The 53,069-nt window shown below is 68.5% G+C and carries 59 protein-coding genes (2 of these 59 only partly in view); 25 read left to right on the plus strand and 34 right to left on the minus strand.

Annotation, left to right across the window (positions count from 1 at the left end; all coding sequences use genetic code 11):
• Positions 1–3,536, plus strand: partial view of a discoidin domain-containing protein gene (locus tag ABZX12_RS26610; RefSeq protein WP_355697373.1) — the 3' portion only. The gene continues 307 nt to the left of window position 1, outside the view; 3,536 of the gene's 3,843 nt are visible here — the last part of the coding sequence; the start codon falls outside the window, past its left edge; it ends in the stop codon at positions 3,534–3,536.
• A 36-nt stretch (positions 3,537–3,572) separates the two neighbouring features.
• Here ABZX12_RS26610 and ABZX12_RS26615 read toward each other — a convergent pair whose 3' ends face one another.
• Both ABZX12_RS26615 and ABZX12_RS26620 read right to left on the minus strand, forming a co-directional pair.
• Positions 3,573–4,349, minus strand: a complete 777-nt coding sequence (locus ABZX12_RS26615) for an FCD domain-containing protein (RefSeq protein WP_355697851.1) — start codon at positions 4,347–4,349, stop codon at positions 3,573–3,575.
• A gap of 39 nt (positions 4,350–4,388) precedes the next feature.
• Positions 4,389–4,844 carry a helix-turn-helix domain-containing protein gene (locus ABZX12_RS26620; RefSeq protein ID WP_355697375.1) on the minus strand — a complete coding sequence of 152 codons (456 nt, stop codon included), beginning with the start codon at positions 4,842–4,844 and terminating at the stop codon, positions 4,389–4,391.
• Between the two features lie 112 nt (positions 4,845–4,956).
• Between ABZX12_RS26620 and ABZX12_RS26625 the strand changes: the two genes are divergently transcribed.
• From ABZX12_RS26625 to ABZX12_RS26640, 4 genes are read left to right on the plus strand one after another with little or no spacing between them, the layout of a single operon-like run.
• Positions 4,957–5,868: a nitrilase family protein gene (locus tag ABZX12_RS26625; protein ID WP_355697377.1), complete on the plus strand. Its 912-nt coding sequence runs from the start codon at positions 4,957–4,959 to the stop codon at positions 5,866–5,868.
• 4 nt (positions 5,869–5,872) lie between these two features.
• Positions 5,873–7,042 (plus strand): hypothetical protein, encoded by a 1,170-nt coding sequence (locus ABZX12_RS26630; RefSeq protein ID WP_355697379.1) that lies wholly within the window; start codon positions 5,873–5,875, stop codon positions 7,040–7,042.
• Positions 7,039–8,328: an amidase gene (locus ABZX12_RS26635; protein ID WP_355697381.1), complete on the plus strand. Its 1,290-nt coding sequence runs from the start codon at positions 7,039–7,041 to the stop codon at positions 8,326–8,328. The genes ABZX12_RS26630 and ABZX12_RS26635 overlap by 4 nt, the downstream gene beginning before the upstream one ends.
• 11 nt (positions 8,329–8,339) lie before the next feature.
• On the plus strand, positions 8,340–8,744 hold the full coding sequence (locus ABZX12_RS26640) for a hypothetical protein (RefSeq protein ID WP_355697383.1): 405 nt from the start codon (positions 8,340–8,342) through the stop codon (positions 8,742–8,744).
• 3 nt (positions 8,745–8,747) lie between these two features.
• Here ABZX12_RS26640 and ABZX12_RS26645 read toward each other — a convergent pair whose 3' ends face one another.
• The 4 genes from ABZX12_RS26645 to ABZX12_RS26660 all read right to left on the minus strand — a co-directional run bounded on the left by ABZX12_RS26645 (position 8,748) and on the right by ABZX12_RS26660 (position 11,817).
• Positions 8,748–8,951 (minus strand): hypothetical protein, encoded by a 204-nt coding sequence (locus ABZX12_RS26645; RefSeq protein WP_355697384.1) that lies wholly within the window; start codon positions 8,949–8,951, stop codon positions 8,748–8,750.
• Between the two features lie 145 nt (positions 8,952–9,096).
• A complete protein-coding gene (locus tag ABZX12_RS26650) occupies positions 9,097–9,792 on the minus strand; it encodes a hypothetical protein (RefSeq protein WP_355697386.1) in 696 nt (231 codons plus the stop codon).
• A 31-nt stretch (positions 9,793–9,823) separates the two neighbouring features.
• Entirely contained in the window at positions 9,824–10,693 is an 870-nt protein-coding gene (locus tag ABZX12_RS26655; RefSeq protein WP_355697388.1) for a polysaccharide deacetylase, read from the minus strand.
• On the minus strand, positions 10,690–11,817 hold the full coding sequence (locus tag ABZX12_RS26660; RefSeq protein ID WP_355697390.1) for an NADH:flavin oxidoreductase: 1,128 nt from the start codon (positions 11,815–11,817) through the stop codon (positions 10,690–10,692). The genes ABZX12_RS26655 and ABZX12_RS26660 overlap by 4 nt, the downstream gene beginning before the upstream one ends.
• A gap of 118 nt (positions 11,818–11,935) precedes the next feature.
• Here ABZX12_RS26660 and ABZX12_RS26665 point away from each other — a divergent pair, with 118 nt between their 5' ends.
• Complete coding sequence (locus tag ABZX12_RS26665; protein ID WP_355697392.1) at positions 11,936–12,616, plus strand: urea carboxylase-associated family protein; 681 nt, start codon at positions 11,936–11,938, stop codon at positions 12,614–12,616.
• Here the strand turns inward: ABZX12_RS26665 and ABZX12_RS26670 are convergent.
• Positions 12,613–14,175, minus strand: coding sequence for a helix-turn-helix domain-containing protein (locus tag ABZX12_RS26670; RefSeq protein WP_355697394.1), 1,563 nt, complete (start codon positions 14,173–14,175; stop codon positions 12,613–12,615). The genes ABZX12_RS26665 and ABZX12_RS26670 overlap by 4 nt on opposite strands.
• A 109-nt stretch (positions 14,176–14,284) precedes the next feature.
• Here ABZX12_RS26670 and ABZX12_RS26675 point away from each other — a divergent pair, with 109 nt between their 5' ends.
• Complete coding sequence (locus ABZX12_RS26675; protein WP_355697395.1) at positions 14,285–14,479, plus strand: hypothetical protein; 195 nt, start codon at positions 14,285–14,287, stop codon at positions 14,477–14,479.
• On the opposite strand, the gene ABZX12_RS26680 is transcribed toward ABZX12_RS26675, so the two are convergent.
• The gene (locus ABZX12_RS26680) at positions 14,469–14,852 is read right to left on the minus strand and encodes a DoxX family protein (protein WP_355697397.1); all 384 of its coding nucleotides are present in this window, start codon (positions 14,850–14,852) and stop codon (positions 14,469–14,471) included. The two genes, ABZX12_RS26675 and ABZX12_RS26680, sit on opposite strands and share 11 nt — an antisense overlap.
• A gap of 224 nt (positions 14,853–15,076) precedes the next feature.
• Positions 15,077–17,215 carry an MMPL family transporter gene (locus ABZX12_RS26685; protein WP_355697399.1) on the minus strand — a complete coding sequence of 713 codons (2,139 nt, stop codon included), beginning with the start codon at positions 17,213–17,215 and terminating at the stop codon, positions 15,077–15,079.
• 266 nt (positions 17,216–17,481) lie between these two features.
• Between ABZX12_RS26685 and ABZX12_RS26690 the strand changes: the two genes are divergently transcribed.
• The gene (locus ABZX12_RS26690; protein ID WP_355697401.1) at positions 17,482–18,708 is read left to right on the plus strand and encodes a sensor histidine kinase; all 1,227 of its coding nucleotides are present in this window, start codon (positions 17,482–17,484) and stop codon (positions 18,706–18,708) included.
• Complete coding sequence (locus ABZX12_RS26695; protein WP_355697403.1) at positions 18,705–19,385, plus strand: response regulator transcription factor; 681 nt, start codon at positions 18,705–18,707, stop codon at positions 19,383–19,385. Before ABZX12_RS26690 ends, ABZX12_RS26695 begins: the two co-directional genes overlap by 4 nt.
• Here the strand turns inward: ABZX12_RS26695 and ABZX12_RS26700 are convergent.
• The 5 genes from ABZX12_RS26700 to ABZX12_RS26720 all read right to left on the minus strand — a co-directional run bounded on the left by ABZX12_RS26700 (position 19,382) and on the right by ABZX12_RS26720 (position 24,035).
• Complete coding sequence (locus ABZX12_RS26700; RefSeq protein WP_355697405.1) at positions 19,382–20,152, minus strand: isoprenylcysteine carboxylmethyltransferase family protein; 771 nt, start codon at positions 20,150–20,152, stop codon at positions 19,382–19,384. The genes ABZX12_RS26695 and ABZX12_RS26700 overlap by 4 nt on opposite strands.
• A gap of 49 nt (positions 20,153–20,201) precedes the next feature.
• Positions 20,202–21,242 (minus strand): alpha/beta fold hydrolase, encoded by a 1,041-nt coding sequence (locus tag ABZX12_RS26705; RefSeq protein WP_355697407.1) that lies wholly within the window; start codon positions 21,240–21,242, stop codon positions 20,202–20,204.
• Positions 21,243–21,266: 24 nt separating this feature from the next.
• Positions 21,267–22,589, minus strand: coding sequence for an ABC transporter permease (locus tag ABZX12_RS26710; protein WP_355697409.1), 1,323 nt, complete (start codon positions 22,587–22,589; stop codon positions 21,267–21,269).
• Positions 22,586–23,470: an ATP-binding cassette domain-containing protein gene (locus ABZX12_RS26715; RefSeq protein WP_355697411.1), complete on the minus strand. Its 885-nt coding sequence runs from the start codon at positions 23,468–23,470 to the stop codon at positions 22,586–22,588. The genes ABZX12_RS26710 and ABZX12_RS26715 overlap by 4 nt, the downstream gene beginning before the upstream one ends.
• 124 nt (positions 23,471–23,594) lie before the next feature.
• Positions 23,595–24,035 carry an SRPBCC family protein gene (locus tag ABZX12_RS26720; protein ID WP_355697413.1) on the minus strand — a complete coding sequence of 147 codons (441 nt, stop codon included), beginning with the start codon at positions 24,033–24,035 and terminating at the stop codon, positions 23,595–23,597.
• A 207-nt stretch (positions 24,036–24,242) separates the two neighbouring features.
• Here ABZX12_RS26720 and ABZX12_RS26725 point away from each other — a divergent pair, with 207 nt between their 5' ends.
• Positions 24,243–24,584, plus strand: a complete 342-nt coding sequence (locus tag ABZX12_RS26725; RefSeq protein ID WP_355697414.1) for a nuclear transport factor 2 family protein — start codon at positions 24,243–24,245, stop codon at positions 24,582–24,584.
• 12 nt (positions 24,585–24,596) lie between these two features.
• Here the strand turns inward: ABZX12_RS26725 and ABZX12_RS26730 are convergent, their stop codons facing one another.
• The 6 genes from ABZX12_RS26730 to ABZX12_RS26755 all read right to left on the minus strand — a co-directional run bounded on the left by ABZX12_RS26730 (position 24,597) and on the right by ABZX12_RS26755 (position 30,645).
• A complete protein-coding gene (locus ABZX12_RS26730; protein ID WP_355697416.1) occupies positions 24,597–24,830 on the minus strand; it encodes a lipoyl domain-containing protein in 234 nt (77 codons plus the stop codon).
• Positions 24,827–25,873 carry an alpha-ketoacid dehydrogenase subunit beta gene (locus tag ABZX12_RS26735; protein WP_355697418.1) on the minus strand — a complete coding sequence of 349 codons (1,047 nt, stop codon included), beginning with the start codon at positions 25,871–25,873 and terminating at the stop codon, positions 24,827–24,829. Before ABZX12_RS26735 ends, ABZX12_RS26730 begins: the two co-directional genes overlap by 4 nt.
• Positions 25,874–25,882: 9 nt before the next feature.
• The gene (locus ABZX12_RS26740) at positions 25,883–26,839 is read right to left on the minus strand and encodes a thiamine pyrophosphate-dependent dehydrogenase E1 component subunit alpha (RefSeq protein WP_355697420.1); all 957 of its coding nucleotides are present in this window, start codon (positions 26,837–26,839) and stop codon (positions 25,883–25,885) included.
• A gap of 253 nt (positions 26,840–27,092) precedes the next feature.
• A complete protein-coding gene (locus tag ABZX12_RS26745) occupies positions 27,093–27,917 on the minus strand; it encodes a hypothetical protein (RefSeq protein ID WP_355697422.1) in 825 nt (274 codons plus the stop codon).
• A 28-nt stretch (positions 27,918–27,945) separates the two neighbouring features.
• Positions 27,946–29,325 (minus strand): glutamate decarboxylase, encoded by a 1,380-nt coding sequence (locus ABZX12_RS26750; RefSeq protein ID WP_355697424.1) that lies wholly within the window; start codon positions 29,323–29,325, stop codon positions 27,946–27,948.
• Between the two features lie 231 nt (positions 29,326–29,556).
• On the minus strand, positions 29,557–30,645 hold the full coding sequence (locus ABZX12_RS26755; protein ID WP_355697426.1) for a hypothetical protein: 1,089 nt from the start codon (positions 30,643–30,645) through the stop codon (positions 29,557–29,559).
• Positions 30,646–30,845: 200 nt separating this feature from the next.
• Between ABZX12_RS26755 and ABZX12_RS26760 the strand changes: the two genes are divergently transcribed.
• On the plus strand, positions 30,846–31,511 hold the full coding sequence (locus tag ABZX12_RS26760; RefSeq protein ID WP_355697428.1) for a fasciclin domain-containing protein: 666 nt from the start codon (positions 30,846–30,848) through the stop codon (positions 31,509–31,511).
• A 143-nt stretch (positions 31,512–31,654) separates the two neighbouring features.
• A complete protein-coding gene (locus tag ABZX12_RS26765) occupies positions 31,655–32,473 on the plus strand; it encodes a serine hydrolase (RefSeq protein WP_355697429.1) in 819 nt (272 codons plus the stop codon).
• A gap of 29 nt (positions 32,474–32,502) precedes the next feature.
• Here ABZX12_RS26765 and ABZX12_RS26770 read toward each other — a convergent pair whose 3' ends face one another.
• From ABZX12_RS26770 to ABZX12_RS26780, 3 genes are all read right to left on the minus strand, one after another.
• On the minus strand, positions 32,503–32,967 hold the full coding sequence (locus tag ABZX12_RS26770) for a helix-turn-helix domain-containing protein (protein ID WP_355697431.1): 465 nt from the start codon (positions 32,965–32,967) through the stop codon (positions 32,503–32,505).
• Positions 32,964–34,190 (minus strand): MFS transporter, encoded by a 1,227-nt coding sequence (locus ABZX12_RS26775; RefSeq protein WP_355697433.1) that lies wholly within the window; start codon positions 34,188–34,190, stop codon positions 32,964–32,966. Before ABZX12_RS26775 ends, ABZX12_RS26770 begins: the two co-directional genes overlap by 4 nt.
• Before the next feature lie 202 nt (positions 34,191–34,392).
• The gene (locus tag ABZX12_RS26780; protein ID WP_355697435.1) at positions 34,393–35,001 is read right to left on the minus strand and encodes an NAD(P)H-dependent oxidoreductase; all 609 of its coding nucleotides are present in this window, start codon (positions 34,999–35,001) and stop codon (positions 34,393–34,395) included.
• 168 nt (positions 35,002–35,169) lie between these two features.
• Between ABZX12_RS26780 and ABZX12_RS26785 the strand changes: the two genes are divergently transcribed.
• Positions 35,170–36,048, plus strand: a complete 879-nt coding sequence (locus ABZX12_RS26785; RefSeq protein ID WP_355697437.1) for an SDR family oxidoreductase — start codon at positions 35,170–35,172, stop codon at positions 36,046–36,048.
• Positions 36,049–36,137: 89 nt separating this feature from the next.
• On the opposite strand, the gene ABZX12_RS26790 is transcribed toward ABZX12_RS26785, so the two are convergent.
• The 3 genes from ABZX12_RS26790 to ABZX12_RS26800 all read right to left on the minus strand — a co-directional run bounded on the left by ABZX12_RS26790 (position 36,138) and on the right by ABZX12_RS26800 (position 38,711).
• On the minus strand, positions 36,138–36,347 hold the full coding sequence (locus ABZX12_RS26790) for a hypothetical protein (RefSeq protein WP_355697439.1): 210 nt from the start codon (positions 36,345–36,347) through the stop codon (positions 36,138–36,140).
• Positions 36,348–36,419: 72 nt separating this feature from the next.
• The gene (locus ABZX12_RS26795; protein ID WP_355697441.1) at positions 36,420–37,343 is read right to left on the minus strand and encodes a hypothetical protein; all 924 of its coding nucleotides are present in this window, start codon (positions 37,341–37,343) and stop codon (positions 36,420–36,422) included.
• 264 nt (positions 37,344–37,607) lie between these two features.
• The gene (locus tag ABZX12_RS26800) at positions 37,608–38,711 is read right to left on the minus strand and encodes a LuxR C-terminal-related transcriptional regulator (protein ID WP_355697443.1); all 1,104 of its coding nucleotides are present in this window, start codon (positions 38,709–38,711) and stop codon (positions 37,608–37,610) included.
• Between the two features lie 253 nt (positions 38,712–38,964).
• On the opposite strand from ABZX12_RS26800, the gene ABZX12_RS26805 reads away from it, so the two are divergent.
• The 4 genes from ABZX12_RS26805 to ABZX12_RS26820 all read left to right on the plus strand — a co-directional run bounded on the left by ABZX12_RS26805 (position 38,965) and on the right by ABZX12_RS26820 (position 41,904).
• Complete coding sequence (locus tag ABZX12_RS26805; RefSeq protein ID WP_355697445.1) at positions 38,965–39,519, plus strand: dihydrofolate reductase family protein; 555 nt, start codon at positions 38,965–38,967, stop codon at positions 39,517–39,519.
• A 148-nt stretch (positions 39,520–39,667) separates the two neighbouring features.
• Positions 39,668–40,378: a hypothetical protein gene (locus tag ABZX12_RS26810; protein ID WP_355697447.1), complete on the plus strand. Its 711-nt coding sequence runs from the start codon at positions 39,668–39,670 to the stop codon at positions 40,376–40,378.
• A gap of 92 nt (positions 40,379–40,470) precedes the next feature.
• Positions 40,471–41,040 carry a hemerythrin domain-containing protein gene (locus tag ABZX12_RS26815; RefSeq protein WP_355697449.1) on the plus strand — a complete coding sequence of 190 codons (570 nt, stop codon included), beginning with the start codon at positions 40,471–40,473 and terminating at the stop codon, positions 41,038–41,040.
• 180 nt (positions 41,041–41,220) lie between these two features.
• Positions 41,221–41,904: a GAF and ANTAR domain-containing protein gene (locus ABZX12_RS26820; protein WP_355697451.1), complete on the plus strand. Its 684-nt coding sequence runs from the start codon at positions 41,221–41,223 to the stop codon at positions 41,902–41,904.
• 32 nt (positions 41,905–41,936) lie between these two features.
• Here the strand turns inward: ABZX12_RS26820 and ABZX12_RS26825 are convergent, their stop codons facing one another.
• Entirely contained in the window at positions 41,937–43,394 is a 1,458-nt protein-coding gene (locus ABZX12_RS26825) for an aminotransferase class I/II-fold pyridoxal phosphate-dependent enzyme (RefSeq protein WP_355697452.1), read from the minus strand.
• A gap of 323 nt (positions 43,395–43,717) precedes the next feature.
• Between ABZX12_RS26825 and ABZX12_RS26830 the strand changes: the two genes are divergently transcribed.
• The gene (locus ABZX12_RS26830) at positions 43,718–43,966 is read left to right on the plus strand and encodes a hypothetical protein (protein WP_355697454.1); all 249 of its coding nucleotides are present in this window, start codon (positions 43,718–43,720) and stop codon (positions 43,964–43,966) included.
• A gap of 141 nt (positions 43,967–44,107) precedes the next feature.
• Here ABZX12_RS26830 and ABZX12_RS26835 read toward each other — a convergent pair whose 3' ends face one another.
• The 5 genes from ABZX12_RS26835 to ABZX12_RS26855 form a co-directional block, all read right to left on the minus strand.
• Positions 44,108–44,560 (minus strand): SRPBCC family protein, encoded by a 453-nt coding sequence (locus ABZX12_RS26835; protein ID WP_355697455.1) that lies wholly within the window; start codon positions 44,558–44,560, stop codon positions 44,108–44,110.
• A 39-nt stretch (positions 44,561–44,599) separates the two neighbouring features.
• Positions 44,600–44,785, minus strand: a complete 186-nt coding sequence (locus tag ABZX12_RS26840; RefSeq protein ID WP_355697457.1) for a DUF3140 domain-containing protein — start codon at positions 44,783–44,785, stop codon at positions 44,600–44,602.
• On the minus strand, positions 44,782–45,003 hold the full coding sequence (locus ABZX12_RS26845) for a DUF2945 domain-containing protein (RefSeq protein WP_355697459.1): 222 nt from the start codon (positions 45,001–45,003) through the stop codon (positions 44,782–44,784). The genes ABZX12_RS26840 and ABZX12_RS26845 overlap by 4 nt, the downstream gene beginning before the upstream one ends.
• Positions 45,003–45,509 carry a pyridoxamine 5'-phosphate oxidase family protein gene (locus ABZX12_RS26850; protein WP_355697461.1) on the minus strand — a complete coding sequence of 169 codons (507 nt, stop codon included), beginning with the start codon at positions 45,507–45,509 and terminating at the stop codon, positions 45,003–45,005. The genes ABZX12_RS26845 and ABZX12_RS26850 overlap by 1 nt, the downstream gene beginning before the upstream one ends.
• A 464-nt stretch (positions 45,510–45,973) precedes the next feature.
• A complete protein-coding gene (locus ABZX12_RS26855) occupies positions 45,974–46,819 on the minus strand; it encodes an SDR family NAD(P)-dependent oxidoreductase (RefSeq protein ID WP_355697463.1) in 846 nt (281 codons plus the stop codon).
• Positions 46,820–47,119: 300 nt separating this feature from the next.
• On the opposite strand from ABZX12_RS26855, the gene ABZX12_RS26860 reads away from it, so the two are divergent.
• From ABZX12_RS26860 to ABZX12_RS26875, 4 genes are all read left to right on the plus strand, one after another.
• Entirely contained in the window at positions 47,120–47,677 is a 558-nt protein-coding gene (locus tag ABZX12_RS26860) for a hemerythrin domain-containing protein (RefSeq protein ID WP_355697465.1), read from the plus strand.
• A 48-nt stretch (positions 47,678–47,725) separates the two neighbouring features.
• The gene (locus tag ABZX12_RS26865; RefSeq protein WP_355697466.1) at positions 47,726–48,103 is read left to right on the plus strand and encodes a VOC family protein; all 378 of its coding nucleotides are present in this window, start codon (positions 47,726–47,728) and stop codon (positions 48,101–48,103) included.
• A gap of 67 nt (positions 48,104–48,170) precedes the next feature.
• Positions 48,171–49,670 (plus strand): FAD-dependent oxidoreductase, encoded by a 1,500-nt coding sequence (locus ABZX12_RS26870; RefSeq protein WP_355697468.1) that lies wholly within the window; start codon positions 48,171–48,173, stop codon positions 49,668–49,670.
• A 13-nt stretch (positions 49,671–49,683) separates the two neighbouring features.
• Complete coding sequence (locus tag ABZX12_RS26875; RefSeq protein ID WP_355697469.1) at positions 49,684–50,763, plus strand: glutamate-cysteine ligase family protein; 1,080 nt, start codon at positions 49,684–49,686, stop codon at positions 50,761–50,763.
• A 12-nt stretch (positions 50,764–50,775) separates the two neighbouring features.
• Here ABZX12_RS26875 and ABZX12_RS26880 read toward each other — a convergent pair whose 3' ends face one another.
• Positions 50,776–50,973, minus strand: coding sequence for a CDGSH iron-sulfur domain-containing protein (locus tag ABZX12_RS26880; RefSeq protein WP_355697471.1), 198 nt, complete (start codon positions 50,971–50,973; stop codon positions 50,776–50,778).
• A 63-nt stretch (positions 50,974–51,036) separates the two neighbouring features.
• On the opposite strand from ABZX12_RS26880, the gene ABZX12_RS26885 reads away from it, so the two are divergent.
• Entirely contained in the window at positions 51,037–52,020 is a 984-nt protein-coding gene (locus tag ABZX12_RS26885; RefSeq protein WP_355697473.1) for an iron-containing redox enzyme family protein, read from the plus strand.
• 80 nt (positions 52,021–52,100) lie between these two features.
• Complete coding sequence (locus ABZX12_RS26890; protein ID WP_355697475.1) at positions 52,101–52,517, plus strand: CBS domain-containing protein; 417 nt, start codon at positions 52,101–52,103, stop codon at positions 52,515–52,517.
• 47 nt (positions 52,518–52,564) lie between these two features.
• On the opposite strand, the gene ABZX12_RS26895 is transcribed toward ABZX12_RS26890, so the two are convergent.
• Positions 52,565–52,888, minus strand: coding sequence for a DUF2231 domain-containing protein (locus ABZX12_RS26895; RefSeq protein ID WP_355697476.1), 324 nt, complete (start codon positions 52,886–52,888; stop codon positions 52,565–52,567).
• Positions 52,889–52,913: 25 nt separating this feature from the next.
• On the opposite strand from ABZX12_RS26895, the gene ABZX12_RS26900 reads away from it, so the two are divergent.
• A protein-coding gene (locus ABZX12_RS26900) for a hypothetical protein (RefSeq protein WP_355697478.1) crosses the window boundary here: on the plus strand, positions 52,914–53,069 show its start. 264 nt of this gene lie beyond the right edge of the window; 156 of the gene's 420 nt are visible here — the first part of the coding sequence; it begins with the start codon at positions 52,914–52,916; its stop codon lies off the right edge, out of view.

Here is a 53,069-nt window from a genome sequence, read left to right on the forward strand (position 1 = left end):
AGAACGACTCGAGCCCCTGGGTGCAGTTCGCCTGGAGCAACCCGGTCTCCCTCAACGAGGTCCGGATCGCCCAGTGGGGCGACGGCCGGCACGTGAACAACTGGTACCACCTCACCTTCACCCTCGCGGACGGCAGCTCCGTCGCGTCGGGCCAGGTGAACAGCACCTCCTCCAGCGCGGCCTCGCCGACGGTGTACTCCGCGGATCCCGGACTCACGACCGTGGTCGGGATGAAGATCGAGATCGACAAGGGGCGCACGCCGTACCCGTCGATCACCGGGATCTCCGAGGTCGAGGTCTACAACCGGCCGATGCCCGTCGACGGGAAGACCCCGATCTCGCCGAAGCTGGGCGAGACCTTCGGCGCCGGGGGTGAGCACCACGAGTGGGAGTATTTCGACGACCGGCTCTACAACCGCAACTACGACGACTACCAGGACCTGTACGGGTACTACACCGTCAAGAAGGGCGTCGACACGCGGAACAAGTACGTCTACGCGAGCAGCTACGTCTACAGCCCGGAGGCCAAGGACGCGTACTTCGACGTCGGCGCCAGCGGCTCGTACCGGATCTACGTGAACGACCGCTGCATGACGCCGCCGAGCACGCCCGTCGAGGTACAGAAGGACTTGACGAAGCAGGCGGTGCACCTGCAGCAGGGCTGGAACAAGCTGATGATCCAGATCAAGCACACGTACACCGAGGACGTGAACGCGAACGGCGTGCCGATCGCGAAGGACCAGAACGTCGCCTACCTCGGGTTCTACGGGAGGGTCGCCGACCAGAACGGCAACCCGGTCGGCGGACTGACGAGCTCGGTGGCCGGGCCGGCGTCCTCACTGCAGATCGTCTCGGGCGGTCTGTCGACCGACGACGCGGTCAAGGTGCCGTTCCCGCGCAACACCATGCCGACCGGGTACCGGGAATGGCCGTACGTGTGGAACAAGTCAACGTCGACCGCGAACCACGGGGTCGCGGCTTCGGCGTTCCAGTTCATGGCCGGCGGCGGCTCGCCGGGCTACACCTGGAAGGTCGTCGACGGCCGGCTGCCGGACGGACTGGAGCTCAACCCCGACGGCACGATCGCGGACGGCCTCGTCAACGGGAAGCCGGATCTCAACAGCACCAAGGGCATCATCAGCGGTGCCGCCGCGACCGGTGACTACAACTTCACCGTACAGGTCACCGACAGCGCCGGAAGCAGCGCGACGAAGACCTTCACGACGACGGTGAAGGAGCGGCCGAACAAGTGGTTCGAGCAGGGCCGGGTCAGTGCCCTGACCCACGCGACACCGACGTACAACTACTTCGTCGACCCGAACTACTCGGTTGATCTCTGGGCCGCGCGAGCCAAGCGCGAAGGGCACTCACTGGTCTCCGTCGAGGCCCTGCAGCAGAACTACTTCTGGCCGTCGAAGTTCGCCGACCCGAAGCACAGCAGGCAGCTCTACCTGCCGAAGGACAACAACGGCCAGGTGGTCGACGGCCTGAAGCAGTACGCGCAGGCCGTGAAGCGCTACGGGATGAAGTTCGGGCTGTACTACGCCACCGAGGGCGGCGGGCTGCAGCACTACTCCACCGACGTGTTCGTGCAGAACGTCGAGGACCTGATCGGCCGCTACGACCCGGCGTACCTGTACTTCGACGGTCCGCAGGCGATGCCGAACGCGAACTACGACGTGATGTACAGCGCCGTCCGCGACCACAGCAACGACATCGTCATCGACTCGAACGCGTGGGGTCAGGAGTACGGCGACCCGGACCTGCGCACCGGCGAGGCATCCGGCATCTATTCCAACGCGTCCGCGAACCACCTGGTCAAACGGACGCCGATGGAACCGTGGAAGATGATCCGCACCAAGAACCAGGTGTCGCCGTACTACGGCCAGCGCGACGACTTCCGGCAGGTCACCAAAGAGATGATCATGAACGCCGGCCGCGGTTACGTCGACAACAACGACCAGTCCGTGATCGACAGCCGGGGGCCGAACTGGGACTCCCCCACCGCGATCGCCACCAGATACCCGAAGGGCGTGCAGGAGTTCATCGACGTCCGGGAGAACCTGACCGACTGGTTCGCACCCGCCGGCCTTCCCGAGCGGCACGAGGCGACCACCGCTACGACGCCGTACTACCTGGCCGGCTATGGCTACGAGGACGACGGTCGCGGCAACTACGAGAAGTTCGCCTTCCCGAACAGCACGTCCGGGCCGCAGTGGGGTTACGCCACCGCGCGCGACAACAACATCTACCTGCACGTCGTCAAGGGACCGGACGGCAAGAAGGGCTTCGACGCGATCCCCGGCCGGACGCTCACCATCAGCCCGGTCAAGGATCAGGTGACCTCGGTGACCTGGCTGAACCGGAACCTCCCGGTGACCTCGTTCAGCCAGACCGGCGACAGCCTGACCATCGACCTAGGTAATGTCGAGGAGGACCCGATCGACTCGATCGTCAAGGTCGTCACCGACAACCCGGCGCGGACGTACAAGCTCACGAACGTCGTCGCCACCGGGGAACAACTGTCACCACGGGTCCTGCGGATCCGGCCCGAGGGTTACATGACGTACCCGGCGCTGAAGGCCGGCCTCTCCGCGGTCCACTACACGAGCGCGGATCCCGCTGTCGCGAAGGTCGTGCCCTCCGGCGTCGTGACCGGCGTCTCGAACGGCACGACGACGATCACCGTCACCGCCACTCACGAAGGCGTCACCAGGTCGGACACCTTGAACGTGTCGGTCAAGGACGGCGTCGTCTGGGTCGGCGAGGAGATGATCGGCGCGTCCCTCCTGGTCGGCGGCAAGGAGACGTACGGCGAGTTCGGCCTGAACGACGGGCTCTCGTACCAGCTCGAAGGCCGCTCCGCCAAGGGCGGCGCGATCGGGCTCGACGCCGCCCAGGTCACCTGGCACGGCGGGATCGTGGACCTGGCCGGCGGCGACAAGTTCACGCCGGTCGCGATCACGGAGGGCGGCTTCACCTTCGGGAACAACAAGATCGTCACCCCGCAGGTCGACCGCCTGACCAGAGGAGTCGTCTGGGCGGACGTCACCGTGAACGGCAGGACCGTGACGAGCAACAGGGTCTTCCTCGACCTGCAGCCCTATCGCAACCTCGCTGCTTCCGCGGAGGTCACCGCCGACAACGACCAGGAGGCGACAGCGAGTTTGATCGACGGAAAGACCGTCGACGCCACGCATTTCGACAGCGCGAAGTGGTCTGTCGCGGCCGGTACGCCGACGTGGCTCCAGTTCAAGCTGCCCGCGAAGGCCGAGCTGTCCAATCTCCAGCTGACCTTCAACACGCTCGATCAGCGGTACCTGAACACTCCCAAGACGATCACCATTCAGACCAGCGCCGACGGAGCGAACTGGACCGATGTCAGCACGATCAACGGACCGACGGGCAAGGCCTACTTCGGCTCCTACAACCAGTACCCGCTGAACACACAGGCGCAGTACGTCAGGTTGGCCTTCGACGGCGGAGCGAACGGGTCCGCGATCGACCTGCTCGAGGTCGCGGTCAACGGTAACTAGCTCAACAGCAGTGGACGAGCATCGCCTGACAGCCGGTCAGGCGGTGCCGTCCGCCGGGAACACCCGGCTGTGGATCTCCTGTTTGAACTGCTCGAGCGTCGTGTCGATGTGCTCGATCATCAAGGTCACCGCCTGCTGCTCGTCGCCCGCTCCGATGGCCGCCGCGATCGCCGCGTGCTGCTCCGCCGCCACCACGGTCGAGCCACCCGCGACACCAGCCAGGCCGATCACACTGACCTGCCGCTGCAGCCGCTGCACCGAGTCGACGCTCGCCGACAAGAACATGTTGGACGACGCATCGCCGATCGCGCCGTGGAACTTCTCGTCCGCCCGGTTGAACGCCTCGAGATCCCCCTCCGCGGCAGCATCCACGGTGAGCTGAGCCGCCTCGCGCAACGCCTTGACCTGAGCCGGCGTGGCCCGCTGCGCGGCGAGCTCGGTCGTCTTGGTCTCCACGAACCGGCGGAACTCGAAGATCTCCTCGACCTGACCGAGATCCGTCGGCAGGAAATGCACCAGCGACTCCCGCCACAGCGCGGCTTCCGGCTCCGCGACGTAGATCCCGCGGCCCATCTGCACCGAGATCCGGCCGAGCGCGGAGAGAATCTTGACCGCCTCCCGGACGATGGTCCGGGACATCCCCACCGCCTCCGCGAGATCCTTCTCGGTCGGCAGCCGATCACCGGGCTCCAGGCGAGCCTTGACGATGTACTCCAGGATCCGCTCCGCCGCGATCTCGTACCCAGGACGGTATCCGCCGTCCGCAGCCCCCTGCTGCTCCGCAGACGGCAACCGCTCGGACCGGCCCGGCATCACGTCCCCAATCTCCCACTGGCACACCGGATCCCAAGACTACTGCTCGTCCGAGACCTTGCGGACGAAGGCGTCGGTGGAGTCGAGGACTCGGCCGGTTTCGTCGGTGACGCTCAGTTTGCGGATCGGCTTCCTGGTCTTGGTGTCGAGGAGGACCGAGTGGGGTTCGGCGGGTTCGAAGAGGTGGTCCTCGCCCCATTGCCGCAGGCTGACCATGATGACGAAGAGGTCCCGGCCCTTCTGCGTCAGGGCGTACTCGTGGTAGGCGGTGCCGTCGGCGGCCGGGAGGACTTCGAGGATGCCGTGCGCGACGAGTTCACGAAGCCGCGACGACAGGATGTTCTTGGCGAGTCCGAGGTTGCGCTGGAACTCGCCGAAGCGGCTGATGCCGTCGAAGGCGTCGCGGACGATGAGCAGGGACCAGCGATCGCCGATCACGTCGACCGCCCGCGCGACCGGGCACTCAGCTCCCTCATGCCTCACACGCTGCGGCATCCATTGTCCTTCCACTGAACCCTGAGCAAGTGGTTGCAAGTATAAACCAGATCCCCTACGCTCCAGATCTGGTTTCAAGGTGAAACCAGATTGCGAGCAAGGAGGCCCTGCCATGACGACACAGGCGCAGCACGAGGCGGATCCGAGGGTGAGCCCGGTGCGGGTCGCGGTCGTGCAGTTCGAGCCGCGCGTCGGCGTCGAGAACCTGAAGGCCAACGCGCTGGCGGTGGAGGAGCGACTGACGGCGGCCGCCGACGCGGACGCCGGCCTGATCGTGCTGCCCGAGCTCGCGACCACCGGCTACGTCTTCGAGTCCCGGGAGGAGGCCTATGCGCACGCAGAGTCGGTTCCCGACGGGCCGACCGTGGAGTCGTTCGCGCGGATCGCGGCCGCCCGGAACGTGTACATCGTCGGCTGCGTGGTCGAGCAGGTCGGCGCGAAGCTCTTCGACACCGCCGTGCTGGTCGGCCCGGACGGCTACATCGGCCGCTACCGCAAGACGCATCTGTGGAACACCGAGAAGCTGTGGTTCACCCCGGGCGACGAGGGATTCGCGGTGTTCGACACGAAGATCGGCCGGATCGGCCTGCTGGTGTGCTGGGACATCTGGTTCCCGGAGACGGCGCGGATCGTGGCCCAGATGGGCGCCGACATCATCTGTGTCCCGACCGGCTGGGTGTGGACGCCGCCGCCGCTGTACGACGCGAGCGGGGTCTGCATGGCGGCGTACCTGACGATCACCGCGGCCCACGCCAACAACGTCTTCATCGCCACCGCCGACCGGATCGGCCAGGAGCGCGGCGCGGGGTTCATGGGCAACTCGTTGATCGCCGGCACGAACGGCTGGCCGATCGACCGGATCGCCGGCCCGGACGAGGACACGATCATCTACGCCGACGTCGACCTGACAGCCGCCCGGACGGCACCGATCTGGAACCAGCTCAACGATCTGCATCGGGATCGTCGCACCGACCTGTACGACCAGATGCTCGGCTACAGCGACCGCGCCCCGCTGCCGAGGTGACCCCGTGACAACAGTCCGCAGTACGACGGGCCTCACGGGCTCGCGCCGGACGGCTGTCCGGGCCGCAGCCGCCTGCGTCGCGCTCCTGGCGCTCGCCGGCTGGACATTCGCGCTGCTCCTCCACGACACACCTCCGTGGAACGGCGACTACAGCCAACCCAGCAGGTTGGCGTCCTGGTTGATGGGGTCGATCAGCGAACCCCAGTACTACGCCGTCGCCCCCGCCGGTGCACTGCTGCTGATCGGTGGCCTGGTTGGCCACGTCGCGCACCGGATGTCGTGGCGGTGGCAGGGCTTCGTCCAGGCATGCGGCTCCGGTCTGTGGCCGTGGGCCGCCGGGAGCGCACTGCTCAGCCTGGTGCTCGGCAACGTCATCTGGGGATGGACCCTTGCCTCCGGAGGCTGGCAGCCGCTGTTCGTGCCGCTGGTCTCCGTGGCTCCGGCCATCGTCGTCCTCTACGGACCGGGACGGCGGATCGCGCTTTCGGCGGCCGTCCTGGGCGCCGTACTCACGCCGCCGGCATCGATCCTCGCCGTCAGATCCATCTGCGTACCCCTCGATCTCCCGCCGGTCGTCGGCGCCACCACCGGCATGTGGATCGGCGCCGCCGCGGCGTTCTGGATCTGTGGCCGGCTCAGCTGGATGCCGCCGGCGGGTGCCTGGCGCGCCCAGCAGCCAGCCCAGCTGGGGACCGCGACCGGTCGGCTCTGGGTCCCGCGCCGCGCCTTGGCGGACTTCTCCGAGGCGCAGTTCTTCGGCAACGAATGGGCCAGCGCGACCCTGCTCGCCGGGGCGATCCTCGCCCACGTGATCAGCCCGTCCAGTACGTCGTACGGATCCGGCCTCTTCACCGCGGTACTCGCGAGCCAAGTGGTCACCGCGGTCACCGGCGTCGTGATCTGGCGCCGGCGCTGGGAACGGCACGGCTTCTACCCGACCTTCGTCCCGGTCGTCTCTGTGGCGCCGGCCACCGTCCTTGCGTTCGGTGGGACGATCCAGTCGGTCCTGGCCGGAGCGCTGCTGGGTGCATTGATCGCTCCGCCAGTGGCAGCCTCGATCTCGGCGCGGCTCCCGAAGACGTTCCATCCCTTCGTCGGCAATGTCGCATCGATGAGCGTCTGTACCGCGCTGATCGTGCCTGCCCTTCGCCTCTTCCCAGGATTCGCAAGATGACCGCTACCGAACTTGCCAGGGCACTGCGCCGCCGGGAGACCTCGGCGACAGCCGTCGCCGAGGCAGCACTACGCCGTACTCACGAACTGAACCCCGACCTCAACGCGTTCGCGCTCATCGACGACGAAGGCGCCCGCACCGCCGCACGGCTGGCCGACGAACAATTTGCTCAGGGCATCGACCTCGGCCCGCTGCACGGCGTACCCGTGGCCGTCAAGGACATCATCGACATGGCCGGTCTGCCTACCACCTGTGGATCGGCCACCTCCTTCGGGGCCACCGCCGCCGAGGACGCCGAGGTCGTCCGGCGCCTGCGCGCTGCCGGGGCCGTGATCATCGGCAAGACGACGCTGCACGAGTTCGCGTACGGCGCCACCGGTGACCGGTCCGTCCACGGCCCGTCCCGCAACCCCAACGATCCACGCCGGATGTCCGGAGGCAGCAGCGGCGGCAGCGCGGTCGCTGTAGCCGCCGGCATGGTGCCACTGGCGCTCGGGACGGACACCGCCGGATCCGTGCGCGTGCCGGCGGCGCTGTGCGGCGTGGTCGGGTTCAAACCGGCGTACGACGCCCTTCCGACCGCCGGGACGTATCCGTTGGCACCCAGCCTTGACCACCTGGGTCTCTTCGCGGCGACGTCCGACGACGCCCTCGCCGCCTACGGAGCAGTCAGCGACCCGCCGATCGAACCCTGGACCGGCAGCTTCTCGGTCGGATGGATACCACCGCGGTCGATCGCCGTGACCGATCCGCGCATCGAAGAGCTCACCCGGCAGTTCGTCGCCCAGGCCTTCGATACCGAGGTGGTCGAAGGTCTGCCCAAGGGGGACCTGTTCGACGTGTTCTCGACACTCCAAGGCAGAGAAGCGTTCCGCGTGCACGAGCACCACCTCGACGCGGACGCCGACATCATCGATCCCGAGGTGCTCGCACGACTCGCCAAGGGGCGCGCGATCCCCGATCGGCTCTATGCCGAGGCCAACGAGGCACGGCGTGAACTCGGAGAAGTCGTCGACGACCTGCTGTCGACGTACGACGTGCTGGCGCTGCCGACGGCGCCGATCGTGGCACCGGCGCTCAACGAGCGAACAGTGACGGTCGCCGGCACAGACCTGGAGGTGCGCGCGGCTCTGCTCTCCCTGACCAGCCCCTGGAACATGACCGGCTCACCCGCGATCAGCCTGCCCGCGGGCCGGATCGACGGGCTGCCGGTCGCCGTACAACTCATCACCGCACCGGGCAACGAGGGACTTCTCTTCGCCGCCGCGGACAAACTCACCAGATAGAAAGGAACACCATGCCGTCGATCCAGGTCGATCTGCCGCTGACCGCCGACGAAGCGACGAAACGCGCGCTCGCGCAACGTATCGGGGACATCTACGGGGCGATCATGCAGATCGGCAGGGATCTCCTGACCGTCTCCATTCACGACGTCGGCACCGGCGGGGTGTGGCGCTGCCACGAGTCGGGCGCCCCCACGCCGTCGGGCCTGATCATGTGCGATATCCGGAAGGGCCGTCCTCCGGAGACCAGGGCGCGGTTGGCGCAGTCGCTCATCGACGCCTGCGTGGAGACGTTCGACCTCGACGCCGTGTGGATGAAGGTCGAGTTCACCCAGCACGACGGCAACGAGATGTACCACCCACATCTGGGCGGCTTCAACACCGACTGGACCGGCGACGAACGCGCGGCACACCGATGATCGTCAGGTCACCTCGTTGTTCGGCGCCGGCCTCGGCCAGGACCCGCCCGGAACGTTGGTCGCGCCGATCATCGGCAGCCCGTCCGGGGTAGGCGGCCGGGGACCGACCCACGGCTCGCGTATGTCGGTCCAGTCGACGCCGTCGATCAGCGGGCGGATCGAGCACAGGATCGTGTCGAGGCGATGGCTGCCAGCTATGGTTTGCACTCGCGCCTCGCTTCGCCGAGTCGTGGCGAATGGCCAAGCCTTCTTCGCCGAGTCGTGGATTTCGGCGCGGGATCACGACCACTACCCACGACTCGGCGGACGTGTCGCCAACCCGGCGTGAACGTCGCGAACGCCGGCTGTCGTCCTAGAAGTGGGGCATCAGGCCGAGGGCGACCAGAAGGGCTGGGATTCCGACGAGGAGTACGGCAAGAAGGATCGGTGCGCCGAGGACGCCCAGCAGGGTGGGCCGGGGGGAGAGGGCGAAGCGACGAGTGTGCGCTACCGCAAGGATGCCGAATGCAACGGCCAGGAAGACGAAGAACGCCAAGTAGGCAGTGCTGGCGGGAGTGATGTCATCGCGGTCGCCCGCCAATCCCAGCAGGATTCCGCCCGCCTCGACGAGGCTGCCCAGCGCATAGAGGGCCAGCAGGGAGAAGGCACCCCACAGGAGCACGCCGACTGTCTCAGCGTACTCGGACTTCGCCATGAGCGAGTAGACGGCGACGGCAGCCCCGAGAAGCTTGAGCACGACGACCAGCCAGTTCATCACCGTAAGGCCACCGGCGTATGCGGCGAACTGCCCCTCGGAGAAGCGCCCGGTGCTCTCGAAAACCACGTTCACCAGCGCGAAGCCGACACAAGCGACAGCGGCGAACCACCCCGCGATCACAACGACACGACTGGACACAATCTCATTGACTCCGGCAACCATATCGACAATCAACCACCAACTGGCCCACTGATTCCTCCCCCGAGCGAGGGATTTCGACCCATCCCGGGGCTCCTTTCCGCGCAGGCGCCGAGGCGCGGCCAGGACGAGCCGGACCGCGCCGAACCACATCGTCTCTGCTCATCGCGCCACTACTGCCAGGTCAGTCCGGATAGACAGCGGGATCGACTCTGAGCTGCGGCGGGTTGCGCTGTTTCAGCGTCACGTCGGCCCGCGCGGCATCGGCCAGGTCACGGCAGCGCAGGAAGTGGACGTCGCCCCGCGACTGAGCGAACTCGATCAGTTCGCGCAACGCCACCAACCGGCTCGGGCGACCGGTGAGGAAGGGGTGCATGCACAGGTTGAACAGGCACCGATAGTGGCGCATCGCGTCGAGCTCGGCCCGCCACATCTCGAGGACCTTGCGCGGGGACTCGATCACCGAGCCGATCTGCGGAGACGGGAGGAAGGCGTACTGCTCCCAGTCGTCCAGCGACCAGTGCACCGGAAGTTCGACGACGGGACGATCGTCGCTGCCCAGGAGATACGGCTTGTCGTCACCCATCAGCGATGAGTCGTAGGTCAGCCCATGCGCCGCGACCAGATCAAGCGTCGTTTGCGTGGCCTCCCACAACGCGGCCCGGTGTCCGGCGATCTCGAGGCCCTGGGCGTCGAAGACTTCGAGGGCACGCTCGAAGTCCGCACGCTCTTCGACGGCGTTCATCGACGTCGGCGCGCGATGGCTGTAGGAATGGTGAGCCACCTCGTGCCCCTGCTCCACGATCGTTGCCGCCAGCCCCGGTCGCTGCTCGGCCACCCATCCGGGGACGAAGAACGTCGCTGGTACGCCGAGGTCCGCCAGCAGCTCGAGGATCCGCGGCACGCCGACATCCGGCCCGTACGCCTGATGGGACATCACCATCAGGTGGCGGGCGTACTTGCCGCCGGCCGCGAGGATCGGCGTCTCGGCATCGACGTCGAAGGTCAGCGTGGCCACGGCCGCCGCCCCGCCGCGCCAGGTTGCGTCGGTCATGACCGATCAGTCTGCCACTGCTTCGCGTTGGCCAATGTCACCGACGGCTGAAGCATCGCCCGATCGAAGTCCTCCAGCGGCCGGCCGTCGGCCAGGCGCCGCGGCAGGTCCGGGTTCGCCAGCGCGCCATGCCCGATCGACAGCAGATCGGCGTGACCGTCGGTGAGCACCCGATCGGACTGGTCGGCGTCGTGCATCCCGCCGTTCGCGATCACGGGCAGCCCGCTGATGCGGCGGGCCAGGCCGGTGATGGTCTGTCCGCCCTGTAGGCGAGCGGTCTCCAGCCAGTTCCGGCCTTCGCTCGCGATGTGCAGGTAGTCGACCCCGGTCGCGCCCAACAACGAGAAGATGACATCGGCGTCGTACGAGCCACCCGGCCAGCGGTACTCGAAGTCGTTCACCTTCGTCTGCGACAGGCGTACACCGACGACGAAGTCCTGCGGTGTCGCGGCCACGACGGCATCCGCGATCTCGACGGTCAGCCTGATCCGGTTGGCGACCGGACCGCCGTACTCGTCGGTGCGCCGGTTGGTGTAGACGGTCAGGAACTGGTCGAGCAGATACCCGTTGGCACCGTGGATCTCCACGCCGTCGAAACCGGCCACGTGCGCACGCACCGCGGCAGCGGCGAAGCCGTCGATGATCTCCTTGATCTCGAGGACCGAGAGCTCGCGCGGAACGGGCCACGGCCCGTCACCGCCGTACTCCGGCATCATCTGACCGCGGGGCTGCACGGCGGACGGTCCGGCCAGCTCCGAGCGGTGCGGATTGCCCTGCGACAGTGCGCCGGCGTGCATCAACTGGGCGACGATCTTTCCGCCGGCAGCGTGCACCCGGTCCGTCACGGCGCGCCAGCCCTCGGCCTGCGCCGCCGTGCTGAGACCCGGCTGGTTGAAGTAGCCCTGGCTGTACGCCGCGTCGGGGTACGTCCCCTCGCTGATGATCAGGCCGAAGCCTCCGGTCGCGAAGGCGGCGTAGTACTCGGCCATCTCCGCGGTCGGCACGCCGTCGGGCCTGGCCGAGACCCGGGTCATCGGTGCAACGGCGAGGCGGTTCGCGAGGTCGACGGCGCCGATCCGGGCCGGCTCCAGAGCAGGGTGAACACGAGTCGTTGTCAGGTCCATGACGCCAACTTCAGCACGGGTGCGGCGCGACAGGCGATGGAGTCTCCTACAGCGAGCCGTCGAAATGCTGGAGAATCCACCACTGAACCGCTTCGGCGAACCTGGTTCGGTTTGCGTTATGAACGTCAACAGCGCCCGGCCTGAGGTGATGGCTGCCACCAAGGCCGCCGACGGGACAGCAGCCACCACTTCGCGGCCCGCAAGGCATCTCGTGACACGAACCCTCGTTCCCGCTCGGACCGGGCGCGCAGTGCGGGTGGAGCGCGGCAGCCTGGTACGGGTCGTCGATGTCGAGGGACAGCAGGTCGGGGACCTCTTCGCGTACGTCGCGGGCCCCTCGGGCGTCACCGGTGAGCACCTGAGCGCGTCACACACGCGGACCGCGACCAGCCGGCTGTTCCCGGCGGTCGGCGAGGCCTTCGTGACGAACGACCGCCGGCCGATCCTGACCCTGGTCGAGGACACCTCGCCCGGCCGCCACGACCTGCTCATCGCCGCCTGCGACGACGCGCGGTACGCCGCTCTCGGTGTACCGGATCACCCGTCCTGCGCCCGCAATCTGCGGACTGCGCTCGGGGTCGAGGTCGAGGTCGTCCCGCAGCCGGTCAACGTCTTCATGCAGGTCCCGGTGACGGCCGGGGACAGACTGGACTGGTTGCCCGCGACAACGGCACCCGGCGACTCGATCACCTTCCACGCCGAACTCGACTGCTGCGTCGTCGTCTCCGCCTGCCCCCAGGACCTCACCGTCATCAACGGCAACGGGCCGACGGATCTGGCGATCGAGGTACTGCGCTAACGCGAACGGGACATGTCGTCCGCTTCGAGCGCCAGGTAGAGGTCTACCCGGTCGTCGGTGCGGGCGACATCGCGGCCGGTCAGCTCGGTGACCTTCGCCAGCCGGTTCCGCAACGTGTTCACGTGTACGTGGAGCGCGGCCGCCGTCGCCCCGAACTGACCGTCGTGCGACAGGAACGTCCGCAAGGTCGTCTGCAGTTCGCCGTCGCGCAGACCGTCGTACTCCCGCAGTGGCCCGAGCATGCCGTCCGCGAATCCCTGGAGCGTCCCGGCGTCCTGCAGACCGAGCAGCAACCGGTGTGTACCGAGCTGCCGAAACGACGCGACCGCCTGGCTGCCCCGGCGCCGCAGCACCTGACACGCTTCGCGTGACTGCACCAACGGCTGACGCAGGTCCCCCGCCGACGCGGCGACGTCGCCGTACCCGACCACGGGCGAACGTTCGGGGAATCTCTTCCGGACCGCGCCGCAGAGGCCCTCCGCCAAGCGTGCGACGTCCTGCCCCGGGCGCTGCAACACGGCGACCACGTCCTGGCTGCCGCCCGCGACGACCACCGCCAGGCTCTGGCGGAGGAAGAACTCGGTGACCGTCTCCGTCAACCCAGGCAGAGTCGATTCGGTCCCGGACGCGAAGGCGACCGTGAGCACCACCAACTCCCCCGACGGATCGACCCCGAACGCCCGGAGCCGGTCCGGAACCTCCGCCGCCCGGTGCGCACCCGACAGGATCATGTCGAGAAGCTCGCTGGCGAACCGCAGCTCGATCGCCTGGATCGCCTGCTGCTTGGCCACCTCGAGGCTGAGGAACCGCGCCGCCTGGTCGAGCGCGTCCTGCTCGGACCTGCTCAGCCCACTCACCGGCCGCAGACACACCAGCGCGGCATCCGTGTCGCCCACCGCGCCGACCAGGAAGACCGTCGCCCGGCCCTGCTGACCGCCGAGGTCCACCTCGAGCGGCGGTGGGTGCCGGGCCAGTCCATCGGCCACGATCCGGCGTTGCTGAGCAGTCAGCTCGACGCCCGCCGAGGCCAGCGGCCTGGACATCCGGTCGACGACGGCCAGCGGCAGATCGTGCTCCCGCCGGAGAACAGCCAGTACGCCGGACGCCCCGGCGCCATGGGAGATCGCCGAGGCCAGCGCGTCACCGCGCCGCACCATGCCGACCAAGGCGTCACGGCGCTGATCGGCGTGGATCGCCGACGCGGCCTGGGTTACCGCGGTGAACGGGACCTCGACCGAGATCTCCACCAGCGGCAGGCCTTCGCGTTCGCAGGCCGAGATCAGCTCGGGCGGTGTGACCGGCGTTTCCTTGCGCAGGCCGAAGACGATGCCGGCAGCACCGACCCGCCGTACACTCGCCGCGAACGCCGCCGCGGTCGTCTCCTGCAGCCACAGACCGTTCGTCAGCACGATCTCGCCCTCGCGCACGTACGACGAGGGATCCGGCAACTCCGTGTTGTGAACCCACAACGCCTCGCCCGCGAGCGCTCCCGGCGGCCCAGGGACCAGCAGGCGCAGTTCGAGCGCCGGGTTGTCGAGCAAGGTCGCCAGACTCAACATGGTGTGAAGATATCCAGTGAGATCCGAAATCGCTAGAGATCTACCTACTGCCCGCGGGAGGCGCCTGCTGGTTTTCTGAGCCAACTCGTTCCCCTGGGAGGCCGGCATCATGACCACACGGGCACCGTCCGCGGCACCATCGTCCGAGGCAGTACGGTTCGACGCCCACGGCGTCGCGCCGATCCCGCCGGAAGCCCGGGACTCCGACGGCGCCTCGTCGGTCTCGAAGCTGATCACCCAGGACAAGGTATCCGCGCCGCCGTCGGGTCACCCGACCGGCGGCACGTCGGTCCTCAGCCGGTGAAGGGTTCGAGGGCGAAGCGGCCGCACGCGACAAAGACCGCGAGCAGGAGATAGACCGAGTTGAGCATCACGAGCTTGTTCTGACCGAGGCGGCCATGAGTGATCATCGCGCCGGTCATGAGCAGAACCCAGCAGACCGCGGTCACCGGCACCATGACCGGTGCGATGTCGATTACGGCGGGCAGGATCAGGCCGACCGCGGCCAGGAGCTCCAAGACCCCAAGGGTCTTGACGAAACCTACACTGGCGTTCCTGGTCCACTCCCCGCCCTCGTGCGCGGCCAGTTTCGGCTTGGGTACGAATGTCTTGCTGATACCGCCCGTCAGGGCAACTGCGGCCAGCAAGGCGCTTGCGATCCACAGAGTGAGGTTCATCGGCTTCCTTGTCTTGCGATCTGTGACCTTGTGGCGACCTCTCCGACCGCGATCGTCCGGCTGAACAATCTGTTCAGCCTCCGTCCAAGCGACTCGCTGTCTCGAGGGGTACGCGCACGAGATGCCGCAGGACCGATCTCTGTGACACCGGTATGAGGCAGATCACGCGGCTGCGCACGGCGCGCAACCGCGCGCTCCGCCGTCAGGCCGGCGCCGAAGTCGGGTCAGGTGCGATTCGGTGTCGTGACTGGTACTGGTTCTGGGCGGATCGGTCCGGACGGCGACGGCCGCTCAGTGCGGCCTTCCACGTGGACGCGGGGGGTCCAGCGGTCCAGCCAGCGTGGCAGCCACCACGCTCGCGTCCCGAGCAGGCGCATCACCGCCGGGACCACCAGGCACCGGATCACCACGGCGTCGAGCAGCACCGCGACAGCCATCGCGAACCCGGTCTGCTGGAGCATCCGGTCCGGGAACAGCGCGAAGGACCCGAAGACCACGAACATGATCGCCGCAGCGGCGGTGATCACCCCGCCGGTGTGCGCGAGACCCTCCCGGATCGCGAGTTGCGCGTCGCCGGTCCGCAGCCACTCCTCCCGCATCCGGGACAGCAGGAACACCTCGTAGTCCATCGACAGGCCGAAGACGATCGCGAAGATGAACACCGGCATGAACGCCTCGATCGGGCCGGGAACGCCCCACAGGACACCGTCCTGGTACACCAGCTTCATCGCGCCGAGCGCGGCGCCGATCGACAGTACGTTCAGCAGCGCGGCCTTGACCGCGATCAGGATCGAACGGAACACGCTCATGAGCAACAGTCCGGACAATCCGACCACCACGAGCACGAAGAGCGGGAACCGTTCCGAGATCGCGTTGGAGTAGTCGACCTGGGCCGCCGTGATCCCGCCCACGAGGGAAGAGTCGCCGAGGTCGTCGCGCAGGCCGATGACCAGGTCCGCGGTGGCCTCGTCCTGCGGTCCGGTCGTCGGCTGAGCCCGGATCAGGAACACGTCGTCGTCCAGCCGCATCGGCGGGCTGACCCGGTCGGCCACGATGCCCGGGTGGCTCACGAGACGGCGGTAGGAGGCGTCCGCCTGCGCACGGGAACCTTCTGTGACGATGACCAACGGACCGTTGGCGCCCGCACCCAACTTGTTGCTGATCAGGTCGTAAGCGGCGCGCGACGTCGTACCTTCGGCGTCGTTCCCCGCGTCGTTGAACCCCAGATGCATGTCCAGCGCCGGCGCGGCCAGCGCACCGAGCGCGATCACCGAGACGACCAAGGCCGGCCACGGCCTGCGCTGCACGAACCGGGCCCACCGTCGCCAGCGCTCACCGGGAGATCGCGGACTCTTCGCCGCCTGCTGGTGTACTCGCTTCTCGATCTTCTTGCCGAACAGGGAGAGCAGCGCCGGAAGCAGGGTCAGCGAGGCGACCATCGTGACGAGTACGGTGAGCGCGACCGCGGCGACCATGCCTTCGAAGGCTGGGATCCCGAGCGTGAACATCCCCAGCAGGGCAAGGATCACGCTGGCGCCGGCGAACAGCACGGAGCGCCCGGCGGTGTCGAGCGCACGGCTCGTCGCCTGTACCTGCCCGGCACCGTGCAGCAGTTCGCTGCGATAGCGGCTGAAGACCAGCAGGGCGTAGTCGATGCCGACGCCGAGCCCTACCAGCACGAGCAGGGAGGTGGTGAAGTCCGGGATGTCGATCGCGTGCGACAGCAAGGCGACCAGCCCCAGGGTGGAACCCACGGCGAAAAGTGCGGTGATCAGCGGCAGGCTCGCTGCCAAGAGGGAACCGAACATGAAGACCAGGACCACCAGCGCGGCGAGCAGTCCGGCGCCCTCAGCTCCTCCGCCTCCGCCGCGCTCGACCTTCCGGATGCCCTTGCCGGCCACTTCGACCTGCAGATCGCCGGACGTATGCGCCCGGGCCGTCGCGATGAGTTGCTCGTACGTCGCTGCCGGTGCAGCGCCCTGCTCCCCGGCCAGCGAAACCTCGACGAGCGCGAGGGTGCCGTCCGCGGAGACCGTGCCCTGCCGGGGATTCGGCGGGGTGACCGCCTCGACCTGATCGATCGCCTTCAGGTCACGCGTCAGGGCCTCGAGATCCCCAGCGGCCGCCCAGCCTCGCTCGTCGTGCATCACGACCGTCACGCTGTCACCGGTCTGCTCAGGGGAACGCTGCTCGAGCATGTCGGCCAGTTCCTGTGACTGGGTGCCCGACAAAGAGACGTCACTGCCGTTCCCATAGCCGTCGCCGACGGCCCGGGCCGTGATCGTGACGGCGACCAAAAGCATGACCCAGGCGACCAGGGCGGTCCAGCGGCGCCGCTGGGCGAAGCCGGCCAGGCGCTCCATCCTGCTGCTGTCAGGCCTGCTCCTGTCAGGCCTGCTGCTGTCGGGCCTGCTGGTCTCGGGCGGGGACAGGTCGGGCACGGGAACCTCCATCGGTGGTTTGACTCCACCGATGGTGGCCGCCCGGACACCCGCGGGTCGTCGGGCAGCCGTTGTCAGCGGGTACGCGATTCGACCCGTGTTCCCAGAGCCGGCTACGCCACTCGTAGTACCTCGCACGCGCTCCTGATCGTAGGCGCCGAGCTCGCACCGCGGCCTATGATCTCGGCATGTCAGTCAGCGCCCGGTTGTTCCGCCTGCCGTCATGGGCAGGCGACATCCTGCTGGCGCTCTTCGTCACCGTGATGCAGGTCCAAGGCACCATCGTGCGGAACGCGGCCGACCCCACGGCGGTGCTGCGTCCGCTCACCGATCTCGGTCATCTGGGCTACGTGCTCCTGGTCGCCGGCGGCGCGGTCGTCGCCGTCCGGCAGCGCTGGCCGGTGCCGGTCTTCGTCGCCGCCGGCCTGTGCAGCCTGACCTACTACGCGCTGGACTTTCCCGACGGCCCGGCTTGGCTCGGGCTGTTCGTGGCTCTGTACACGCTCACGGCCCTCGGCGACGGCCGGCGATCGCTCCTGATCGCGGGTGCCGGGATCGCCGTACTGAGTGCCGTCTGGCTGGTGGCGGCGGCGAACATCGAGCCGCGGGCCGCGATCGGGTGGGTGTACTTCCGGATCGGCGCCGCGGTGATGAGCGCCGCCCTGGGCGAATCGGTGCGGTCACGACGCGTCATCGCGGCCGAGGCGGTCGCGCGGGCCGAACTGGCCGAACGGACCCGCGAGGAGGAGGCGCGAGCCCGGGTCGACGAGGAACGGCTGCGGATCGCTCGCGAGGTGCACGACACCGTCGCGCACGCGATCGCCGTCATCAACGTGCAGGCCGGCGTCACCGCGTACGTCCTGGACAAGCGCCCGGAGCGGGCGCGCGAGACGCTGGAGGCGATCGAGCGGACGAGTTCCCAGGCGCTGCAGGAGATGCGGACCATCCTCGGCGTACTCCGCGACGACCAGGACGGCCGCGCGCCGCACCCGGGCATCGGCCAGCTCGACGATCTCATCTCACAGGCCCGGGACGCGGGGCTCGACGTCAAGATCGAGGCAGCCATGCCCACGCCGCCCAGGCCGCCCGTGCCGAGCGCGGTCGACAGCGCGGTCTACCGGATCGTGCAGGAGTCACTCACCAACGTCATCCGCCACGTAGGCCCGACTCAGGTCGTCGTCTCCGTGAGGTCGGACGGTGACGCGATCGACGTCCGTGTCACCGACGACGGACGCGCAGATGGCACGGCACCCACGGCACCAGGTGGGGCCGACGGACGCGGCCGTGGCCATCTCGGGATGCGGGAGCGGTGCCAGCTGCTCGGTGGTTCGTTCGACGCCCGGCCGACCACTGCGGCAGGCTTCGAGGTAGCCGCGAGACTCCCGCTCTCGCCGACCACGCCCGTGGGCGCATGAACGCCTCGCCGGCTGTCGAGCCGATCCGCGTCCTGCTGGTCGACGACGAGGGGCTCGTCCGGTCCGGTTTCCGGCTGCTGCTGGACGCCGAGGACGACATCGCCGTCGTGGGCGAAGCCATCAACGGAGCCGACGCGGTCGAGCTGACGCGCGTACACCGCCCGGACGTCGTGCTCATGGACATCCGGATGCCGACGATGGACGGTATCGAGGCGACCCGGGCGATCGCGTCCACCCCAGAGTTGCAGGACGTGCGGGTCCTCATCCTGACCACCTACGACACCGACTCCTACGTCTTCGAGGGCCTCCAAGCCGGTGCCAGCGGCTTCCTGCTCAAGGACGCGGGACCTGCCGAGCTGCTCCACGGCATCCGCGTCGTGGCCGCCGGCGCAGCGCTGCTCGCACCCCGGGTCACGCGGCGGCTCATCGCACAGTTCGCCACACGCCGGGCCGCCAACGGGACAGCCGAGGAGCGCCTGGCGGTGCTGACCGGCCGGGAACGGGAGATCCTCGCACTCGTCGGGCAAGGGCTGAACAACGACGAGATCGGCGCGAAGCTGTTCCTCAGTCCCGCCACCGCCCGCACCCACGTCAGTCACGCCATGGGCAAACTCGGAGCCCGGGACCGAGCACAGCTCGTGGTGATCGCCTTCCAAACCGGTCTCGTCACGCCCTAGGTACGGCGCGTTCGGGCCGGGCTGCGCGTCGAGCGTCCCCGGATCGGAAGTCTGGGCACGAGGCCCGGTACGCGGGCAGCGTAGTCGTCGTACGCCGCTCCGAACGTGGTGCGGAGGTCGCGCTCCTCGAACCTGATTCCGACGGCGATGTATCCGGTCGCGGCGACGGCGAACAGAAGATGCGATGCGCCCATCCGTGGTGTCGCCCAGAACGCCAGGACCAGGCCCGTCATCAACGGATGCCGGACGAGGGCGTAAATACCGCCGACGTACAGGCCAGCCGTCCGACCCGGGTCTCGAGCGGCCGCCCATCCGGCTTGTCGCAGCCCGACAAGTTCGAGGTGGTCGACCGCGAACGTCGAGAAGATCGCCAACGCCCAGCCCATGACGAACAGCGACCAGGCGATGACCGCTGTCGAACCCTCGGCCTGCCAGATCCGCCCACCCCAGGGTTGCCAGAGCACCAGTAGGACAGCGAGACAGATGTCTGTCGCGAGCACGTAGGTGGTGCGTTCGAGCGCCGCCGGGATCCACCGTCTCAGCCAGGACTTCACCTGCCCGCGTGCCATCACCGAGTGCTGGACGGCGAAGAACAACACCAGCGCGAGGTCGACAGCGATCGCATGACCGACGGTCGTGCGGTGCGGGCCGTCGACGGTCCTGGGGACGACGACTCCGGCGAGGAAGGCCATCGTCCACACGGTGACGACGACGAACCCCAACCAGGCGGCGGCCGAGACGAGGAGTTGGACACGACGTCGGGACATGCCTTCATGCTCAGTGCCGGGTGGTCGGCTGCGCAGCCGTGGAACTACCTCACTTGTGCGCGACGTACCAGGCTGCGATCTGGGAGCGGGACCTGAATCCGAGCCGCAGCCGGATGCGCTCGAGGTGCGACTCGGCGGATCGTTCGGTGATGCCCAAGCGGTCGGCCAACTCGCGGTTCGTGAGCCCGTCCGCTACGAGGGCCGCGACTTCTGTCTGGCGGGCGGTCAGGCCGGTGGGAACCGTCCGTCGCAGCCGGGGCAGTCCGAGGAACCGTCGTACCTGTCCGACCATCGACTCCACATCTCCGACGGCAGGAAGGTGCGAGCGACCTTCGAGCGCCACGAACCGGGCGCCTGGAATCGCGTCGGCGAGAGCTCTGCTCTGTTCGAGGGGAGCGGCGCGGTCTCCGCGTCGGTGCAGCACCAGCGTCGGCGCCCGCACCCGCGCGAGGCTCGCACGCACGTCCAGGGCGTAGGCGAGACGCAACAACGCGACCGCTGTCTCGGGCGAGGAGGCGGCACGCTGGTAGCGGGCGAGCGCGAGCCGCGTGCCGGCATCAGCCTCGGGCGCGAAGAGATCGGTGAGCAGGTCCGATCCCAAACCCCAGTGCGATGCGAGCAGTCCGAGCACGTGCCGCCTGCTGTCCTCGTCGCCGACAGCGTCACCGGTCGCCCAACCGCCGTACAGCACCAGACGCGACACCCGCTCCGGCTGATCGGCGGCCCACTGCGCAGCCACCGCTGCCCCGAGCGACCACCCAAGGACGTCACAGGCGGTGATGCCGAGCGCTTCGGTGACCGCATCGATCGTGGCAAGCTCCAGCGCCATCGTGCGAGGACCGGCGTACGCCGCCGAGAGGCCGCAACCAGGGCGGTCGTAGCGCACCAAGGTGCGGCCGGACGACAGCGACTCGTGGAACAGGCGCTCGGCTGGGATGGCCCATCCGAGCTCGAGATGACTGAGCCATCCCGGTACCACCAGCAGGTAGGGCCCGCTGCCCGTCAGGGCATAGGCCACCCGCGCGCCGTCGGCCAACTGCGCCGTCCCAAGGCGCTGATCCTGCGCACCCACGACACCAGTGAACAGCATCTGGACCACCCAGGGCTCTGGCGGTCACTTGCGTCCGAATCGGCCGGTGGAGAACCTGCCGGATCCGCGACTGGTGGCGGATCGTGCGGTGGTCCGGCGATCGCGGTCGGAGGCGGCCGCTCCGCTCGAATCGCGGCGGTCGTCCTGCCCGCTGCCGCGCGACGGGCGGATCTCGCCGTGCCAGGCGTCGCGCAAGTGAAGCGTCGCGCCGCTGTGGAGTATTGCGTTGGTGTAGACGCGGCCAGCAATCGCGACGAGTCCGGCGATGGCCGCGAGCGTGAGGGTCACGGCGAGCAGCGGCTCCCACCAGGCGACCGAGCCGAGCGCGATCCGGCCGGGCATGGCGAACGGCGCGGTCGCCGGGAACTGCGAGAGCGTCCGTGCCCACACCCCGTCGGGGTTCGCGCTGACCGTGAGGAATGCGCCCCAGTAACACGCGATCAGCACGTAGCCGACCGGCCCGGCGACGCTCTGCGCATCCTCGGTCCGAGATGCGAGTGAGCCGAGCGCGCCGTACGCCATGGCGTAGAGGGCATAGCCGAGCACGAACCAGACGACCGCCCAAGCGAGTACGCCGGCACGGACCGCCGGCATGTCGACGGAGTCGATCACCAGAGCGGCGAGCAGCGCTGCCACTGCGGTCAAGACGAACTGGGCGAACCCTAGTAGTCCGATGCCGGCGACCTTCCCGGCCAACAGCACCCGAGCGGGCATGCGCGCGAGCAGCACCTCGACGACTCGGCTGGACTTCTCCTCCACCACCCCGGTCAGGACGAGGTTCCCGTAGATGACGATTGCCATCAGCAACAGGGTCGTGATCACGATGGCGGCCAATTCGTCGTCCGGGCTGCGTCCGGCAGCCGAGCCGAACTCGACGTTCTCGACGGGAACGGGCGCCATCAGGCCACGCAGGTCATCGGGCCCGATGCCGGCGGCCGCGGCGCGTTCCTGAACAGCGACCAGCTGAATGGCACCGGTCACGACAGCCTGCAGTTGCTCGTTCACTCTGCCGGGCCACTCCAACCGGCGTGCGTCGACCACGAGCACGTCGACGTCGTGCGCGCGGACGGCTTCCTCGCCGGCCGACACATCGCCGTACCTGTGCAGGCGAACGGTCGCGCCGCTGGCGCCTGCTCGGGCGAGGATGGCCAACGACAACGCGCTCGGGACGGTACTCGTCACGCCGACGTCCTTGGGGCCGCCACCGATGTCCAACTTCGCCGGCACCACGATCAAGGCGATGACGACGACCAGCATCACTACCAGGCCTGCCCGGAAGCTCCGTGACCTGCTGCGCTCGCGGATCTCCCGGCGAGCGACCAGCCATGCCTGCCGCAGGCCGGTCATGCCGCCACCGCCCGCCGGAACAGCTCCGACAACGTCGGGGGTTGATAGGCGAAGGACACGACACCACTGGAGCGGGCGGCGCCGACGACCGCCGACAGGTCGGTGTCGCGGTCGACCCGAAGCCGCGCATAGCCGTCCTTGGTCTCGACGACCTGGACCGCCGGCAGCCTCGACCAGTCCGGAGGGAGCCCGCGGTAGCGGATGTCCACAAAGCGGTGTGGGACTGCCGCCCGCAGGTCGCTCAGATCGCCGGCCACCACGACGCGCCCCTTGTCGATGATGACCACGTCCTCACACAGTTCCTCGACCAGGTCGAGCTGGTGGCTGGAGAACAGCACCGTCGCGCCCGCTGCGGCAACTTCGGTCAGGAGATCCGCCATGGCGCCCATGGCGATGGGATCCAGCCCGGCGAACGGTTCGTCGAGCACGAGCAGTTCGGGCTCGTTGACCAGCGCGGCGATCAGCTGGACCCGCTGCTGGTTGCCGTGCGACAGCGTGTCCAGGCGGTCCGCGGCCCGGTCCGCGAGCCCGAGCCGCCCGAGCCATTGCTCCGCGATCCTCCCGGCGTCCGTGGTCGTCCGGCCGCACAACTCGCCCAGGTACAGCAACTGGTCACGGATCCGCATCCGCGGGTACAACCCACGCTCCTCAGGCATGTAGCCGAACCGTGCCCGTTCCACGCCGGTGATCGGCGCACCCCGCCACGCCACGCTGCCGGCGTCCAACCGGACGAGCTCGAACACCGCGCGCATCGCCGTGGTCTTGCCTGCCCCGTTGGGCCCGAGAAAGCCGGTGATCCGGCCCGGTCGGGCCTCGAACGTGCATCCGTCCAGCGCAGCGACGGAGCCGAACCGCTTCACCGCCGAATCGAAAGCAAGCACGATCCACCTCCCCCTCCAGCGTCCCCGCCATGCCCCTCACGGTCAGGGCACAAAGGCACCTCCGGAGCGGGGCGCATGACCATCGTCCGAACGAACCGGATCCAGGCCGTGCCGGCAGCGGAGCTCAGCTGCGGCCGGACTCCATGTAGTGCTTCAGCCCCTCCCAGTTCCGGCGCTCCCAGTTCGGGCCGACCAGGCTCAGGACCGGCGACAACACCCGCATCGGCCCGACCAAACGCATGTCCCAGTCCCACCGCAGGCGCGTCCGGCCCTCGACCTGCTCGAAGGTCAGCGTGCCGTCGACCTGCAGGTACGACGAGCGCACGATGTTGTGGAGCCGACGCGGCCTGTCGTACTCCAGGATCTCGACCGTCATCCGGCCGCGGTTGCCCATCCCCTTGGGCTCGGCGACGAAGCGTGTACCTGTACCGATCGGTCCGTCACTCACCTTGTCGGCACGGACGATCCGTGGGTTGTAGCGCGGCTCGTTGCGCTCGTCGGCCACCAGGTCGAAGACCTCCTCGACCGGCGCGTCGATCGTGACCTCTCCGCCCAGGCGCGCCATGGCGGACCTCCCCTCCGGTCCTCCAGCCGAGGACCCGTACGACCCGGGCGCGGCACTGCGTCCGCGTCCAGCGTTCCACGATGCGCAGCCGGGCACCTGGGACCGGCTTTGATGTTCTGGCGTGGACAAGGGCCGGGGAGCGGCAGAAACTCGAGGAAAGAGGCGGATCGGCAGCGAGTTGCCCATTGTTCGAGCGAGGAGGCGATCATGGCGAGAACTCCCGAAGAAGTCTTCGCCCACCACGGCAGCGCACTGGGCGCGGAGAACCTGGAGGACATCGTCAGCGACTACGCCGACGACGCGATCCTCGTCGTACAGAAAAAGGTCTACCGCGGCAAGGACGGAGCCCGCCAAGTCTTCACGCAGCTGCTCGGTGACGTCCCGCAGGCGACCTGGGACCTGGAAACGGTGTTCGCCGACGATGTGCTGTACCTGGAGTGGAAGGCGACCGGAGGTGGCCGAAAGGTCGAGGACGGCATCGACACCTTCATTTTCCAGGACGGCATGATCCGGGTGCAGACCGTGGTCTACACCGTCCAACCCGCCTGACCGTCGGGCGACTCACTCGATGCGGGCGATCGGGCTCCCCTGTTTCACGGTCGCCTCCTCCGCGACCAGCAGGTGCACCACACCGCCGACGGGCGCCGGCACCTCTGCCGAGACCTTCTCGACCTGAACCTCCGCAAGCAGTTGGTCAGCGGTGACGGTGGCGCCGTCACTCACGAACCAGGTAGCCAGGACTCCCTCCGCGTCCGGTGTTTCCTTCGACAGTGCAGGGAAAACGACGTCGGTCATCCGGCCACCGCAGTGCGTACAGCCTTCTCGATCCTGTCCTGGCGTGGCAGGACGGCGTACTCGAGTGCGTGGGCGTACGGGATGGGTACGTCGGGCACCGCGACCCGCTGCACCGGGACCTGCAGCATCCTGGGGTCGTGGTCGGCGACTGTCGCGACCACCTCACCGGACAGACCGAACGAGCAGTAATCCTCGTCGACGACGACGAGCCGGCCGGTCTTGCCCACCGACGTGAGGATCGCCTCGCGGTCCAGCGGCACCAGGCTGCGCAGGTCGATCACCTCCACGTCGATGCCCTCACCGGCGAGGCTTTCAGCGACGTCGAGGGCGTGGTGCACCGACAGGGACAGCGTCACCACCGTGACGTCGCTGCCCTCGCGGGCGACCCTCGCCTTGCCGATGGGCACGGTGTAGTCACCCTCGGGCACCTCGTCGGTGGAGCGGGCGTTCTTCGCCATCCAGGGCAGCCCCATCACGCCTTTGTGGAACATGTAGACCACCGGGTTGTCGTCACGGATGGCCGACGTCATCAGCCCCTTCGCGTCGGCGGGGGTGCTGGGCACCACGACCTTCATACCCGGCAGGTGCGCGAACGTGCCCCACAGACACTGCGAGTGCTGTGCACCGTCGGAATAGCCTCCGCCCACGGCGGTGGTCAGCACCATCGGGACCTTCACGTTGCCGCCGGATTCGTAGTGGATCTTGGCCATGTGGTTGTAGATCTGGTCCAGGCACACGCCCATGAAGTCGGCGAACATCAATTCCACGATCGGACGCATACCCTCGACCGCGGCGCCGATGCCGAGGCCGATGAACGCGGTCTCCGATATCGGGGTGTCGATGATCCGCTGGGGCCCGAACCGCTCGAGCAGCCCGGTGGTCGAACTGAAGATCCCGCCGTACGCGCCGACGTCCTCGCCCAGGTAGAACACCGAGGGGTCGCGCTCCATCTCCTGAGCGATGGCCTCGACCATCGCCTTGGACGTGGTCAGCCGGTGGCTTGCCCGGGGTGCCGGTGCAGCCGGGGTGTCGATGATCGTCATCGTCGCCTCCTAGGCGAACACGGAGGAAGTGGCCGACGCAGGGTCGGGCACGGGGCTGTTCTTGGCGTAGGCGATCGCGTCCTCGACCCGCTCCTTCGCCGCGTCCTTGATCCGGGCCACGGCCGCGTCGTCGAGGTGGCCGCCCGCACGCAGAGTCTGCTCGTAGCGCGGGATCGGGTCGTGCGCCGACACGTCGGCGAGCTCCGGACGGTATCCCTGGGCGTCGCCCTCGAAGTGGCCCCACAGCCGCAGGGTGTGTACCTCGATCAGCGAAGGCCCTTCCCCCGCCCTGGCTCGGGCGACCGCGCGCCGGGCGGCGTCGTAGACGCCCTCGACGTCGTTGTCCTCGACCCGCTCGCCCGGGATGCCGTACGCCGCCGCACGGTCGGCGTTCGAGCCGATCGCCGTGGAGGCCGACCGCGGCACCGAGATGGCCCAGTCGTTGTCCTCGACCACGAACACCACGGGCAGCGCCCAGCGGGCCGCCAGGTTCAACGACTCGTGGAACCCGCCCTGGTTGGCGGCACCCTCACCGGTCACCGCGACAGCGATCCGGCCATCGCCACGGCGCTGGAACGCGAACGCCTGCCCCAGCGCGGGCGGATAGCCTTCGGCGATGATCCCGGAGCACGAGAAATGCGTAGCGGGATCGAACAGATGCATATGGCCACCGCGTCCGCGGCCCAGACCGGTCTCCCGGCCGAAGATCTCCGCGGTCATCCTCCGCAGGTCCGTACCGTGCGCGATCGCCAGGTGGTGCGGGCGGTGCGTCGCGGTGACCGCGTCCTGCTCGGTCAGGTGGGCGCACACGCCGGCGGCTACCGGCTCCTGCCCCGCGGACAGATGCATTTCCCCGGGGACGAGCCCCTTGCCGATGTCGAAGCCGGGTCCTTTGTCGGCGTGGTACTCCCGGAGGATCGCCTCCTCGTAGGTGCGGCAGACAACCATGGTCTCGTAGAGCCTCACCCGCACGTCGGGGTCTAAGACTCCGGTGCCCGGCTCTGGGCTCGACGTCGAGGGTGCAGCGTGTGTCGTCATCCCGGCCTCCAGTGCATGAGTCTCGCGCCGGACACGGGCCGGCGTGCAGATCGCTGGGCTCCCTGACGGCCAGCGCGGACATCACACGAGAGGCCGACTGGCCACATTCGAGACTAAGCACGTCACCGCCGCTACGTCCAGGAAGTGGGCAGCGTGCGGCGAGCGGCATCGTGGGAAGGTGTCATGCGCCTGAGTCTTTGCGCTCGCGATCACGAACAGCATCGCCTGGACCGGACGACGCCGCGGCCCGGCCCTCGGGCATCATCAGCAGGGAGGCGATGAGGAAGCAGACGGCGCCGAGGAAGGTGCCGCCGTTGGCGAGCTGGACGTTGGAGAGCTGGCCGGCGGAGGTGACATGGGCGCCGATCGCAGACAGACCGAAGAAGACCGAGCCCCACAGGTTGAGTGCGGTGATGTGCCAGTCGCGTTGGCCGGGCCGCCACGACCACCAGCGGTGCCCGGCCTCCGCGAACGCGATCGCCGACGACACCAGGAAGCACACCGAGCCGATCGCGTCGGGCCGCCAGACGATCCGGTTCTCCAGATCGGACGGTACGTCGAACAGCCCGGCGAACGTGGTCACGTTGAAGTAGAGCGTGCCGACCAACTGGATCGCACACGCCCAGAACCCCGGGCTGCGCGGCGCCCACGCGAACCAGCGACGGCCGGCCTGCCGCACCACCTGAAGGTAGGACAGACAGGCGCCGGACGTGAAGAACAGCGAGCCGGCGAAGTACGTGAGCGCGTCGCCGTGCCCACCCACGGCCTGCGCGTACGCCGGGATCGGCGCCACCACGAAACACGCCGACCCGATGGCGAACAACAGTCCCGCCCACCACGTCGTACCGAATCCACGCGCACCGGCTGCCTTGCGGCGGGCTCGTGCCTCCCACTGCACCACGCGGCCGTCGGCACGCCGGTACCGGACGCGGGTGACGAACGGGCGCGGCCCTTCGACCACCAGATCGCTCGCGTCGGGCGGCACGTCGACCGGCAGCCTGGCCACGGTCGCGACCTCGTCACGATCTGCCTGGTCAGTGGCCGGAGCCGACCACCATCTTCTTGCGCTCGGACTCGTGCGCCCCGCCCTTCTTCTCGAGCGTCCGGCACGCGTCCTCGATGTCCCGCGCCAGGGTGTCGACCTGCTCGCGGCTCAGCGTCTGCTTGACCAGAGCACGCATGATCGTCACGTCCTGCGCGTCCGGCGGCATCGTGTACGCCGGGACCATCCACCCGCGCTCGGCGGACAACTGCCAGGCGACGTCGAACTCGTCGTACGCATGCCCCTCGGTCAGCCTGAACGCGACCAGCGGAAGCTGCTCGTACTCGCGTCCGATCACGCGGAAGTCGCCCATCTTCTCGAGTTTGTCGGCGAGCACCGCGGCGTTCCGCTGCATGTTCTCCATGATGTAGCTGTAGCCGGGACGGCCGTAGCGGACGAAGTTGTAGTACTGCGCGACCACCATGGCCGACCCGGTCGAGAAATTCAGCGTGAACGTCGAATCGGTCTTGCCCAGGTAGTTCTCCTTGAACACCAGGTCGGGGTTGAGGTCGTCCTTCGTCCGGAAGATCAGCCAGCCGATGCCCGGGTACACCAGGCCGAACTTGTGGCCGGACGCGTTGATCGACCGCACCTGCTCGAGCCGGAAGTCCCACTCTGAGTGCGGATACAGGAACGGCCAGACGAACGCACCGCTGGCGCCGTCCACGTGCAGTGGTACGTCGAGGTGCCGCTCCTTCTTGATCCGGACGAGCAGGTCGTTGATGCCTCCGATGTCGTCCTTGTGGCCGGTGAACGTCGTACCGAGGACGGCCGCGACGCCGATCGTGTTCTCGTCGATGTGCGGCTCGACATCCTCGGGGCCGATCGTGTACTTGCCAGGCTGGAGCGGGACGATGCGCGGTTCGACGTCGAAGTACCGGCAGAACTTCTCCCAGACCACGTGGACGTCGCCACCGAACACGAGATTCGGGTTGTCGGTCGGCAGTCCCGCGTCGCGGCGGCGCTGGCGCCAGTTCCACTTCAGCGACAGCGCGCCGAGCATGATCGCCTCGGACGAGCCCTGCGTCCGAGCGCCCGTCGTCTCGCCGGGGGCGTGGAAGAGATCGGCCAGCATCCGGATGCAGCGCTGTTCGAGCTCGGCCGTCCGCGGGTACTCAGCGTGATCGATGAAGTTCCGGTGCAGGTTGTGGGCGATCAGCTTCTGCGCCTCCGGCTCCATCCAGGTCGTCACGAACGTGGCGAGGTTGCGCGCCGGCAGCCCCTCGAGCGCCAGGTCCTCGGCCACCAGCCGCATCGCGTCGACAGCAGTCAGGCCCGACGAAGGAAACTCACGCGTCGGCACCTCCCGGACCACAAAACTGCTGCCGAACAACTCGGCGCTCTTCTCGTACGCCCGCTCCGTCTCACCCACGACGTCTCCTTTGCCGCGCCCCACCTGCTGACGCGCCATCATCAGCACCTCAGCTCCAACCGAACATCACCCCGTCGGGGTGAGTACACGCCGAGGCGCAGGCAGAGCCGTGGACGGTCGCGGACCGTACGCTCCAAGAGATGACTGAGGGTCACGAGCTGCCGCAGGCGGCGGAGAGAGCCGATCCGTGGTCGGCAGTGCTGAACCGCCAGGGCGGTGGGCGGCGGGGTTTCAAGCGACTCGGTCGGCCAGGACGTGGAGGGCTGCGCGGGGTAGGGCTGGGAGGTCTGGCAGGACGCCAAGACAGAACCTGACCTCTTGAAGGCGGTCGGCGATCAGGGTCTCGATCCTGGCCATTGTTTCCGTCGTTTCCAGGATGTGGTTCCACTGCCGGACCCATAGCTCGCGTTCGCCGGCGCGTACGAGTGGGGTGACTGGCAGGCAGCTGATTCGGCGTACGAGCTCGGCATCGGCGTACTCGTACGCCATGGCGATCGTGGTGGACATCCGGCCGCGGCGCAGGTCTTCCGGGAGCCGCACGAGGTCGCTCCGGAGCCGCATTGCTTGGCCCAGCGCGACGCCGCATTGACGCAGCACGTCACGGGTGCTCGGCGTGCAGCCGGCCAGTGCAGCGCCGAACTGCAGCGGCCCGGCCACCGCCGGCACCCCGAGACCGATCTGGTCGGCAGAGAGCGTGACGCTCGGCTGTAGGTCGGAGAAGTAAAGATCGTGGAGCTGACCGAGCACCAGGTTCGCCCGCAACTGCTCGAAGATCGGACGGGCGGGATCGATCAGCGATGCCGGCAGTCCTGCCTCCTCGAACATCTGATTGGCCCAGACCAGGCAGAGATCGCCGAGGACGACCGTCGCCGATCTTCCGAAAGTCCCCGGGCGTTCGACCCTGGCGCGAGCCCAGCGAGTCACCTCGACCTGAACGCCGGGATCGCCGGTCCGCCGTTCGGCCGGTTCGCGCTGAATGGCCGAAGCCAGCGTCAGCAGTTCCAGGGCGGCAGTGGCCGCTGCCGCCGCCTGGGACTCCGAACGAGTGGACAACCACCCGAGGTACGCGAGAGTCGAGGTCGCCATGTCCGACTTCGAGATCGTGTCCGCGACGGCCGCGTCCAGCACGGTCGCTCCCGGCGCCATGAGGTGGTCCGCCGCTTGCTGGGAGACGAAATCGAGCAGCAACGCCCGACTGCGCGCGGCATGAACCTCGAGCCACTCCGGCGCCCACCGCGCCGCTGTTTCGCGGGTCCATCCGACCTGTCCGTCCGGTGGGTCGTCCTGCGGGTCGCCGACCCACTCGTCACTACCGTCCATCCCGAACCCCTTCGACCGGTCCGGCCTGTTGTGCATAAGTTGTGCATAACTTTAGCGCGACGGGTCCAGGGGCGCGACAGCGGTACGCAACCCGAAGAAGATTTCGGTACCGGGTCGCATCCGCAGCGGGTGACGAACGCGAAGTACCTCACAACAGCGGCTGCACCAAGGGCAGCTGCTCTCTTCCGAAAGGTTGTCCGATGCCCAAGTCCTCACGACGGCTGACCCGGCACCTGGCCGCGGCAGCGGTCACGATCGGAATGCTCGCAACCAGCCTCATCGCCACCGCCGCACCCGCCGGCGCCACTGCCCCGCTGGGCACCAAGAGCCTCGCCAGCGTTCTGGCGTCCGACGGCGACACCTTCGACCGCAACTGGTACGACTACGACGTGCTGACACAGGCTGTCGGCGCCGTCCTGGCCGCCAAACCGAACAGCCCGGTGAAGGTGCTGGCCGACGGGACCGTCCCGCTCACCGCGTTCCTGCCCAGCGATCGCGCTTTCCAGCGTCTGGCCAAGGACCTGACCGGGAAGACCTATCGGTCCGAGAGCCAGCTCTTCAGCGGCCTGGCCGGCCTCCTCGGCGTCAACACCATCGAAGCTGTCCTGCTGTACCACGTGATCCCCGGTGCGACGATCGACAGCAAGACCGCGCTTCGCTCCGACGGCGCCAGGCTGACCACAGCCCTGCCAGGCGGAACCATCAAGGTGGACGTGCTCAGCCAGCGTTGCCGCCTGATCCGGCTCATCGACGCAGACCGTAACGACGCGAACCCGCTGATCAACCCGTGGGCCTTCGACATCAACAAGGGCAACCGTCAGATCGCGCACGGGATCTGGCTGGTCCTCCGCCCGATCGACATCTGAGTTCTCCGCCGCGGCTCTCGATGCACGTCTGCGGCGTGCATCGAGAGCGCACAGGTTCATCGGCGGCCTCGAAGGCAGTACGGCGAGAACGGCCCGGGTCAGGTTGCATGGTCGACCTCCACGGTTTGTGATTGGGTGAGCCCATGGGAATCGCGGAGACGCTCGGCCGGATCGACGGGAGCGGGCAGGTCGGGGTTTGGCTCGGGCGATTGGACGGCACCGTGCTTTTCGAGCACGACGCGGAGGCGCCTCACTATGCCGCGAGCACGATGAAACTGCCGGTCGCCATGGCGATGCTGCGGAAGGTCGATGCCGGTGAGCTGGCCTTGGACCAGCCAGTCGCCGTACACAACGATTTTGCGTCCGTGACCGGCGGCCGCTTCGGCATGAACCGCGAGGATGACGACGCACCCTCGACCTGGGAAAGACTGGGCCGCGAGGCGTCGCTCGCCTGGCTGACGACCGAGATGATCACCCGTTCGAGCAACTTGGCGACGAACCTGGTCCTCGAGCTGGTCGGGATCGATGCGGCTCACGCGGCTCTGATCGAGTCCACGCTTCCCAGCTCGCCCGATCCGGCCTCGAAGATCGAACGCGGTATCGAGGATGCAACCGCGCGGGAAGCGGGGATCACCAACCTGATCAGTGCAGCCGGACTCGCCGGCGCGCTCGTTGCTGTCGGCAAGCAGAACGACAGCTACCTGCGCGACCTGCTGGCCGCGAACCAGTGGAACGGCGAGATCCCGGCCTTGCTGCCGGCTGGAACCCGTGTCGAGCACAAGAACGGCTGGGCCGGCCGAAACCTGCACGACGGCGGCATCGTCCGACCCGCGGACGCGGACCCCTTCGTCCTGGTCGTCTGTACGACGTCCGATCTCTCCGAGTCGGCGGCGCAGCGGCTGATCGCCGAGATCGCGCTGGACGCCTGGAACAACCGGCACGAACTCACCGCAGTACGGTGACTCCGGGCCGGCCGTGACGCCGGCTGCGGTCAGCGCCAACCGGCGCGGTTGGACTGCAGGCCGGGGGCCGGGTCGAAGCTCACGTCCTCCGCCGCCACCGGCGTACCGCTCTCGGTGGTGAAGGTGACGTTGACCAGTTCACCGGAGTCCTTCGCGTGCCGGAGGACGGTCGGGCCTTGTTCGCGCGGCACGTGGACATCGCCCCATTGCTGGAGGGCGGCGAGGACGAGCTTGAGGTCTTCGCCCGCGGGTGTCAGGTGGTACGACGACCGGGTGCGCTCCCCCTGCTCGCGGTACTCGCGCTTCTCCAGCAGGCCCGAATCCACCAGGTCGTTCAGGTGGTTCGTGAGGATGTTCGGGGCGATCCCCAGGTAGTCGCGGAAGTCCGCGAACCGCGTGGTGCCGAGGTGGGCCTCGCGGAGGATCAGGAAGGTCCAGCGGTCGCGCAAATACTCCAGCGTCCGGGCGATCGAGCAGCTCGGCTGGGTTGTCATGCAACCTCCTTGCGGGTGAGTGCGAAGGTAGCCGCCAGGACCAGAAGGGCCAGCGTACCGATCACGGTCACTCCGAGGAGCAACGCAGTGCTCAGGCCGGCAGCGGTTGCCACCACGCCAAGAGCGAGGGCTGCCGCGCCCTGCAGGATGTACGCGACGAGGTAGACGGCCGAGACCGTCGCGCCACGGTGGTGCGCCGGCGCGTGGGTGCCGATGAGGCCCAGACCGCCGGAGAACAGGAGCCCGTACGCCGTACCGCCGACAGCGGTCGTGGCGACGAAGAACGGGAGCGAGTGCGCGGTCGCGGCCACCTCGAGGAGGCCGAGGTCGACGATCGTGAGTACGGCGCCCAGTGGGACCAGACGACGCGCGGGGAAGCGGCGGCCGACGATCGCTGTCGTCCCGGTGGCGACCGAGAAGATCGCGAGCAGCAGGCCGATGACGAAGATGTTGCCGGTGCCGACCAGGTCACGGACGATCTGGGCTCCGAGGGCCAGGAAGACCGAGCCGAACGCGTAGGCGGCGGTGACGGCGAGAGCCGCGGCCAGGTACAGCAGTCGGATGCCCTTGGCGACGGTCACGCCGCGCGGCCGCCAGCGGCCCTGAGCCTCGTCCTTGGTGTGGCGCGGCATCGCCCAGACGGCGGCGAACACGCCCGCGACGACGGCGAGCAGGACCCAGAAGTCCAGGTGCAGTGGAGCGGGCGCGTACTCGATGAGTCCGCCCCCGACGATCGTCGCCAGCGCCAGACCGGCCGCGGTCGCGGCCGTCGTGATCGGAGCGGCCCGGTCCGTCTTGCCGCGAGCGCTGAACTCGACGGCCGCTGCGGTCGCCGGGGTCAACGCGAGACCGACGCCGGCGCCCATGAACGCTCGGCCGGCGTACACCCAGGCCACGGACGGCGCGAGCGCGAACAGCAGCACACCGACGAGCATGGCGCCGACGCCGTACAGCATCGTGGCGCGCCGGCCGATGAAGTCCGAGAGCTGCCCGAAGAGCAACAGGAACGCGACCAGCACGACCGGGTACACCGCGAAGATCGCCGTCGTCGCCGTCGGGGTGAGGTGCCAGGTCTTGGCGTAGAGCGGGTACGACGTGGTGGGAGCGGCGCTCGTCCAGAGGCTGATCCCTGCGACCGCTGCGGCGGTCCAGAAACTGCCGCGCCGGCCGAGCACGCGACGCGACCGTGAGCCGGCCGCGACAGGAAGATCGAGGGTGGTCATGCCGGGAGTCCTTCCAGAGCTGAGTTGCGCGATGAAACTCAGAACACCTGAATTGCTCCCTGCAATCCAGCTTGAAGTGTGACCTCCGCCACATCGCGCTGCCCGCAGCGTCTCGACTGGCGCATGAGCGACCGCGACCTCCCGGCGGCGGGAGCTGCGAATCCACGAACCGAAGTCACCCCGCTGATCCCGCTGCGCGCTGTCAGCTGGGTGGATATTGCTGGTTCTTGAGCAGTCGGGCAAGGTGCGCGGTGTTGGTGGCGAGGGTCTTGGTCGCGGCGCCGGTCGTGTCCGGTTTGGGGCCGGCGTCGGTGTAGTCGACCTTGCCCATCGCCTCACCGACCCAGTAGGTCGCGGCGCCGGCAGCGATACTGAAGCCGACATCGTTCAGGCCTTGCAGGAGTTCAGCGGTGACGTGGTGCGCGCCGTCCTCGTTGCCGACCACGGCGACGGCAGCGACCTTGCCGAAGGTCAGCATCCGCCCCTGGTCATCGGTCTCGGACAGTTCGGCGTCGAGCCGCTCCAGCACGACCTTGGCAACGCTGGCCGGCTGCCCCAGCCAGATCGGCGTCGCGATCACGAGGATGTCGGAGCCAAGGATCTGCTCCCGGATCGCCGGCCATTCATCACCGTCGCCCTCGTCCACCGAAACACCGAACTTGACGTTGTGGTCGACGACCCGGATCACATCACCGTCGGTGTCATGATCCGCGAGCGCGGTCAGCACCTCGCGACCGAGAGCTTCCGAGCTCGAGGCTGCCGGGGATTTCTTCAGCGAGCATGCAAGCACTACTGCACGCAGTCCAGACATGTATGCGTTCCTCCTAGCTGGTTCACGATGGATCAGGACTCGGTACCCAGTGAGCCGCCGAACATCGCCTGCCGGTACCCAGTCCGTCGTCCGGGGTGGTCGCGGGTCGTTTGTGTCGACTGCCGCGGTGCGGGTACCGCAGGGCTGACGACCAGCGAGAGGACGACGATGAGCAGCGATCCGAGGACGCGGTACGCGGAGCCTGAGCAGCAGACGCCTCAGCAGCAGGAGTACCCCGGGCGCGGCGGCGCGATGGAACCGGAACCGGACTACGGCGAGGCGTCGTACCGCGGCAGCGGAAAGCTGACCGGCAAACGGGCGCTGATCACCGGCGGCGACTCCGGCATCGGCCGCGCGGTCGCCCTCGCCTTCGCTCGGGAGGGCGCCGACGTGATGATCGCCCATCTCGAGGCCGAGGAGACCGATGCCCAGGAGACCTGTCGGCTGGTCCGAGACTCCGGGCGCAAGGCGATTTCCCTGGCCGGGGACATCCAGAGCGAGCAGCACTGTCAACTGCTCGTGGACCGCTGCGTCCAGGAGCTCGGCGGGTTGGACATCCTGGTCAACAACGCGGCGTACCAGATGTCGCAGGGTGGCATCGCGGACATCACCACCGAGCAGTTCGACCGCGTACTCAAGACCAACGTCTACGCCATGTTCTGGCTGTCCAAGGCGGCTCTTCCGCACCTCTCGGCCGGCTCGTCGATCATCAACACGACCTCCATCCAGGCGTACGAACCATCGCCGAACCTGCTCGACTACGCGACCAGCAAGGCCGCCATCCTCAACTTCACCAAGGGACTCGCACAGGAGCTCGGCCCCAAGGGCATCCGCGTGAATGCCGTCGCTCCCGGCCCGGTCTGGACGCCGCTGATCCCGGCCACCATGCCTGCGGAGAAGGTCGGCCAATTCGGCGCCGACACCCCACTCGGCCGCGCCGGCCAACCGGCCGAGCTCGCGCCGCTCTACGTCTTCCTGGCCTCCGACGACTCGACCTACGTCACCGGCGAACGCATCGGCGCCACCGGCGGCAGACCGCTTCCCTAGCACGCGCAGGCAACCGCGCGTGATGGGTACTGCGCGCACGGCCGTCGCCCACCGCTGGCCCGGATCACCAGCCGCACCTCGCGTACTGGTTAGCGCATGTCGCCGTACGGCGGGCGGTTCGCGGGGGCCAGGGAAATGCCCTCGGCATGGGCCTTGGACCGGATCGCGGCTTCGGAGCGTCCGAGCTTGATGCTCATCACGCCGACCGGAGTGTTGCCGCCGGCAAGTTGACGCAGCTGCTCAACCTGATCGCTGGTCCACTCGCGGCTGTTGCTCTGGCTCGCCCGAGTCTCGGCCATGGCCTTCTCCTCTCAGCGCGGACAGATGCCCCGTATCCGGTACCCCATCGTCCGCTCCGCATGCCGACGCCACTAACGATCGAGTGCGTCGAGCCGCTGGTTTTCGGTGTCGCGGCGTTTCTTCACCGCGGCGGCGTTGCGGGTGGCCCGGTTGAAGGCGGATTGCAGACGGGAGGTCTGTTTGCGGGCCGCACGCAGCGTCTGCCGGGTCTGCTCGAGCTGCTCGTTCAACCGCACGAGATCGGCTTCCAGATCCGCGAGACGGTGCTGGTGCGCGTCCAGCACCCGTTCGGCCTGTTCACGTTCAGCCTCCGCCGCTGCGTAGTCCTGCTCGGCTTGATCGACTCGTTTGCGTTGCGCCTTCCGGCGACTGGCCAGTGTCGTGTCAACTGTCGGTCGCCGCTTCGCAGCTGACGGTTGCCGCTGGGCGGCGGCCGTGGCCGGCCGGGTCTTCCGGGGAGGTGATGCGCTGCGCACGACGCGGGGCCGAACGGGGGCGAGCCGGGCAGGGTCGCCGTTCTCGTCGACGACGCCGAAGCCGACATGTCGCAAAGCACTGGTCAGTTGTCCGGTGCGCAGCAATTGCGCCGCGCCGGGGTCGACGAGCGCGGCGTCCAGGGTCTCGGTCAGCCGCTCCGCGGTCTGCGCGGTGACGCGGCGGCCGCCGGCGGCGCGTTCTCGCGCTGTGCGCACGAGGTTACTCACGAGGTCATGGCGCAGCCGGGTCAGTTCACGCCGCCGGGACGCATCAGCCGACAGGTAGGTCTGGCGCAGGTCCTCCCCCAGCTCGGTCAGTGCGTGAATCCCGTCGGGGTCGGTGCGCACCAACTGGTTGGCGAGCCAAGCGGCGAGGGTGGGTTTGCGCAGTGCCATGATCGCCGCGGCGGACTGGTCATCGCCGGCGTCGCGGGCGGTCTCCGCGACTCGGTTCCGCGCGGCGGTGAACAGTTCGGGCTCCAACCCGTACAGCTCCACCGCCACCGCGTCCGTGTCCACCTCTCCACCATGCGCAGATCGATCCGGCCCGGGCAACGTCGTCCGCTCGGCCCGGATCGCCTCACGCCCGCGGGAGTCAGCCCCCGATCTCTGGTTGTAGCGGGCAACGAACGCTGCGTGCCTGGCTGAGATGGTCCGGCAACGGATTCGTGGGACTCCGGGGGTCGCGCAAACCGGTTGCCGAAGGCAACACTGCCGAGATGGGGCAAGCTGCCGCCTTCCTCCTGAAAATGACTCTTGGGCGGCGTCTATCGGCCCGGTGGTTCAGGTATCCGCGGTGAGCGGTCCGGCGTAGTGGTCGAAGAACAATCGGGCAACGAGATCGCCGCGCGAGCCTGCACCCGACTTGGCGAAGATCGATTTCAGATGGTCCTGCACGGTGTAGGCGGTCACCTCCAGCCTCCCGGCGATCTGCTTGGTCGACAATCCTTGCGCGACCAGCTCGGTGACGCGGCGCTCGCCGTCGGTGAAGCCGTAGGCCTCGACGATCAGCGGGGCCAGCTCGGCCGCCCGGGCGGGCTCCAGCATGACGGCCACCGGGGCCTCCGTACCCTCGCCGAGCATCGAGCCACGCACGACCAGCCATTGGCCGGCGCCGGTACGCGTTCGGGCCCGCGCGGCCCGCGGATCCGGCGAGGCCGCAGTGGCAAGCGGACCGGCGAGCGCTCGGGCCTGCCGGGCGACGGCCGGGATCACGAGTGGTAGCCGGGCGCCGCTTCGCGGTCCGAGGTCGAGCTGGTCCAGCCACTGCTGCGCGGCCTGGTTGGCCATCGTGACTTCGTCCGCAGCGTCGAGGACCAGTAGGCCGACTTCGTCGCTGTCCGCCGCGGCCTGCCCGAGCAGCAGGCCGCGGCGCAGCCCATCGGCGATCAATCCCGCGATCGACGAGACGAACTGGACCTCGGCGGGCGAGAAGTACGGGCGGTTCGCCTCGCGGAACACGGTCAGCTGTCCCCACGTCCCGGTGCTGCCGCCGAGAACCACACGCAGTTCGTCGGAGAATCCGCCCGGTCGGCGGATCTCGCGCTGCCGCAGGCTTCGCTCGAGGTCGCCACCTGTGGCCTCGCTGAGACTGGCCGCGGGCCGGTCGGCGTGGGCGAGCTGCGCCCACCGGTTGACATCGGGTTCTCGCAGGTCGATCTCGACGAGGCGGAGCAGCTCGGGTGCGGGCAGGCCGTTCTCGACAAACTCCGCGGTCGGCAGCAGGGTCGCCGGATCGACAGTCATCACGCAGGTGCCCTCGGCCGGCACGGCCCGAGTGAGCGCGCGCCCGACGGCGGACGCGAACTCCGCGGTCGGCAGACCGCGGTGGACCAAGCGGACGATGTCGTCCCGCACCCTTGTGTTCGCCCTCGCGGCGCCGCTCACAGACAGAATCCTAGCCACGTGATCGGGTCCATCCCAGAAAGCTGGGATTCATCGAACTCTCCGACTCGCCGAGGCTGGAGGCACAGAGTTCATCGACCGAAACACGATCGAGATCGAGATCGACCTCGAGTTCACGACGGCGGACGAAGCAGCGACCTCACGCGATGCATGACCGCAACCGGCCTTGATGCCGGATCGGCCACGCGGCCGTCGAGGCGAAGTACCCAAAGCATTACAACACCGAGAGGGAATCATGCGAGACGTCATCTTGTACATGTCGATGTCGCTGGACGGGCTGGTCGACAGCGACCGCGAGCACCCAGGGATGGCCATTCCGGACAGCGATGAGCTCAAGCAGTGGAAGCTCGACCGGATCAGCACGGCCGGAGCTCACCTGATGGGCAGGGTGACGTACGAGCAGATGTCGTCGGCCTGGCCGCAGTCGGACGACCCGTACGCCGCCCCGATGAACGACATCCCGAAGGTCGTCTTCTCGACGACACTCAGCGACGCGGAGGCGTCCTGGCCGATCAGCCGGGTCGCGCGGGGCGATCTCGCGACCGAGATCGCTGCGATCAAGACCGAGCCCGGTCCGGACGTGATCGCGTGGGGCGGTGCTCGCTTCGCCGGCGCGCTGGCTGCGGCGGATCTCATCGACGAGTACCGACTCTTGATCCAGCCGTTGGTCCTCGGTCGAGGGCGGGCGTTGTTCGAGCAGCTTCCGGAGTCGCGACACCTGACGCTTGTCGACGCGACTTCTTTTCCCAACGGGGTCGTCGTCCACACCTACCGGCCGCAACGTTCCTGAGAAGGCAAGGAGCTCGAGGCGTCGGGCTCGCCCACCGAGCTGAACCGCTGTTCGGCTCGCAGCACGCGGCTGGAACCGGCAGTACGGGGTACCGGCGGAACACGAGCACAGAAGACGAGGGCCTGGCCCCTCACGCCAAGGAGTGGCAATGGTGCACACGCGGGTCGAGACGCCGGCCGAGGTCGGTGCGTCCGAAGTGGTCCTGGACCGGATCGCCATCTCGCTGCGCCCTATCGGTGCGCCGATGTCGATCGGTCTCTACGCCCTCGCGGCGGCAACGTTCGTGCTGGCGGGTCTGCAGCTGAGCTGGGTGCCGTCGACGGAAGGCAAGAACGTCGCCCTGGTGCTGCTCGGGTTCGCGTTCACGGGGCAGTTGCTCGCGTCCGTCCTCGCCTTCCTGAGCCGGGACGGAACGGTCGGTACGGCGATGGGCGTGCTGTCGCTGACCTGGCTGGTCACCGGGCTGATCCTGTTCCGATCGCCGCCCGGCGCCACCAGCGACACCCTGGGGCTATTGCTGCTCCTTTCCGGCACAGCGATGACGCTGCTCGCGGCTACGGCGGCGATGAGCAAGCTGATCCCCGGCGTGGTGTTCCTGGTGGCGGCCATCCGTTTCCTCGTTGCCGGAGGCTATGAGCTGACCGGCAGCCAGGGCTGGGAGCGGACCAGCGGCGTACTCGGTCTCCTGCTGCTCGGGCTCGCTCTGTACGCCGGGTTCGCGGCAGGACTCGAGGACGCGACGGGCAAGACGGTCCTGCCGCTCGGCCGCCGCGGCAAGGGCAAGGTGGCGATGCACGGAAACCTGGTCGAGCAGGTCAACGAGATCCCCAACCAGCCAGGCGTCCGCACCAAGCTCTGAGCAGGCGGCCGGGGTCAACCCGGGCACGCAGGTAGCGGCGCCGTTCGGTGGGTACCGGGAGCGGATCATCGTCACGAGCAACGGAGTACCTGATGACTTCCACCGGCGACGCCACCGAACCCGACGTGATCGACGTCCTGATCGCGGATCACCGGGAGGCGCAGGACCTCGCGAATCAGATCAGCGCGACGGCGGGTGCCGACGAACGCCGGGACCTGGCCGACCAGCTCATCGCGGAGCTGGTACGGCACTCCGTCGCAGAGGAGATGTACGTGTACCCGGCGATGCGCGACCACCTCCCGGACGGCGACCAGGCCGTCGAGCACGACATCCAGGAACACCAGGAACTCGAGAAACTGATGAAACAGCTCGAGGGCGCCGACGCGGGGACCACAGAATTCGAGGACATCCTCCGGAACCTGCAACAAGTTCTCGTCGACCACGTCCAGGACGAGGAGACCGAGCAGTTCCCCCAGCTGCGGGCGCACATCCCCGCCGCTGAGCTCGTCCAGCTGAAGGAAAAGGTCGAACTGGCGAAGAAGATCGCACCCACCAGGCCACACCCCAGCGCCCCGAACGCCGAACTGTTCCACAAGCTCGTCGGGCCCGGGGTCGGCCTCGTCGATCGCCTCCGCGACCGGTTGACCAACCGCTCCACCTAGCGGACGGGCCACGCACCGCCGGGTCGAGGGCCGGCGAATTCGTGCGCATTCGTGCCCCTGCCGGCTCTCCGGGGCATGATGGTGAAAGTAGCCCCCTTGAAAGGCGGTGCGCTGGTGGTGGATGCCGGCGGTGGGTCCGATCTGCTGCGATCGAGCTCTCAGAACACTGCGGCCGAGGTCATGGCTCGGCTGGCAGTGGAGCTGCACGACGCCGAAGGGGTGAAAGAGACCGCCGAGACAGCGGTCGACTTCGCGCGCAAGGCGATCGACTGCGAGCAGGCCGGGATCCTGCTCGCGCACAGTGATCGTGTCGAGATCGGCACTGTGACCGACGCGCTGGTCATGCGGCTCTACCAGTTACAGATCGAGACCGGCACCGGCCCGATGGTCGAAGCGTTGACCGAGAACACGGTCGTCCACGTCCCCGACGTGACCGGTGAGCACCGCTGGCCGACCTGGGCCTCCGCCGCCAGGGCCGAGGGCATCGGATCCGTGCTGCACGTGCCGATGCGGGACCGAGAGCGCACCATCGGCGTCTTGTCGCTGTTCAGCACGAAATCGCAGGCCTTCAGTGACGACGACGAGGCGATCGCGGGTCTTCTGGCCCGGCACGTCGCGCTCGCGGTGTCCGAGGCGCAGCACGACATGGATCTGCATATCGCGCTCGATGCGCGGGCCGCCGTCGGACAGGCGATGGGGATCCTGATGGAACGCTTCGACGTCGACGAGGCACGCGCCTTCGCGATCCTGCGGCGCTGTTCCCAGGACCACAACACCCGGCTCCGCGACGTCGCCGAGCAGCTGATCCGCACTCGCGGGCTCCCGCCCGGTCAGTCACCAGGCACACACCGCGCCAGCCGCTGACAGGTCGGCGTGGACCCGGCGACGAGCCGAGGTCAGGCAGACTGGACGACCCGGATCGTCCGCACCGACGGGTCTGCCGCGTCGGGGACTGCCATCGTGGCCGCGACACCGGAGCGCAGGTAGTCGACCACCCCGGCGGTGATCCGCTCGCCCGGCAGGATCGCCGGGATACCCGGTGGGTACGGCGTCAGCTGCTCCGCGGCGATCCGCCCTGCCGCCTCGTCGGCGGGTACCGCCTCCTGGGCGGCGAAGAACGCCTCGCGCGGCGACATCACGGACTCCAGCTCCAGATCGCGCGGATCCGGAAGGACGACGGACCTCGGCGCCGGCAACGACGTGCGGGTGAGGTCCGCGAGCGCGCTCACCAGCCGGTCGGCGGACTTCTGGTCGTCGGCGAACGTGAGCTGGGCGACGATCCGCCGATGGTCGGACAGTCCGACGTTGACCGACCGTTCGGCCCGCAGCCAGTCGGAGGCCTGATAACCGGAGATGCCGGCGTCCAGGGTGTCGATCATGATCTGCAACGGGTCGAGGTCGTGCGACGCCTCGGTGGCGAGCAGCCGGTCCTCGAGTACGGCGAACCCGGGCAGCTCGTCGATCGCTCCACGCGTCGACCGCGCCAGCCGGAGGACTCCGCCGAGCAGCTCCTTGCCGAACAGCACCATCTGCCGTCGCCAACCGTCCATCGCCGCGAAGAACAAGACGTTCGGACTCGTCGTCGACAACAGGTCGGCACTCTGCTTGAGCCGCACCGGATCGACCAGGTCACCCTGCAGATGGAACACCGAGCCCTGCTCGAACCCCGCCCCCATCTTGTGGACCGACACCACGCACACATCCGCGCCGGCGTCCATCGCCCAGGTGGGCAGGTCGTCGTGGAACGGCAGGTGCGCGCCCCAGGCCTCGTCCACGATCAGCGGTTTCCCGCGCCGGTGACAGACCTCCGCGATCCCCTGGAGATCACTGCAGGTCCCGTACGGCGAGGGGCTGGTGACGAGCGCTCCGACGACCTCCGGATGCGCCTCCAGTGCCTGCTCGAAGGACTCCGGCGACGGCGGATGCGCCAGATGCAGCTCGGCGTCCCACCGCGGCCGGACCCAGACCGGCCGGATCCCGGTCAAGGTCAGCCCGGCGATCACCGATTTGTGGGCGTCCCGCCCGATCAGCATCGCATCGCCAGGGGCAGCGACCGCCATCATCGCGCTCTTGACCGACAGCGAACTCCCGCAGGTCGAGAAGAACGCCTGGTCCGCGCCGACGGCGTCGGCCATCAGCTCCTGAGCCCGCTCGAGGACCTTGCCGCGGCTGAGCCGATCGTCCATGCCCCCGGTCGCCAGCAGGTCGGACCTGAAAGCGTCGGGGCCGAGGACGTCCAGAACCGCTTTGTCGGTCCCCCGGCCCTGTTTGTGGCCGGGTGGGCAGAAGTTCGCGTAGTCCCGCCGGTGGTATTGCGCCAACGCGTCGAGAACTGGGCTCTCGTCGTGGTCCATGAGCTCCAGGTACCCAAGCGACCGAGCATCATCCGAGCGCGGCCTGGGGATTGGGCCTGGGCACAGGTGCGGTACTGGATCGCTTCGCGTCGGGCCGCACCGGCCAGGCCGAGTGCAGCCAAGCTCGAGGGCCGGGTCTCGTCCTGGTAATCGATCTCGGTGCCCGGCGCGGAGCACTTCGACTCGGCTCACCGGTCCCCGGCAGCAAGGTTTCAGTGCCGGCGCCGCGGGGCACCGGAGTGCGCCTCCACCCGGGGCGGCTTGGTTTCGAAGCGGTCCTGATGGTGGGGGTCCAAGCGAGTCACCGGACGTGGAGGTGGACCATGAGCTTCGAGCGGCCTGGTCTCGACGACAAGCACGGGACCGTTTCCGACACCGAGGTGAATGACGCCTTGGAGAGTGGCGAACTCGACAAGGGCGGGCTGAACTTCGACCAGGTGGAGCACGACGAAGGCCGACCCTCCCCCGGGCCGGAGTCGACTGACGCCGATCACGAGGGCGAGCGGCGCCCGCCGGACGACCAGGACGTCACCGACGCCGGCCAAGGCGAGCCTGTTGAGCCGCCGGACTGACGGCCCGGTGGTACGCCCCCAGTGCGTCACGGTCGTCGTGACGCGGGTCGTGCGGCCCGCCGGATCGAATTGATTGACCGCGGCAACGAGCCCTGGTTGCTCCGGTCGGCCGGCCCGAGGCCGAAGCGATAACCGCGGCCACTACCGCGGTACGTCGCCCCGCCAGCTTCCGGTCTCGGTGCCGCGGCTCTCGATGAACTCCTTGAAGCGCTGGAGGTCACCCTTCACGCGGCCCTCGACGACACCGGCCTTGTCGCCGACCTTCTCCAGGAAGCCCTCGGGGTCGAGGTCCATCTGGGCGGTCACCCGGCTGCTGGTGTCGGACAGCTTGTGGAACGTCACCACACCGGCGTGCCGCGGACCGGAGTCCGACTTCCACGCCACCCGCTCGTCGGCGTGCTGCTCGGTCACGGTCGCGTCGAACTCCCGGGTCGCGCCGCCGACCTTGACCACCCAATGGTTGTGCGTGGCATCCAACTGCCGGATCTCTTCGACGCCTTCCATGAACTGCGGGAACGACTCGAACTGCGTCCACTGGTTGTACGCCGTCGTCACCGGAACGTCCACGTCGATCGACTGCGTGATGGTGCTCATCGTTCTACCTCCAAAGGGTTTGTCCTACAGGGCTTTGTTTTACTGCGCGGTGTTCAGCAGGGCGATGAAGCGCCGGCCGCTGCGATGCCCGATCGACTCCGAGCCCGAGCCGGACTTCTGGCCGACCCGCTTCGACTCGTCCGTGTCGAGCCACTTCTCCAACTGTTTCGGCGTCATGTTCACGACGTCGTGGAAGTCGCGCCGTACGTCGTCCTGCTCGGTCACTTCGACCTCCTACGACGGAGGGCGGACGGTTTGTGCACCGCCGTACCGTCCGACTTCTCGCTGCGTACCAGGTACTGCGGTTCGTCGGGTGAGGCGTCGACCGTTCGCCCGCCGGCCTCGGTCCGTTCGGTGATCGCGCGTTCGACCTTGCCGTACGCCGTACCGCCGTGGCTGTCCCACTCGACGTCGTCGCCCTGGTGGAACGTCTGCGCGCTCATCAGGCGCTGCCTGACAGGTCGACAGTCTCGTTCTCACCCGGGAACTTGTCCGGATCGCGGGTCACGGCTGCACGCGCGGCGCCCAGCAACCGTACGACCTTGCTGCTCGGCCCGGACCAGTACTCCGCGGTATCGGCATGGACCTTGAGCAGGACGAGTCCTGCCGTCTCCGGCCCGTCGGGGAACCACGCCTTCAACGGCGCGGACCACAGCTGCTCCGCCTTCGCCCGGTCGACGATCACCTCGGCGTGGCCGGCGATCGAGGTCCACTCGCTCTGCTTGGAGTTCGAGAACGACACGTTGACCTGCGGGTTCGCGCCGACCTCACCGACCTTCGCCGATTCGGCGTACGCGAAGAACCACAGGTCGCCGTCGAACTCGACCTCCTGCACTGCCATCGGCCGCGCAACGTGCTGTCCGTCCGGCGTCATGGTGGTGAACATGCAGATCGTCGCCCGTTCGACCAGCTTCGCCACGGTCGCGACCGAGCCGTCGTCATCGGCCATTTGTCCTGATCACCTGTCCCTTCGCCGCCTCGGTACCCCGGGTCCGGGTGCTGTACGCGACAAACTTGTGCGAATGTTATTCACGATCGGTGCTGGGTACCGGCGTGCGATGAGGATCCACCCGAGGCAATGGGGACGTTACGGGCTCGACGCCGGATTGCTGGCGGCCCTGTGTCTGTTGCTTGCCTGCGGCAGTCCGGTCGCCACGGCCGGGACGGCAGCCGGCGACGCGCAGTCCGCTCAGCGGTACTCCACAAGCTCCATGGCGAAGCCTCTGGCAGGCCCGTCCACGGAGCCCTCACCGAGCGCCTCGCCACGGGGTGCTGCCGATGGTGACGTCAACGACTGGGATCGAGCCCCGCTGGTGCTGCTGGCGCTGGTGGCCGCCGGAGTCCCACTGGTGGCGATTGCGGCGCTACGCCGCAGATCGCGATCACGTACCACCAAGCCATGACCTGGCGCCGTCACGAACCGCCGGCTGACTGCCCGGTTGTCGCGCGCAGCGCCAGTTGGTCGAACAGCCGGTCCGGTACCAGGCGCCGGACCTTCGGCAACACGGTTCCGACGACGCCGTTGGCGTACCGCGTCCGCGGCCGGTCCGCGCTGACGGCTTGGCGGATCAGCCGCACGCCTGCCGCTGGTCCGGTGCTGGCCTTCCCACGGTGCTCCACGCGCTTGCGCACCTCGGCGAGCCGCTCGGCGTACACCGCGCTCGGCGGCAACGCGTCGAGGGTCTTCGCCGCCTTCGACCAGATCGGGGTCGCCAGCGGCCCGGGCTCCACCAGCACCACGTGGACGCCTTCCGGCCGCAGCTCCTGCCGCCACGCGTCCGCAATGGCTTCGAGCGCGTACTTCGACGCGTGGTAGGCACCCGCGAATCCGGTCGCCACGCGGCCGCCGACCGACCCGACCAGGACGATCCGCGATCCCTCGGTACGCCGGAGCAGCGGCAGGAACTTCTGCGTCACGGCGACCTGACCGAGCACATTGACCTCGAGCTGATCCCGCAGACTCGCGATGGGGAGTGTCTCGAGCGGTCCGAGCACGCCCTTGCCGGCGTTGTCGACGAGTGCGTGCAACCCGTCCCCGCCGAGCGCCAGATCGACCGCTCCGGCGAAGCCGTCGATCGAATCAGGACTGACGACGTCGAGCGGATGGACACTCACCCGCTGCGATGTCTGCCTGTCGAGCACCGCGGCCTCGCGGTCGTCGTGAACGCCGGCGAAGACGCGCCAGCCCTCACGGTCGAGAACGATCGTGGTCGCCGCGCCGATACCGCTGCCGGCGCCGGTGATCACCACTGAGCGCATCGTCTGTCCCTCCGTCGATCCGAGATCGGCCGGTGCCCGCATCGCGCGACTCTATGCAACGCCGCAGGCCGGGACAGCGAGGAGTGCGACGTGGCGCGGGCTGAGGAGACCCGGCGCGCGCTTCTCGCTGCACTCACCCGCTCCGCGCCACCAGTAGCTGAACCTCCCTGACGCAACAGGCAGGTACCCGGACCGCAAACCTGCGGTGACCAAGAGTGGATTCGGGAGCGGCTTCGTGCGCATGAGCCAGGGCGAGACGGGTACCGATCGGTGCATCTTGAGTCTCTGGGAGGAGCTGCGATGAGCGCCGACGTTGTCGATCTGATCATGCAGGATCACCGTGAGGTCGAGCGGTTGTTCGACGAGTTGAAGGACAGCCCGGAGAAGCGTCCCACGCTGCTGCCCGTACTGACCACGTTGCTGACGGCACACAGTCGCGCCGAAGAGGCCGAGGTGTATCCCGTGGCGGCGTCCGAGGCCGGCGAGAAGGAAGAGGTCTCGCACAGCCAGCAGGAACACATCGAGGCCGACCAACTCCTCGCCAGGCTCGCTGCCACCGACCCGACCTCGGCCGACTTCGACAAGGTTCTGCAGAATCTCGTCGACGCTGTCTCCCACCACGTCGAGGAGGAGGAGACCAAGGTCCTGCCGGGGATGCGCTCCAACCTGTCCGACGAGCGCAGGGCGGAGCTCGGTGAGGCGTTCGCCGCCAGCCGCAAACAGCACCTCGGCGAGCAGCCCGGCGACATGACGAAGGAACAGCTGGCCAAGCAGGCCAGGAACGCCGACATCGCCGGCACCTCCGGTCTGTCCAAGGAGGAGCTCGAGAAGACTGTGCACAAGCGCGCCGATCGCTGACGCGACGGAGATCTCGGTGTCACGTTCGGCGCAGCGAAAGGTGACGGTATGAGTGCGGACCTCGCCGCCACGGTCCTCGGTACTCCGGATCCGGAGCGGCTGGCCGACTTCTACAAAGAGCTGCTGGGATGGATAGAGGTCAGCAGGGAGCCTGAATGGGTGCGCTTGCGCCACCCCGACAGCGAGCGGCCCGGCTTGAGCTTCCAACTGGAGTCGGACCATGTGCCACCGGTCTGGCCCCAAGGACCCGGAACGCAGCAGATGCAGGCCCATCTGGACATCCAGGTCGACGACCTCGAGCGGGAGGTCGAGCGCGCTCTCGGCCTGGGCGCCGGCCTTGAAACGCACCAACCGCAACCCGACGGCGTGCGGGTCATGCGCGACCCGCACGGCCACCTGTTCTGCCTGTTCCTCCCCGGCTACTGACCTGGTGGTCCGACCGGCCCGCGTACGGCGGGAGGTTGGCGGCGGCGCATCCGGGCACCGGCTGGTCATGACGATCCAGAACTCCGTCTGGCTGGGCACCGCCGACCTGCCGACGTACGAGCCGCTCGACGCCGCCCAGGAGACCGACGTCGTCGTCGTGGGCGGCGGCATCATCGGACTCACGACCGCGCTGTATCTGCGGCAGGAGGGGCTCGGCGTCGTCCTGCTCGAAGGTGGGCGGATCGGTGCGCGAACGAGCGGAAACACCACGGGCAAGGTCACGTCCCAGCACGGCGCAATCTATGCCGCGTTGCTGGACCGGCACGGCCGTGACACCGCCCAGCAGTACGCAACGGCGAACCAGGAAGCCGTCGACGAGGTCGAGGAACTCACCCGCCGACTCGGGATCGACTGCGAGCTCGGCCGCGGGCCGTCGTTCGTCTACTCCACCGGTGACACCGACCTGGACCGCGAGGCGGAGGTGGCGCGAGAGCTCGGTCTTCCCGCGCACTCCGCCGACCCAGCCGAGATGGGACTTCCGGTCACCGCCGCTGCTGCTGTCCGATTCGACGATCAGGTCATGCTGCACCCGGCCCGCTACCTGGGCGGTCTGGCGGCCGCGTTCAGCGCCGCCGGCGGGCGGATCTTCGAGCAGACCCGCGTGACCGATGTCGACGCGAAAGGCGACGGCGTCGCAGCGCAGACCCAAGCCGGGCAGCACGTCGCGGCCCGCCATGCCGTCGTCGCGACGCTGTTGCCGTTCGGAACGCTGGGCGGGTACTTCGCGCGGACCCGGCCGAACCAGTCCCACGGCATCGCCGTCCGGCTGCCCGTCGCTGCGCCCACAGCGATGACGATCTCCGCCGACGCGCCGACCCGATCGACCAGGCCGTGGCCGGGCGGCGGCCCGAACGGGCTGATCGTGGTCGGCGGCGACCACGAGACGGGCGCCGAGGAGGAGACGAACGCGTCGTACCAGGGCCTCGTCGACTGGATCGAGCAGCTGTGGGGCACGAGGGTGCAGCCGGAGTACCGGTGGTCGGCCGAGGACTACAGCACCCCGGACCAGCTCCCGTACGTCGGGAAGGCACCGGGCTCACCGGTCCTGATCGCCACCGGCATGCACAAATGGGGGCTCAGCAACGGAACTGTCGCCGCGGGCATCCTTCGCGACCTCGTCATGAATCGCGACAACCGGTGGAGCGCGCTGTTCGACGCCGGCCGGATCGGCGACCCACGATCGGTGGCGAAGCTCGTGCAGGACAACCTGAAGGTGGGCAAGGAGTTCGCCGCGGGCCATCTCCGTCGACTGCTCGGTTCTGGCCTCGATCACGTTGAGGTCGGTGAAGGCGGCCTCTACGACCTTGACGGCAAGACCGTCGGCGCATACCTGGACCATGAAGGGCGGCTGCACACCGTCGTACCCGTCTGCACCCACCTGGGCTGTCCGCTGCGCTGGAACGAGGGCGACACGACCTGGGACTGCAACTGCCACGGCTCCCGCTTTGCACCCGACGGCGCGGTTCTGGACGGTCCAGCCACCGAACCGCTCGCCAAGCCCGAGTAGTTAGCTGCGTCCGATGCACGCCGAGGAGGCCGGTCCGCACTGCGTCCGCTCGGTGTTCGACCGTACCGTCGCCGGAACGATCGGCCTCGAGGAAGAAGTCCTGCTGGTACGGCGGGGCACCTGGCTGCCCGCGCCGGCCGCCGACGTGGTGGCGGAGATCGGCGACCAGAGGGTGAAGCAGGAGCTGCCCTCCTGCCAGGTGGAGATCGCGACGTCGGTGCACATGAGCGCGGTGGACGCCGTCGACGAACTGCGGTGGGGGCGCGCTCGGATCGCCGCAGCCTGCCCTGCGGATGTGGTCCCGATCGCCGCAGCGGTGCATCCGCTGGCCGACCTTCCGGTCGCGCTCGCACCCACCGACCGCGCCGCGGGGCTGAAGGCTCGGTACGGCGAGGCGATCGGCCGGCAACTGGTGTCCTCGCTGCAGATCCACCTAGCCTTCGGCGACGCCGACTGCACGTTGGGCGTCTATCTCGCGCTGCGGGATCTGCTGCCCGAGTTGGCCGCGCTTGCGGGCGCGGCACCGTTCGTCGCCGGGCGGGACACGGGGCTGTGCTCGGTCCGGCCGATCATCGCCTCCGAGCTGCCCCGCCAAGGTGTGCCGCCGATCATCGCGTCGTGGAAGCAGTTCGCCGAGGACCTGGAGTGGGCTGTTCGAGGGCGTGAGTCCGAATGGTGGTGGGAGCTGCGCCCGCACAGCCGGTACGGAACGCTGGAGTTGCGCGTCCTCGACGTCCAGGCGACGTCGGATCAGACCGAGGCGATCGTCCGGTTCGTGTCCGCGCTCGCCGCTCGGCTCACCGACCTGTACCGCCGCGGCGAACTGCCGCCTCCGGCGCCGACGTGGCGGATCGCGGAGAACCGATGGGCGGCGCTGCGGTACGGCGTCCGAGGCGAACTGCTCGACCTGCGCACCGGCGCGACCCGCTCCACCGGCCGTTGCCTCTACGACCTCATCGACGCCGCGGAGCCCTACGCATCGGGCGACCTGGACGACGTACGGGCGTTGGTGGCCGACCCGCCCGTGGAACAACTCCGAGCACTCGGCCCGCACAAACTCATGCCCTGGCTGGCGGACGTCTTCACACCATGAAGCCGCCAGGCCTTATTCGGGCGTCTGCGGCGGCTTTCTGATCGGCAGCGTGTGCGTGCCGTCGCAGAGTGGGGGGATGCTGGTGCGGCCGCAGCGGCAGAGAGCGACGGTACGGCGGGTGGCCGGCAGCGGATCGCCGTTCTCGTCCAGGAGTTCGAACTCGCCGCGGACCAGCAACGGACCGTCCGGGTAGGCACGGATCTCGGTCATGACAGCGCGGTACCCACCGGAATCCACCGGAATCCACGGTTATCCCGCGGGTACCGGTCCCGTATGCAGCTACCACCGCCGCGCGGACCGCTCACCGCCTGGCTGAACGACAGACTCACGCACGGCGACACTGCGAGCGGCGGCGGTCCGGAGGTCGGCGTCCGCGATCTCCCGTACGCCGACGACGATCTGCAGCTCGCGCTCTGGGTCTCGTACGAGCTGCAGTACCGCGGCTTCGACGGCGTCGATCCCGAGCTGCAATGGGATCCGGCGATCGTCGCGTTCCGTAGCCGGGCCGAGCGGCCGTGGATCGGCTGGTTGCAGGCCACCTGCCGGGTCCCGGCGGACGAGCGGCCGGTCGCGGAGCAGCTGCGGGGCTTGATCACCGAGGCGGACGGGCCGCGGTTCGCGCCGTACCTGCGTCGGCATGCGACCCGCGAGCAGTTCCGTGAGTTCGTGCTGAACAGGTCCGTGTACCAGCTCAAGGAGGCCGATCCGCACAGCTTCGGCATCGCCCGTCTCGACGGCCCGGCGAAGGCGGCGCTGGTCGAGATCGAGGCCGACGAGTACGGCGGCGGGCGGGCCGAGCGGATGCATTCGGAGCTGTTCCGTACGACGATGCGCTGGCTCGACCTCGACGACACCTACGGCCGCTACGTCCCCGACGTACCGGCGGTAACCCTGGCGTTGTCGAACGTGATGTCGCTGTTCGCGATCCACTGCCGGTGGACCGCGGCACTGCTCGGCCACCTCGCCGCGCTCGAGATGACGTCGACACTCCCCAACCGCCAGTACGCGACGGGCGCCATCCGGCTCGGCGCCTCGGAGGAAGCGGCCCGCTACTTCACCGAACACGTAGAAGCCGACGCGGTCCACGAACAGATAGCGGCCCACGACCTGTGCGGCAGCTACGTCCGCCAACACCCCGAGGCACTCCCCGGCGTACTCTTCGGCGCCCGCTGCGCCCTCACCCTCGACGACCTCTTCGCCGACAACCTCCTGACCAAGTGGACCGCGCCGGACCGCACAACCGTCCGCTACGGCTGATTCTGACCTCGGCTGTTTCCTGGTGGGCCGGGTGGGCACCGCGGGGGCGTGTCAGCGGACTCCTGAGGAGGATGATCGACATGACGACCGCACGAGATCTCATGACGCCGGGCGCGGAGTGCGTGGGTGAGAAGGAAAGTCTGGTCGACGCCGCGCGGAAGATGCGCGAGCTGAATGTCGGGGCGCTGCCCATCTGCGGCGAGGACAACCGGCTGAAAGGCATGCTGACCGACCGCGACATCGTGGTGAAATGCATCGCCGACGGAGGCGACCCGGCGCAGACCACGGCCGGTGTCTTCGCCCAGGGCAAGCCGGTGACGATCGGCGCGGACGACTCCCTCGAGGAGGCTCTGCGCACCATGGAGGAGCATCAGGTACGGCGGCTCCCGGTCATCGACGGGCACGACCTGGTCGGCATGCTCGCCCAGGCCGACGTGATCCAGGCGTCGCCGGGCCGCGCCGGCCGCACAGTCAGCGAGATCTCCGAGCCGAGCTGACCGCGCGCCGAGGCCGAGGCCTTCCGGTGGCCGCGAACAGCCCAGCGTCATCGGCCGGTGAAGCCTTCACGCTGGGTCTGTTCGTCGGCGACGCGGACGCCGTACCGGTAGGCAAGTTTGCCGCCGAGCCAGCCGGAGGCACCGAGCAGCGCGAGCCCGATCAGGCTGAGGACGAAGCCGAACACGCTGGCTTTCTCGTAATCCTGTCCGGCCCGTACGGCGAAGTTGATCGCGAACAGGATCACGACCGTCAGGTTGAGGCTCATGTGGGTGATCCCGGTCCGGAACGCCTTCGTCCCGCGCGGGATCCCCAGGAGGTCGACCAGGCCGAGCACGGCCGCCAGGTGCCCGCTGCGAACGGCTGTAAACAAGGCGTGGTGTGGGTACCGCGAGGGCATGGACGACTTGCCACCGGAACTACAGCGGCCCGACGGGGTCAGTGACGAGACGGTCGAGGCGGTCGGCGCGCTGACGCTGGCTCTCGAGACGGTGATTCGCGCGCGTGGTGCGCTCTACGAGTTTCATCAGCTGACCGGTAAGGGCGACAACGAG

The organism is Kribbella sp. NPDC003505, assembly GCF_040610875.1.
Lineage (GTDB): Bacteria > Actinomycetota > Actinomycetes > Propionibacteriales > Kribbellaceae > Kribbella.

What these genes read in the sequence shown, in the direction of transcription:
- ABZX12_RS26670 (WP_355697394.1), bottom strand. Translation starts at nt 14,175, where the DNA reads ATGTTGAGTCTGGCGACCTTGCTCGACAACCCGGCGCTCGAACTGCGC.
- ABZX12_RS26870 (WP_355697468.1), top strand. Translation starts at nt 48,171, where the DNA reads ATGACGATCCAGAACTCCGTCTGGCTGGGCACCGCCGACCTGCCGACG.
- ABZX12_RS26720 (WP_355697413.1), bottom strand. Translation starts at nt 24,035, where the DNA reads ATGGCGCGCCTGGGCGGAGAGGTCACGATCGACGCGCCGGTCGAGGAG.
- ABZX12_RS26810 (WP_355697447.1), top strand. Translation starts at nt 39,668, where the DNA reads ATGGTGCACACGCGGGTCGAGACGCCGGCCGAGGTCGGTGCGTCCGAA.
- ABZX12_RS26725 (WP_355697414.1), top strand. Translation starts at nt 24,243, where the DNA reads ATGGCGAGAACTCCCGAAGAAGTCTTCGCCCACCACGGCAGCGCACTG.
- ABZX12_RS26860 (WP_355697465.1), top strand. Translation starts at nt 47,120, where the DNA reads ATGAGCGCCGACGTTGTCGATCTGATCATGCAGGATCACCGTGAGGTC.
- ABZX12_RS26730 (WP_355697416.1), bottom strand. Translation starts at nt 24,830, where the DNA reads ATGACCGACGTCGTTTTCCCTGCACTGTCGAAGGAAACACCGGACGCG.
- ABZX12_RS26705 (WP_355697407.1), bottom strand. Translation starts at nt 21,242, where the DNA reads ATGCTGTTCACTGGTGTCGTGGGTGCGCAGGATCAGCGCCTTGGGACG.
- ABZX12_RS26770 (WP_355697431.1), bottom strand. Translation starts at nt 32,967, where the DNA reads ATGACAACCCAGCCGAGCTGCTCGATCGCCCGGACGCTGGAGTATTTG.
- ABZX12_RS26850 (WP_355697461.1), bottom strand. Translation starts at nt 45,509, where the DNA reads ATGGCCGATGACGACGGCTCGGTCGCGACCGTGGCGAAGCTGGTCGAA.
- ABZX12_RS26700 (WP_355697405.1), bottom strand. Translation starts at nt 20,152, where the DNA reads ATGTCCCGACGTCGTGTCCAACTCCTCGTCTCGGCCGCCGCCTGGTTG.
- ABZX12_RS26685 (WP_355697399.1), bottom strand. Translation starts at nt 17,215, where the DNA reads ATGGAGCGCCTGGCCGGCTTCGCCCAGCGGCGCCGCTGGACCGCCCTG.
- ABZX12_RS26755 (WP_355697426.1), bottom strand. Translation starts at nt 30,645, where the DNA reads ATGGACGGTAGTGACGAGTGGGTCGGCGACCCGCAGGACGACCCACCG.
- ABZX12_RS26790 (WP_355697439.1), bottom strand. Translation starts at nt 36,347, where the DNA reads ATGGCCGAGACTCGGGCGAGCCAGAGCAACAGCCGCGAGTGGACCAGC.
- ABZX12_RS26625 (WP_355697377.1), top strand. Translation starts at nt 4,957, where the DNA reads ATGACGACACAGGCGCAGCACGAGGCGGATCCGAGGGTGAGCCCGGTG.
- ABZX12_RS26785 (WP_355697437.1), top strand. Translation starts at nt 35,170, where the DNA reads ATGAGCAGCGATCCGAGGACGCGGTACGCGGAGCCTGAGCAGCAGACG.
- ABZX12_RS26830 (WP_355697454.1), top strand. Translation starts at nt 43,718, where the DNA reads ATGAGCTTCGAGCGGCCTGGTCTCGACGACAAGCACGGGACCGTTTCC.
- ABZX12_RS26635 (WP_355697381.1), top strand. Translation starts at nt 7,039, where the DNA reads ATGACCGCTACCGAACTTGCCAGGGCACTGCGCCGCCGGGAGACCTCG.
- ABZX12_RS26690 (WP_355697401.1), top strand. Translation starts at nt 17,482, where the DNA reads ATGTCAGTCAGCGCCCGGTTGTTCCGCCTGCCGTCATGGGCAGGCGAC.
- ABZX12_RS26760 (WP_355697428.1), top strand. Translation starts at nt 30,846, where the DNA reads ATGCCCAAGTCCTCACGACGGCTGACCCGGCACCTGGCCGCGGCAGCG.
- ABZX12_RS26680 (WP_355697397.1), bottom strand. Translation starts at nt 14,852, where the DNA reads ATGAACCTCACTCTGTGGATCGCAAGCGCCTTGCTGGCCGCAGTTGCC.
- ABZX12_RS26780 (WP_355697435.1), bottom strand. Translation starts at nt 35,001, where the DNA reads ATGTCTGGACTGCGTGCAGTAGTGCTTGCATGCTCGCTGAAGAAATCC.
- ABZX12_RS26880 (WP_355697471.1), bottom strand. Translation starts at nt 50,973, where the DNA reads ATGACCGAGATCCGTGCCTACCCGGACGGTCCGTTGCTGGTCCGCGGC.
- ABZX12_RS26855 (WP_355697463.1), bottom strand. Translation starts at nt 46,819, where the DNA reads ATGCGCTCAGTGGTGATCACCGGCGCCGGCAGCGGTATCGGCGCGGCG.
- ABZX12_RS26655 (WP_355697388.1), bottom strand. Translation starts at nt 10,693, where the DNA reads ATGACCGACGCAACCTGGCGCGGCGGGGCGGCGGCCGTGGCCACGCTG.
- ABZX12_RS26875 (WP_355697469.1), top strand. Translation starts at nt 49,684, where the DNA reads ATGCACGCCGAGGAGGCCGGTCCGCACTGCGTCCGCTCGGTGTTCGAC.
- ABZX12_RS26885 (WP_355697473.1), top strand. Translation starts at nt 51,037, where the DNA reads ATGCAGCTACCACCGCCGCGCGGACCGCTCACCGCCTGGCTGAACGAC.
- ABZX12_RS26640 (WP_355697383.1), top strand. Translation starts at nt 8,340, where the DNA reads ATGCCGTCGATCCAGGTCGATCTGCCGCTGACCGCCGACGAAGCGACG.
- ABZX12_RS26735 (WP_355697418.1), bottom strand. Translation starts at nt 25,873, where the DNA reads ATGACGATCATCGACACCCCGGCTGCACCGGCACCCCGGGCAAGCCAC.
- ABZX12_RS26665 (WP_355697392.1), top strand. Translation starts at nt 11,936, where the DNA reads ATGAACGTCAACAGCGCCCGGCCTGAGGTGATGGCTGCCACCAAGGCC.
- ABZX12_RS26845 (WP_355697459.1), bottom strand. Translation starts at nt 45,003, where the DNA reads ATGAGCGCGCAGACGTTCCACCAGGGCGACGACGTCGAGTGGGACAGC.
- ABZX12_RS26815 (WP_355697449.1), top strand. Translation starts at nt 40,471, where the DNA reads ATGACTTCCACCGGCGACGCCACCGAACCCGACGTGATCGACGTCCTG.
- ABZX12_RS26775 (WP_355697433.1), bottom strand. Translation starts at nt 34,190, where the DNA reads ATGACCACCCTCGATCTTCCTGTCGCGGCCGGCTCACGGTCGCGTCGC.
- ABZX12_RS26620 (WP_355697375.1), bottom strand. Translation starts at nt 4,844, where the DNA reads ATGCCGCAGCGTGTGAGGCATGAGGGAGCTGAGTGCCCGGTCGCGCGG.
- ABZX12_RS26710 (WP_355697409.1), bottom strand. Translation starts at nt 22,589, where the DNA reads ATGACCGGCCTGCGGCAGGCATGGCTGGTCGCTCGCCGGGAGATCCGC.
- ABZX12_RS26825 (WP_355697452.1), bottom strand. Translation starts at nt 43,394, where the DNA reads ATGGACCACGACGAGAGCCCAGTTCTCGACGCGTTGGCGCAATACCAC.
- ABZX12_RS26805 (WP_355697445.1), top strand. Translation starts at nt 38,965, where the DNA reads ATGCGAGACGTCATCTTGTACATGTCGATGTCGCTGGACGGGCTGGTC.
- ABZX12_RS26675 (WP_355697395.1), top strand. Translation starts at nt 14,285, where the DNA reads ATGACCACACGGGCACCGTCCGCGGCACCATCGTCCGAGGCAGTACGG.
- ABZX12_RS26660 (WP_355697390.1), bottom strand. Translation starts at nt 11,817, where the DNA reads ATGGACCTGACAACGACTCGTGTTCACCCTGCTCTGGAGCCGGCCCGG.
- ABZX12_RS26835 (WP_355697455.1), bottom strand. Translation starts at nt 44,560, where the DNA reads ATGAGCACCATCACGCAGTCGATCGACGTGGACGTTCCGGTGACGACG.
- ABZX12_RS26765 (WP_355697429.1), top strand. Translation starts at nt 31,655, where the DNA reads ATGGGAATCGCGGAGACGCTCGGCCGGATCGACGGGAGCGGGCAGGTC.
- ABZX12_RS26615 (WP_355697851.1), bottom strand. Translation starts at nt 4,349, where the DNA reads ATGCCGGGCCGGTCCGAGCGGTTGCCGTCTGCGGAGCAGCAGGGGGCT.
- ABZX12_RS26695 (WP_355697403.1), top strand. Translation starts at nt 18,705, where the DNA reads ATGAACGCCTCGCCGGCTGTCGAGCCGATCCGCGTCCTGCTGGTCGAC.
- ABZX12_RS26820 (WP_355697451.1), top strand. Translation starts at nt 41,221, where the DNA reads ATGGCTCGGCTGGCAGTGGAGCTGCACGACGCCGAAGGGGTGAAAGAG.
- ABZX12_RS26890 (WP_355697475.1), top strand. Translation starts at nt 52,101, where the DNA reads ATGACGACCGCACGAGATCTCATGACGCCGGGCGCGGAGTGCGTGGGT.
- ABZX12_RS26650 (WP_355697386.1), bottom strand. Translation starts at nt 9,792, where the DNA reads ATGTGGTTCGGCGCGGTCCGGCTCGTCCTGGCCGCGCCTCGGCGCCTG.
- ABZX12_RS26865 (WP_355697466.1), top strand. Translation starts at nt 47,726, where the DNA reads ATGAGTGCGGACCTCGCCGCCACGGTCCTCGGTACTCCGGATCCGGAG.